A 56,460-nucleotide genomic window follows, 5' to 3' on the forward strand; every position below is an offset into this window, starting at 1 on the left:
TTCCCTCATGAGAGGAAAAGGATTATCCGGTATTAGCATCGGTTTCCCGATGTTATCCCAGTCTTACAGGCAGGTTGCCCACGTGTTACTCACCCGTCCGCCGCTAACCAAGAGGTGCAAGCACCTCAAGATTCGCTCGACTTGCATGTATTAGGCACGCCGCCAGCGTTCGTCCTGAGCCAGGATCAAACTCTCCATGAAAGTTGATATAGCTCATTTGTTACGTTGGCTTCACTTCAATTAAGAAGCAAAAATATTGTTTGTTGACTTTTTTGTTTGTTTAGTTTTCAAAGAACAAATTCACTTTATCGCTCAAAGACGACTTTTTAAATATATCATCTCACTAAAGTAATGTCAATAACTTTTTTATCAAGTTGTTTTTTTACGTTAGCAGCGACGTTTATTACTATACCAACTTTATAATTAAAAGTCAACAAACTTTATTAACTTTTTTATTCTGACGTTATCCTTTTTTTCTCCCCCTTTTATCTCTTCTTATATACCTTAAACAGTCATTTGGTGGAGCCACTCTGCAAAATAGAGTAAACAATATTTTGTAACGTTCCTCCATCGCTCTTTTTACAATATGATCAATTCTTTCATCCTTTAAATCAAATAATATTTCGTCCATTTCTCTTTTAATCAGGTATTCCATTTCTTTCACTTCTTTTTCATTAATTAGAAGTCCTATCATTGAATCACCTCTTTGTTGAAATATCCAGTTATTGTAGTCTTTTCCATTTTAGTGAATTTTATAATATATGTTTAATCATATTATCTAAATTTTGCGCATAGGTTGGAATTAGTAAGGTATTGGACGAGGTGGTATAGTGAATCTCTTTTTAGTGTTAAATGGAAAATCTGTTAAACAAGTTTTGTTAATCCTAATTGCGGCTTTCTTTACAGCCGGCTTTCTCTTTATGGGTAATATTTCCTTAACCCCGGTGTTTTCAACGAAGGATGGATCTAAAGCAGTATATCGTGGGGAAAAGGACCTTGCTCTCACCTTTAATATAGGCTGGGGAGATGAGAAGGCCGAACCAATCCTGGACGTCTTGAAAAAGGAAAATGTGAAATCTGCCACTTTCTTTTTAGCAGCTTCCTGGGCAGAAAGACATCCTGATCTGGTTAGCCGGATTTCGAAGGAAGGATACGAGGTTGGAATCCTTGGTTATGAGTACGTGGACTATACAGAGTTAGACGATGTAAAGATTGGTAAGGACATTTCGAAAGCACAAGAAGCCTTTAGGAAATTAAATATTAAGGAGATTAAGCTCTTGCGGGCTCCAACAGGTCATTTTGATGAACGAACCTTAAAAATTGCAGAACGGTATGGGTATACCGTTGTCCATTGGAGTGTTGACTCTAAGGATTGGACCAACCCCGGAATTGAACAGATTGCAGCAAATGTTAAAAAGGCAGGTAAAGGAGATATCGTCCTTTTACATGCATCTGATGGTGCTAAACAAACGGAAAAAGCTTTACCGCAAATCATTAAGGATATACGTGATAAGGGAATCAAACTGGTATCTGTCTCTGAGATGATTGCCAATGGTGAAGTAAAATCAAAAGAAATAAAGTGAAACTAATAAAAAGCCGTCCACTTAAATGGACGGCTTTTTGGTAAGTTTCGTTTTCTTATTTGAGCTTTTTGCTGATTTATGCGATGCTTCAGCGAGACGTTTTTGCTTTTCTTGCTCTGATTGGGAATTGAGCTTATGAAGGATCAATAATTGGTATGCATTACATGCAAGTAGTGCAATCATCATTAGCAATACCCAGCTTTTCTCGTTAACCCGTAGAACAGGTACCCATTCAATTACCGTAACAACAATCATAAAAAATAGTGCTGGAATAAAAGCATCCCGATTTGTTTGTTTATATTTAAACCAAGCAACAATCAAACTTACTAATAAAAGTGTTACTGCAAGGCCAACATAAGGAAGGATCGTTTCACCTGATTTTGCAAAGTTTTCATAACGTAAATATACTAGGTCAAAAAGGACGAATGCGATGAGCACTATTTGTACTGCATTCCAAAGCTTTACTGATTTAAAAATACCTAACCCGAATCTGTGAACCGTTAGATAAGCAAAAAAGCCCATCTGACTAATTACACTAAAAAGAAAGCCCATTACAATTAACCAAATGGTTGTAGATAATATATCTATGATTCGAAAATCAGTGAAGTAGTGCTGAAATTCGGACCAGCGGACAATAAAACCAAATAATGCTGTTGTAAGGCCACCTACTATTAAAGTGGACATGAACAGTTTTACCCATATACGACTAGTCACTCTTGTATCCCCCACAGTAGAAAAATATCAATACCCTACTGATTGTACCAATCAATATTTAAAAAATCCATATTAAACACTACTCAGACGAATATTCTTAACCTGTTTTCCTCATTCTAACGTTAAGGATTCTTATGTGAAAGGAGCTTTTAGATGAAAGTTAAAAATATCCTGCTCCTCTTACCCCTCATGGTGTTCTTAACTAGCTGCGCTGCCGCCGAAACAGGTAATGGCGGTCAAGCAGATTATGAACAGACAAAAAAAATGGTTGTCGATATTCTCAAAACAGATGAGGGTAAGAAAGCAATTCAAGAAGTTATGTCTGATGATGCAATGAAAGAAAAATTAATTATGGACCAAACAGTGGTTTCAGATACGATTCAACAAACTCTTACCTCTGAAAAAGCAACGGCTTTTTGGAAAAAAACTTTTAGTGATACTAAATTTGCACAAGGCGTAGCTAAAAGCATGAAATCTGAACACGAAGCATTATTAAAGTCTTTAATGAACGACCCAGAGTATAGAGCGATGATGATTGAAGTATTTAAAGAACCAGAAATTCAAAAAGAAATGGCTGATGCACTAAAAAGTAAAGAATACCGCGAGCACCTTCAAACAGTCATTTCTGAAACACTCGATAGTCCATTATTTAGAGCAAAAATGGAAGAACAACTCCTTAAAGCCGCTGAAGAACAAGCAGAAGCGAAAAAGGCTGCAGAAGAAGAAAAGAAAGAGTAATAAATCAGTTAAAAAAGTCAAAACGATAAAAAGCCCCTTCTTCGGAAGAGGCTTTTTATTACTAACTATTTTTTAGTAATTGTGTCATTTTCTCTGCAATTTCCAGATAGATTTTCCCGATCTGATGATCTTCCTGATAGACCGAAGGTGCAAAGTCTTCTTCATTCCAATCAGGCTGGTTTAATGGCAAACGTCCTAAAACTTTAGAATTCAGTTCTTCCGCTAATTTATCTCCGCCGCCTTTTCCAAATACGTATTCCTTCTCGCCGGTTACCTTACTCTCAAAATAGGCCATGTTCTCAATAATACCGAGGATTTCATGGTCGGTCCGAAGTGCCATCGCGCCAGCACGAGCAGCTACAAATGCCGCTGTAGGATGTGGTGTTGTTACAATAATCTCTTTACATGAAGGAAGCATCGTATGAACATCAAGGGCTACATCCCCTGTACCTGGTGGTAAATCTAATAGTAGATAATCAACGTCTCCCCATTCCACTTCATTGAAGAAGCTATTTAGCATCTTTCCTAACATAGGACCTCGCCAAATTATTGGTGAATTATCTTCTACAAAGAAGCCCATTGAAATTACTTTAACCCCAAAGCGCTCGACTGGGATTATTTTTTCTCCGCGGACAACTGGTCTTTTAGTTATGCCCATCATATCAGGCACACTAAATCCATAAATATCAGCATCCACTAGGCCTACTTTTTTACCTAGGCGTGCTAAAGCAACAGCTAGGTTAACAGATACGGTTGATTTCCCTACCCCTCCCTTACCACTGGCAATCGCAATAAAGGTTGTCTTATTTGAGGTCAATAAACTTTTATCTTCTGCTGCACTTTCATTTTGTCGATTGGCCGTTAAAACTTCTTCTGCAAGCTCGCTGAAACGAATACCAACCGTTTGCGCGCCAGCTTCCTTTAACAAATTGACTATTTGTGTCTGAAGCTGTAACTGCTCAGCAGTGCCAGTTCTAGCAATCTGTATTTTAACACTTACATGATTTTTCTCTTCTTTTATTTTTATTTCCTCGATAGCATTTAGTTCTGCTAGGGACTTATGTAAAAATGGTTCTTTGAGATTTCCAAGGACTTCACGTACCTTTAGTTCTGTTAACATGTAACAAACACCTCACCTAATGAATTCGTTTCCACTTTAAAGTATACCATAATCATGCTAAGAAGCAGTTAACTGAATCACACATGGTTTATGAATAAAAATAGAAGGTGTATCCACCTTCTCTAGTCCGATTCTTTTAACTCGTCCTCATTCGTAAAGAATCGGTTAATTCCTTGATATATAGATGCTGCTACCTGTTCCTGGTAAGCTTCCTGCTGCAGCCTTTGCCGCTCAGTTGGATTTGAAAGAAAACCCACCTCGACAAGCACCCCTGGCTTTTTTGCATTTTTTAAGATATAGACATTGTTAATCGGTTTCGCTTTGCGCGTTGTATTGCCTAAATTAACCCTTAGCTCTTCCTGGATAAACTTTGCAGCCTTAGCATTTTCTTTAAAATGGGAGGCATAGAAGGTTTGGGCACCACTCCACTTGGATGATGGAATCGCATTTAAATGAATACTAACAAATAAATCATTATCCTGTTCATTAATCATTTTCAGCCTTTTTTTCAAATCTTCCACTTTTCTCCGGCTGTATCCCCGAGTATCAGGATCTGCTAAGTCTCGATCAGAATCACGTGTCATAATAACAAGTGCTCCTTGTTCCTGCAGATAATCTCTGACTTTTAAAGAAATCTCTAAGGCAATGTCTTTCTCAAGTGCTGGTTCACTTCCTGCCCCGCCATCGGGTCCGCCATGACCAGGGTCAAGCAGAATTATTTTGCCTGCTAAAGGGAGACTCCATGATTTCCAAGTGTCTTCTTTTACAAAGTCATATTGTAAGATTAAGAATAAAATAAGTAATCCTACAGAAAAACCAATTATTTTTATTTTTTCCTTTGACAACCGTATCATTCCTTCCCGCTCGTCCCTGTTCAATTACACTATATGGGACAAGGGGAAGTTTTAGAACTTAGAAAATGTTTGAAGAAAGACACGAACTAGTGAAGGCGCAGCTTGTGACGTCTCTCGCCTTTATTAAAGCCTTCTTTCCACCATATATCAATATATCCTTCGCAAGAATAGTATAGGGATTCACTCATACTTCCCTCTTCTCCATTACCCCAATACAGAAGGAAATTGTATAAGGTGTCAATCAAATGTTTCTCTTCTTTATAACAACGTTTACGGGCATCATCTATATTTTCACCATAATAGCCAAACTTACTGAATTTAGCTCCTAATAAATATGCCTCCAAAGCAACGTCATAACAAGCCTCTTCAATCCCTGAATTCATCACAAAGCTAGAAGCTACCCTTGTTGATCCGAAATATTGTTTGACTCTTTCCTTTAAGGTTTTAAGTGATAGGTCTCTTAATACTGAACGCTCGTACTTTAGCTGTTTATCACGGCGTTTTTCTTTGAAGGTTGTAATAACATTCACTGTTTTTTTCACCTCTTAGGACTATTCTTCAACGCTTGGTGTTAAGAAATACAAGTCCCAAAAGGTTTTCAATTGCCAATTTTTATCCTACTGCCGACAGGCTTTTTTATCGGTTACTCCACACAATAGAAAAAGTACTTCCGCTGCTCGTACTTTCCTTCAAAAAAATATCAGCCCCAAGAACCTTAGCCAGCATTTTACTAAAAGGCAATCCTAGCCCGAGTCCTCTAACTTTAAGCTTCTTCTTTTCCCCCCGGAAAAACCGCTCAAAAACATAATTCTGTTCCTCTTCTGGAATTCCAATACCAGTATCTATAATATCTATAGAATCATCCGAAAGCACGACTTTAATGGAACCTCCGGGTTTTAATGCCTGATAAGCATTGTTTAGCAGGTTAATCATAATTTGCTGTAATCTTAACGGGTCTGTCTCCCTAAATATGATCTTTTCAGGTGTGATAACCCGATAGTCCACAGGCTGCGACTGAGTGATCATCCACTCCCGAACCATCTCCAGAACAAAATCATTCAAATTACATTTTTCTTTCCTAATTGAAAATGCACCGGCAGATAGAGAATTAAAATCTAATAAGTCCGCAATCATCGTTTGCAGTCGATGAACTTCCTTAAGGGTAATATTTAAAAATTCCTGACGTTCCGCACCTTCAACAACTCCGTCCCGGACCGCCTGCACAAGTCCACTAATGGATGTCACTGGAGTCTTCAAATCATGTGTAACCCCTGCAAGCAACTCAGCACGAAGCTTTTCAAGATTACTTAATCGGTTGGTCATTTCCTTAAAACTGCTGACCAATTCATATATTTCCTGTTCATTTGAAGCAGTGTTGAGATTATAATCGTATTTACCTTCCTTAATTTGTGAAGCTGCCATGGCAACGTCTTGGATTGGTTTAAGAATTTTTTTGGATAGAAGATAAATGACAACCCAACCGAGCAGTCCTAGACCTACAAGGAGAATAATCAATAATCGATATTCCTGATTAACATCAGTAAGCTCAGAGGAGCCTTGCACCAAAACAACCCATCCTACCTGTTGCTCATCATTTAAAATGGGGGATTTTATTGTGTATACTTCTTCACCTTCAAACTGCAATTTCTGTACAGTCTCTACACTTTCAAGAATTTCTATCGGTAATGTGACCCCTAAATCGCGGTTTTGATGTCCCCTTCCCCCAGGACCCATACGAGATGAATTAGAAAAAATTGGATTCCCTTCAAGGTTATATCCAGCTCTTTTGCATCCGCTTTTACTTGTGCAGTGTATACCTCTTTAGCAATTTCATTTATTTCTTTTCCTTCTACACTAATTCCAAGGTCTGCAGCCTGTTTCTTAACAGTAGCCGTATAGACTTCCTGAGAGAGTGTTGTTATATCTTTACCGTCTGTAGAAATGCCCAGCTCTTCTGCTTTCTTGTAGACTTGTGCTTGTCTAATTTCTTGCATCAAGGTCCCGGCATCTTTATTTTCAGTTGCAACACCAAGTTCCTTTGCTTTTTCCTGTAATTGAGCTAAGCGAATGTCCTGCATTAAGGTTTGTGCGTCTTTATTTTCTGTGCTGATTCCAAGCCCTTTTGCTTTTTCTTGTAGTTTTGCTAAACTAACCTCTCCTGCTAATATTGTAGTATCTTTACCTGTTGTATCTATCCTATAGATCTTCGCCTCTTGCTGAATAAGGGCTGCTTGTATTTCTACCGTTAATGTTTCTGCGTCCTTATCCGTTGTATCAATCCCAAGCTCTTTCGCTTTTGCTAGGAGTTCCTCTGGTTTCATTCCTTTATGTCCAAATCCAAACCCCTTGAAAAATGATTTAAAACTTTCTACCTTTGCTGTTACATTACTAGTTGTATCTGTTTCATTTGCGAAAGATGTTGTAGCATATCCGCCTAATAATAGAACACCTGTGACTGTTAATCCTAACACTGACTTTTTCATACTATTTTCCTCCTAAGACATCTTATTTTATTAGGCTCGTGTCTTTGCTGAACCTTGTACAATAACTATAACGCCGGTAAATGTCAGCTAAATGTCAAAGGAAACTAATTTTAAATAAGTTAAGCGGTTTTTAATATAAAATTTATCCCAATATGTCAGGATTGTGTTCGAGGCTATTTTTTCCCATCCATATAAACAAAAAAAACAGAGCTCTTGGTTGTAACAAGAGCTCTATCATTTATTCATTATTCATCTATCTCCACGTTGTGGTAGACTTGTTGGACGTCATCTAGGTCTTCTAATGCATCGACCATCTTTTCAAATTTAGCTTGTGCGTCTTCAGGAAGGGTAACGTCGTTTTGCGCTAGCATTGTTAGTTCTGCAACAGTAAAATCTTTAATTCCTGCAGTTTTGAATGCTTCTTGTACAGAATGAAATTGATCAGGCTCTGCATAGACAATGACGGATTCCTCTTCTTCAAGAATATCGCGGAAATCTACATCTGCTTCCATTAATATCTCAAGTACTTCATCAGCTGTTTTTCCCTCTATTCCGATAACAGCAGTAGCATCAAACATATACGCCACAGAACCGCTGACACCCATGTTTCCGCCATTTTTGCCAAATGCCGCACGGACATCGGATGCAGTACGGTTAACATTATTCGTTAAGGCATCAACTATTAGCATCGAACCATTTGGTCCAAAACCTTCATAACGAAGTTCCGAATAGTTTTCCTCAGAGCCGCCTTTTGCTTTCTCAATCGCACGATCAATAATGTGTTTTGGTACATTATAAGTTTTAGCCCGCTCTAACACAAACTTTAGAGCCTGGTTCGATTCTGGATCCGGCTCGCCTTGCTTTGCTGCCACAAAAATTTCGACTCCAAATTTTGCATAGATACGACTTGTATTTGCATCTTTAGAAGCTTTTTTTTCTTTAATATTGTTCCACTTACGACCCATTATGAACACTCTCTTTCTAATTTGAATCTACACTAAGAATATTAATATGAACTTAGCTCTACTTCAACATTTTTTTCAATACTGCTCATTTGCTTCTGAAGATAGAATCAATAATGTCTTTTTTCAGATACTATTATACCTTATTTTCCTAAAAAAAGACCCCCAACCAACTTTGGTTGAGAGTCTTTGATAATTGAAAGATTAACGTTTTGAGAACTGAGGTGCACGACGAGCGCCCTTAAGTCCGTATTTCTTACGTTCTTTCATACGTGGGTCACGAGTTAGCAACCCTGCGCGCTTTAATGTTGGACGGAATTCTGGATCAGCTTGTAGTAATGCGCGAGCAATACCGTGGCGGATTGCGCCAGCTTGACCAGTGTATCCACCACCGCTTACGTTAACAAGAACATCGTAGCTGCCAACAGTTTCAGTAGCTACTAATGGTTGGTTAACAACCATACGTAATGCTTCAAATGGGATATAATCTACGATGTCACGACCGTTAACTACAATCTTACCTGTACCTGGAACTAGACGCACACGTGCGACTGAGCTCTTACGACGACCAGTACCAATATATTGAACTTGTGCCAAGTTAATACCCTCCCTCTAATTAACCGCGAAGTTCGTAAACTTCAGGTTTTTGTGCTTGGTGCGGATGCTCGCTACCAGCATATACGTGTAATTTTTTGAAAATTGCGCGTCCTAGAGAATTCTTTGGAAGCATACCTTTAACAGCAAGCTCAATCATTTTCTCAGCATAGTTCGTGCGCATTTCAAGAGCAGTTCTTTGCTTTAAACCACCTGGGTGATTTGTATGACGGTAGTAGATCTTGTCAGTTAATTTCTTACCAGTTAATTCAACTTTAGAAGCGTTAAGAATGATTACATTATCACCAGTGTCAACATGTGGTGTAAAAGTTGGTTTGTTTTTACCACGTAAGATTGATGCAACTTCAGAAGCAAGACGACCAAGAGTTTTGCCTTCAGCATCAATTACGTACCATTTACGCTCGATATTGTTGGCATTTGCCATAAACGTTGTACGCATGAGTTTCCCTCCTAAATTTCAATCCATAAAAGATTATTTTTCGCACTTTCATTTGCAATCATCGTAAATTCTGTTCCGGGAATTTACCTTCATGCATCTTGCGCGCTCAGTTTTTCAGATCATATATTTCAATCACGATAAGACTTTCCGGGGCTTATTCGTGGGATTAAAATAACACACATATGCTATAATAAGGCTTCTTTCGCATAATGTCAAGAAAATGTTACACCAGGTTAGGTTGTTTTTAGAAAAGCGGAATCCCCTAGGCGCTGTAGCTGGACAATTAGTAAAATACCTTCCAGAGATACAATCCATGGGCAGGCGCTGTTTTTCCGGCAAAGCGCCTGTCTTTTTTCTCTAAGATGGTTTTAATCTCCTCAGGGTTCATGCTTCCGGAACCTACTTCTAGCAGCGTTCCTACTAAAATCCTAACCATATTATAGAGAAATCCATTTCCTACAAACCTTATGCTTAAAGTTTCCTTAGCCTGTGATATGTCTATTGACTCAATCGTCCGAACCTTATCCTCTACCTCTGTCCTTGCTGAGCAGAAGCTAGAGAAATCATGTGTTCCAAGTAAGTATTGACTGGCTATTTTCATTGCCTCATTATCTAAAGGATAAGGATATTGATAAGCAAAATTACGTTTAAAAGGGTCACGCTTATCAGATAAATGAAGAAAATACTGATATTCCTTTCCTCTGGCATCAAACCGGGCATGGAAGCTCTCATGTACCTTCTCGACTGTCAAAATCGCAATCTCATCAGGAAGTAAGGAGTTTAATGCCAATTCCCATTTTTCCACTGGAATTGAGAGTCCAGAATCAAAATGAATGACCTGACCCAAAGCATGCACACCTGCATCTGTTCGGCCAGAAGCAGAAATTTTCACAGGCTCCCCCTTATGCATTTTTGCCAATACCGACTCTATTACACTTTGAACCGTTCGTTTATTTGGCTGTACTTGGTACCCTGAAAAGGGCGAACCATCATAGGAAATGATACATTTATAGCGCTGCATAGTTTAGCTCCATTAAGAACGTAATAGGATTAATAGCACCGTCAAAATGACAAGTAGGACTAGCTGCAGAGAATCGGCTGTTTGCCAGATCAGCTGCCTGTATTTTGTTCTCCCTTCACCACCGCGATAGCCCCTAGCTTCCATCGCAATCGCAAGCTCCTCAGCTCGTTTAAATGAGCTGACAAACAAGGGGATTAGAAGCGGGATAATCGCTTTTATTCGCTCCTTAATTGGACCGCTTGCAAACTCAACACCTCTGGCAATTTGAGCCTTCATTATTTTATCGGTTTCCTGCATAAGTGTAGGAATAAACCGTAAGGAAATTGACATCATAAGCGCCATTTCATGAACAGGAAAGCGAACCTTTTTTAATGGATTCAAAAGCGTTTCTAGCCCATCTGTAATTTCAATTGGTGTTGTTGTCAGTGTTAGCAAAGACGTCATTAAGATCAGAAAGAAGAAACGCATAGAAATGAAGACCCCCTGCCTAAGACCCTCTTCATAAATCTTAATCGGACCCCACTCGTACAATAACTGGCCTTCTTTTGTAAAAAACAATTGAAGAATAAAAGTAAATAACACGATCCATAAAACTGGCTTTAAGCCAGAATATAAGAATCGAAAGGGAATTTTAGATAAACCCAGCATTAAGAAAGTATAAAGTGCAATAAGACCATATGTCATCCAGTTATTAGCGAGAAATATTATACATACGAATAGAAAAATAACCATCAATTTTGATCGTGGATCCAGCCTATGAATCAAGCTGTTAGACGGAACATATCTTCCAATTATCATTTTTTCCATCATTATCCTTCACCCCTGCTAAGTAATTCTGTTACTGCAGCAGATAAATCTTCAATGGATAGATAGATTTTCCCTAGTTTCAATTCTAGTTTTTCCTCTAGTTTGAGCTGGAAACGGACCACTTCTGGAACATCAAGTCCCATTTCAATCAGTTCAAACGAAGAAGAGAATATTTCTTCTGGCGTCCCTTGGTTTACTACTCTTCCTTGCTGCATAATGACAATCTGATCAGCGTACCTTGCTGCATCCTCCATACTATGTGTAACAAGGACCGTTGAAAGGTTTCTCTCATTATGAAGCATATAGAACATATCCATGATTTCTTTACGTCCTCGTGGATCTAATCCAGCTGTAGGCTCGTCTAATACAATGACATCGGGCTCCATTGCCAGGACACCAGCAATTGCCACGCGCCGCATTTGACCTCCGGATAAATCAAACGGCGATTTCCCGAGTACATCTTCCTCTAACCCGACTTGTTTCAAGGCCACACGTGCTCTTTGTTTCGCTTCCTTCTCTGAAACTCCAAAGTTCATTGGTCCAAATATAATATCCTTTTCAACCGTTTCCTCAAACAATTGATGTTCAGGAAATTGAAAGACGATGCCCACTCTTTGACGGATACTTTTTAGATTTTTATTCTTTTGCTTTGCTTTTACTTCATGTTCACCAATAACTACCTTGCCATCAGTCGGCTGAAGAAGGGCATTTAGATGCTGTAGAACCGTTGATTTCCCCGAACCTGTATGGCCAATAACCGCCAAATAGGTACCTGATGGGATATTAATGGATACATCTTGTATAGCCAGTCGTTCAAAGGGACTGTTGGCCTGATATCTATACTCTACATGCTGCAGTGAGATGTCCATAGCTCTTTCACCAACTCTTCTTCCGTTAAATAGTGTTCAGAAATGTCAAACCCTCTTCTTCTAAGGGATTTACTCAGTTTTACAGAGAAAGGGATATCCAGCCCTAAACGGACTAATTCATCGTCCAAGGAGAAAATCTCCTTTGGTGTTCCTTCTCGATAGACAGAACCCTGATTCATCACAATAATCCGGTCAGCCTTTGCAGCTTCTTCTAAGTCGTGAGTAATCGAAATGACGGTTAGTGAATTCTCACTTTTTAAATTGCGAACTGTTTCAAGTACCTCTTCTCTTCCTCTCGGATCGAGCATGGATGTTGCTTCATCTAAAATAATGATGGCAGGTCTTAAAGCTAAGATACCAGCAATTGCTACCCTCTGCTTTTGACCTCCTGAGAGATGGTGAGGCTCTTGATTAAGAAAATGATCCATTTTTACCTTTTTAAGAGAATCCTCTACCCTATGAACCATGTCATCTCTAGGTACCCCATTATTTTCTAAACCAAAAGCCACATCATCCTGTACAGTGGTGCCAACAAACTGATTATCAGGATTCTGAAAAACCATCCCTAATTGTCTTCTGATTTCCCAGATAGAATCGGCATTTAAATTTATCCCACAAACCGTTATTTCACCCATCTGAGGAAATTGCAGCCCATTTAAAAGCTTTGCCATTGTTGATTTTCCAGAACCATTGTGACCGACGATTGCTAGCCATTCACCTTCATATATATCAAAGCTGACATTTTGAAGGGCAAAGCGTTCCTCCGTATCATATTTAAATGAAACATTTTTAAGGGAAACGATTGAATCTTTCAACGGCAACCTTCTCCTCTCGCCTCGACTATTCTCGGACCTTTAAATACAAAAAAAGCCTGCACCTCAACCCTATGCAGAACGAATAAATCTGCCATAAAAAGGGATTCTAATAAATTAGAAATGGGAGGAGGTGCATGAGCTAGACGAGACGTATTTCAATCCACGTAACAATAGTTACGTCATGTTAAAAGGTACAAGAATTCTAATCAGTATAACATGACTATTTGAGATCAAGAATAACCTTTTGGATTATCTCCAATTATTGGAGTTACGCTCATCATAACACTCTTTTTGGCTTGGTGTGTACATTTATTGAATTGTTTACAGAAAAAGGGCAGAGAACAAGTTTGTTTGTAAACTGTCCAGCGCCCTTGTTGTCTGTAAAAAATATTAAACTAACTCGATGATAACCATTGGTGCACCATCGCCGCGGCGTGGTCCAAGTTTCATAATACGAGTATATCCACCTTGACGCTCTGAATAACGAGGAGCGATGTCAGCGAAAAGTTTTTGTAAAGCATCTGTACCTTTTTCAGCATCAGCAACTTCATTACGAACGTAAGAAGCAGCTTGACGGCGAGCATGTAAGTCACCGCGCTTACCTAAAGTAATCATTTTCTCAACAGTTCCACGAAGTTCTTTCGCACGAGTTTCTGTTGTTTCGATGCGCTCATTTATAATTAAATCTGTAGTTAAATCACGTAGCATAGCTTTACGCTGTGCACTTGTGCGTCCTAACTTTCTGTATGCCATGAAGGGTTCCCTCCTTTGTTGAAGTCATTAGCGGATGGGCTTTAGTATAAGTTAACAGTAAGTTAAAAGCTTTAACTAATTAGTCGTCTTTACGTAAGCCTAATCCTAGCTCTTCTAGTTTCGCTTTCACTTCTTCAAGTGATTTACGACCCAAGTTACGTACTTTCATCATATCTTCTTCAGTCTTATTAGCTAATTCCTGAACAGTGTTGATTCCTGCACGCTTTAAGCAGTTATATGAACGAACTGATAAATCTAGTTCTTCGATTGTCATTTCAAGGACTTTTTCTTTTTGATCCTCTTCTTTTTCAATCATGATTTCAGCATTCTGCGCTTCGTCAGTTAGACCAACAAAGATGTTTAAATGCTCAGTTAAAATTTTTGAACCAAGAGCAATAGCTTCTTTTGGTCCAGTGCTCCCATCTGTCCAAACATCAATCGTTAGCTTATCATAGTTTGTCATCTGACCAACACGAGTGTTTTCTATTTGGTACGAAACACGGGAAACTGGTGTAAAAATAGAATCGATTGGTATCACACCAATTGGCTGATCCTCACGCTTATTTTGTTCAGCAGGTGTATATCCACGTCCACGTCTTGCAGTTAAGCGCATGCGAAGATGGCCTGTTGCAGATAGTGTAGCAATATGAAGATCTGGATTTAAGATTTCAACATCACTGTCATGTGTAATATTTGCTGCCTTTACAGGACCTTCACCCTGTAAGTCAATTTCAAGTGTCTTCTCTTCGTCCGAGTAGATTTTTAAAGCTAATTTCTTAATGTTTAAAATGATGGATGTAACATCCTCTACGACGCCTTCAATTGTTGAGAACTCATGAAGTACCCCATCGACCTGAATCGATGTAACAGCGGCACCTGGGAGTGAAGATAATAGGATACGACGTAAGGAGTTACCCAAAGTAGTACCATATCCACGCTCAAGTGGTTCTACGACGAACTTTCCGTACTTGGCATCATCGTTGATCTCAACCGTTTCGATTTTTGGTTTTTCTATTTCGATCATCAAATAACCCTCCTTCAAAACGTCGAAACCTCGATTAGAACTCTAATCGAAATTCCCCCATGTATACGTTCCCGTTTTGTGCACAACAACTGGAATTGATCTTCTGTATGAACGGAAAAATTAGTATCATATCCCATTATAGACGCAGGATACAAATCCTATACAGAAAAATTAAACACGACGGCGTTTTGGTGGGCGGCAACCGTTATGAGGAACAGGTGTAACGTCTTTAATAGCTGTTACTTCAAGTCCTGCAGCCTGAAGAGCACGAATAGCAGCTTCACGTCCTGCACCAGGGCCTTTAACTGTAACTTCTAAAGTTTTCATACCGTGTTCGATGGAAGTTTTAGCTGCAGTTTCAGCTGCCATTTGAGCTGCGAATGGAGTAGATTTACGAGATCCTCTAAATCCTAGCGCACCTGCACTTGACCATGAAATCGCATTACCATGAACATCAGTGATAGTTACGATCGTATTATTGAATGTTGAACGGATATGAGCGATCCCTGCTTCAATATTCTTTTTAACACGACGTTTACGTGTATTAGTTTTACGAGCCATTTAAATAACCTCCTTTGCCGATTACTTCTTCTTGTTCGCAACAGTCTTACGTGGACCTTTGCGAGTACGAGCGTTGTTTTTCGTATTTTGTCCACGAACCGGTAAACCACGACGATGACGCAATCCGCGGTAGCAACCAATCTCCATTAAACGCTTAATGTTAAGAGAAATTTCACGGCGAAGGTCACCTTCAACTTTTAACTTGTCGATGATATCACGGATTTTGTTTAATTCGTCTTCTGTTAGATCACGCACACGAGTATCTTCAGAAACACCAGCCTCAGCTAGTACTTTTTGTGCAGTATTTTTTCCAATACCATAAATGTAAGTTAGAGAGATAACTACACGTTTTTCACGCGGAATATCTACACCAGCAATACGTGCCATAATGAGCGCACCTCCTTCAGATTAACCTTGTTTTTGTTTATGTTTAGGGTTTTCACAGATAACCATAACTTTTCCGCGTCTACGGATAACTTTGCACTTTTCGCAGATCGGTTTGACAGATGGTCTTACTTTCATTATCCTAACCTCCTTAGTAGTACGGAGTGCAAGCAGATTATTTAAAGCGGTAGGTAATTCTTCCGCGTGTTAAGTCATATGGAGAAAGCTCTACAGTAACTTTGTCACCCGGAAGGATTCGAATGAAGTGCATACGAATTTTACCAGACACATGAGCTAGCACAGTATGACCATTTTCTAATTCTACCTTAAACATCGCATTCGGCAAAGTTTCTATTACTTTACCTTCAATTTCAATTACATCGTCTTTGGCCATCAGTCTCGTCTCCCTTCTCAATTCAAATATCGTATTTGAAAATGTTTAAACTAATCTTCTCATTCGTACAACAATAGCAACCTTATAATATTAACATAAAGTTTGTATTCTGTCCGCAAGTAAATACTACAAGAAGAAGATCAATTCTTCATGTAAGTCTTGCCCAACTCTCAGTCCTACATACTCAGTACGTTAGAAAAGCCATTTTCATACACATACTATATTTCTTTTAAAGAGAGGTTCGAGAGTCGCTATCACGGTTTTACCAATGACCATTAATGTAAGTCCTTAAGCAGCATCTCAATATCAGCGAATACTTTTTTAATATCCTGCTGACCATCAATCGTGCGTAAATAACCTTTTGTTTCGAAGAAAGTAAGTAATGGTTGTTGTTGTTGGATATTAACGTCTAAACGGTTTTGTACTGTTTCAGCATTGTCATCCGCTCTCTGATAGAGTTCTCCGCCACATTTGTCGCAAACGCCCTCTTTAGCTGGAGGATTAAATACTAAATGATACGTAGATCCGCAATCTTTACAGATACGACGACCAGTCAAACGTTCCATTAAAATACTTTTATCGACACTTATATTAATTACATAGTCAATTCTTTTATCTAGTTGAGAAAGTAGATTTTCTAATGCGTCTGCTTGCGGTACCGTTCTAGGAAAGCCATCAAGTAAAAAGCCTTTTTGACAATCTTCTTTACTTAAACGTTCACGGACAATACCAATTGTTACTTCATCAGGAACAAGTTCGCCTTTATCCATGAAAGATTTAGCCTGCAATCCTAGTTCCGTTCCTTCTTTCATCGCTGCACGGAACATATCTCCAGTAGAGATATGAGGGATGCCGTATTGTTCGACGATTTGTTCAGCCTGAGTACCTTTACCTGCACCCGGAAGCCCCATTAATACTAAATTCACACGTGTTCCCCCCTCGTGCTATAAATTGGTTTTAGGGAACATTTGTCCCCAAAACCTTTTATTTAATAAACCCTTTATAGTGACGCTTAACAAGTTGAGCTTCAAGCTGTTTCATTGTGTCTAGTGCAACACCGACTACAATTAATAAACTTGTTCCTCCGATTTGAGCTGATTGCGGTAGATTCGCTATTTCAATAAAGAAGATAGGGAGTACGGCAATAAGCGCTAGGAAAAGAGCTCCAACAAAAGTTAAACGATATAATACGCGTGTTAAGTATTCCTGTGTGCTTTTTCCTGGTCTAATACCTGGAATATAGCCGCTTTGCTTTTGCAAATTTTCAGCTGCTTGTTCAGGATTAACTTGAATGAAAGCATAGAAATACGTAAAAGCAATAATTAACGCTGCATATAATAGCATCCCAATTGGTGCTGAGTAATCCAAATTCTTGGTAATCCATAGAGTAACATCATTTGTTGGAAAGAATGATGCAATTGTTCTTGGAGTCACAATAAAGGACACAGCAAAAATGACAGGGATAACACCCGCAGCATTTACTTTCAATGGCATGTGAGTGGACTGCTGTGCACCCGCGTTTCGGCCCTGTACAGAACGTTGTTTTGCATATTGAATCGGAATTTTACGAATAGCTTGTTGAATAAAAATAACACCAACTACAATTGCGACAGCCGCAAGTGCGATTAAAGCTACCGTTACAATACGTAAGAATAATTGATCACCAGCATTTTCAAACTGTTGTACATAAATCTGATTAATGGTACTTGGAATACTAGAAACAATACCAGCAAAGATAATAATGGAAATACCATTACCAATTCCTTTTTCAGTAATTTGTTCCCCCAGCCACATCAAGAATGCAGTACCAGCTGTTAAAACCACAGCGATTAATAAATACGTACCAATTCCAGGATTTACAATTAATTGTCCGCTCGCCATGCTGTTAAATCCATAAGACATTCCTAGAGCTTGGATAAAACCAAGCACAATCGTGAAGTATCGTGTGAATTGAGCCAGTTTACGGCGTCCGGCATCACCCTGTTTAGACCATTCCGTAAATTTCGGAACAACATCCATTTGCAATAACTGAATGATAATCGATGCTGTGATGTAAGGCATAATCCCCATGGCTAAGATAGAGAAGTTTTGTAACGCTCCACCACCAAAGGTATTTAATATACCAAACACACTAAGTTTATCTTGTGCAGCAAGTATCTCAGCATTTACATTAGGAACAGGAATAAAGGTACCTAAACGAAATACAATTAACATTAAAAGGGTGAAAATGATTTTACTTCGAATCTCACCCACGCGCATAAAATTGGAGATTGTCCGGAACATTAGATCACCTCAGTAGTTCCACCTACAGCTTCAATAGCTTCTTTGGCAGTAGAGGAGAATTTGTGAGCTTTTACTGTAAGTTTTTTCTCTACGTTCCCTTTAGCAAGAATTTTAATTCCTGCTCTTTCGTTCTTAACAACACCAGTTTCGATTAGAAGTTCTGGAGTAACTTCTGTACCCTCTTCAAACTGGTTAAGAACATCTAAGTTAACAATCGCGTATTCTTTACGATTGATATTAGTAAAACCACGTTTTGGTAAACGACGGAATAATGGTGTTTGACCACCCTCAAATCCTAGACGTACACCACCGCCGGAACGAGCATTTTGACCTTTATGACCTTTACCAGCAGTTTTACCTTGGCCGGAACCGATACCACGGCCTAGACGTTTGCGTTCTTTTCGAGAACCTTCAGCAGGCTTTAATTCATGAAGTTTCATATTGGCACCTCCTTATGAAAGAAAACAATCTATTATTGTTCTTTAACTGTTACAAGGTGAGCAACTTTGGTGATCATACCGCGGATAGCAGCGTTATCTTGATGCTCAACTGTTTGATTCATTTTACGTAATCCTAACGCTTTAACTGTAGCGCGTTGATCTTCAGGGCGACCAATAACGCTGCGGCTGAGGGTAACTAATAGTTTGTTTGCCATTTGATTTCCCTCCTTATCCTAACAGTTCTTCTACTGATTTTCCACGTAATTTAGCTACGTCTTCAGCACGTTTTAGTTGTTTTAGTCCATCAATTGTAGCACGAACCATGTTAATCGGAGTGTTAGTTCCTAAAGATTTAGATAGGATATCTTGTACCCCAGCTAATTCAAGAACCGCACGTACCGGACCACCAGCGATAACTCCTGTACCTTCAGAAGCAGGCTTTAGAAGAATTTCACCAGCACCGAAACGTCCAATTACTTGGTGAGGAACAGTTGTTCCAACCATTGGTACTTCGACTAAGTTCTTCTTTGCGTCCTCAATTGCTTTACGAATAGCATCAGGTACTTCTTGAGCTTTACCAGTACCGAAACCAACATGACCGTTTTTATCACCAACTACTACTAGAGCAGAGAAGCGAAAACGACGACCACCTTTAACAACTTTCGCTACACGGTTAACCGTTACTACACGTTCTTCTAGTTCAAGTTTGTTTGGATCAATACGACGTATCATTTATGTGTCCCTCCTTTGTCAATTAGAATTGTAGGCCGTTTTCGCGGGCTGCATCAGCCAACGCTTGAATACGTCCATGATAGAGGTATCCTCCACGGTCAAAAACAACAGAAGAGATACCTTTTTCTACCGCACGCTTAGCGACTAATTCTCCGACCTTCTTAGCAGCTTCAACATTGTTTGAAGATTCAAGGCTGAGTTCTTTATCTAAAGTAGAAGCACTTGCTAAAGTAACTCCATTCAAATCATCGATAACCTGCGCATAAATATGTTGGTTTGAACGGAACACATTTAGACGAGGACGAGCTGAAGTACCGCTAAGTTTCGCACGAACACGAGCATGTCTCTTCTTGCGAGTTGCGTTTTTATCAAGCTTCGTAATCATTTACGTCACTCCTTTCGTTTACCTATGCGGCATTACTTACCAGTTTTACCTTCTTTACGACGAACAAATTCGCCTTCGTAACGAATCCCTTTGCCTTTATATGGCTCAGGTGGACGTACTTTACGGATATTGGCAGCTAATTCGCCAAYACGTTCTTTGTCAGTACCTTTAATTGTAATCTTTGTATTTGCAGGTACTTCGATTTCTAGACCAGTTTCAGCTTCAATTTCAACTGGGTGTGAGTAACCTACGTTTAGAACAAGCTTGTTACCTTGCTTTTGAGCACGGTAACCAACCCCGATTAATTCTAATTTTCTTTCGAAGCCTTTAGAAACACCTTCAACCATATTCGCAATAACAGCGCGTGTTGTACCATGTAGAGCACGGTGTTCTTTCGCATCAGATGGACGAACGATTGTAACTAGGTTCTCTTCGATGTTAATAGTGATATCCGGATTAAAAGAGCGAGAAAGTTCGCCTTTAGGTCCTTTAACAGTAACAGTACCATTGTTTAATGTAACTGTTACTCCTGCTGGGATTTCAATAGGTTTTTTTCCTACGCGAGACATTAAGTGCACCTCCATTCATTCCAAAACTATATTACCAAACGTAAGCTAATACTTCTCCGCCTACTTGCTTTGCACGAGCTTCTTTATCTGTTACAACACCAGTTGATGTTGAAACAAGTGCGATACCAAGACCGTTTAGTACACGAGGTACCTCAGTAGATTTAGCATAAACTCGAAGTCCAGGTTTGCTTATGCGCTTAAGACCAGTTATAACACGTTCGTTATTTGCACCGTATTTTAAGAAGATACGGATGATACCTTGTTTGTTGTCCTCAATAAACTCGACATCACGAACGAAACCTTCGCGCTTTAAGATTTCAGCAATTTCTTTTTTGATATTAGAAGCAGGCACTTCTAACTTTTCGTGACGCACCATATTCGCATTACGAATGCGAGTAAGCATATCAGCAATTGGATCTGTCATGACCATTATTTTTACCTCCTTCCACAACTTCTAGTTTTACCAGCTAGCTTTTTTAACACCAGGAATTTGTCCTTTGTATGCTAATTCACGGAAACAAATACGGCAAAGCTTAAATTTACGGTATACAGAGTGTGGACGGCCGCAGCGTTCGCAGCGTGTGTACTCTTGTACTGCATATTTAGGCGTTCGCTTTTGTTTCGCAATCATTGACTTTTTAGCCACATTTTCGCCTCCCTTATTTAGCGATTACTTTTGGAATGGCATTCCAAATTGAGTTAACAGTTCACGTGCTTCTTCATCTGTGTTAGCAGTCGTTACGATAACGATGTCCATACCACGGACTTTGGTTACCTTATCGTAATCAATCTCAGGGAAGATTAATTGTTCTTTTACACCTAGAGTGTAGTTACCGCGACCATCGAATGCTTTTTTAGATATTCCACGGAAGTCACGTACACGAGGTAATGAAACGGATACTAATTTATCCAAGAATTCGTACATACGCTCACCGCGGAGTGTAACTTTTGCACCGATTGGCATACCTTCACGAAGACGGAAGCCAGCGATTGATTTTTTAGCTCGTGTAACAACAGGCTTTTGACCTGTGATTGTTGCAAGCTCTTCAACTGCATTGTCTAATGATTTAGCGTTTGCTACTGCATCACCAACACCCATGTTAATCACGATTTTATCTAATTTTGGTACTTGCATTACTGATTTATAGTTGAACTTGCTCATTAGAGCAGGTGTAACTTCTTTAACAAACTTTTCTTTTAGGCGGCTCACTTATTGTACCTCCCTTCTAAATTTTAAACTATTTATCTAAAACTTCACCGGATTTTGCTACGCGTACTTTCTTGCCATCAACCGTTGTGTAACCTACACGAGTCGGGTTACCAGTCTTCGGGTCGATAGGCAAAACGTTTGATACATGAATTGGAGCCTCAAAGCTTAAAATTCCGCCTTGTGGATTCACTTGAGAAGGTTTAGCGTGTTTTTTCACAACATTAACACCTTCTACTAGTACACGGCTTTCTTTAGGATAGGCTGCTAGGATTACGCCTGTTTTGCCCTTATCCTTACCGGAGATGACTCTTACTTTGTCACCTTTTTTTACATGCATTCGTAAGCACCTCCTTAAAGGCAATTGAATTTGAAATTATAGTACTTCTGGAGCCAAAGATACGATTTTCATAAAGTTGTTTTCGCGAAGTTCACGAGCAACTGGTCCGAAAATACGAGTTCCACGTGGGCTCTTATCATCCTTAATAATTACACATGCGTTTTCATCAAAACGAATGTATGATCCATCAGGGCGACGAGCACCGCTCTTAGTGCGTACGATAACAGCTTTAACAACGTCACCTTTTTTAACAACGCCACCAGGTGTTGCTTGTTTTACTGTACATACGATAACATCACCGATACCAGCGGTTTTGCGTCCTGAACCACCAAGAACTTTAATAGTAAGTACCTCACGTGCACCAGAGTTATCAGCAACTTTTAAACGTGATTCTTGTTGAATCATGTGTGTAACCTCCCTTCGGAATGATGCTTAATCCGAACAATTAAATAATAACGGCTTTTTCTGTAATTTCAACTAAACGGAAGCGTTTTGTAGCTGAAAGTGGGCGAGTTTCCATAATACGAACGATGTCGCCTGCTTTTGCTTCGTTTTGCTCATCATGAGCTTTGAACTTTTTAGAGTACTTAACGCGTTTACCGTAAAGAGGATGCTTTTTGTAAGTTTCGACTAAAACAGTTATAGTTTTATCCATTTTGTCAGAAACAACGCGTCCAGTGTAAACTTTGCGTTGATTGCGTTCACTCATTGTGTGAACCTCCTCTCAATTATCACTTGTTAACGCTGATTTCTCTTTCACGAATCACAGTTTTCATGCGAGCAATCGCTTTGCGTACTTCACGAATGCGAGCTGTATTTTCAAGTTGACCAGTCGCTAGTTGGAAGCGAAGGTTGAAAAGCTCTTCTTTTAATGATTTAACTTTTTGTTCAATTTCGGCAGTGGTTAAGTCTTTAATTTCATTAGCTCTCATTTGATTCACCACCAATTTCTTCACGTTTTACAAACTTACATTTTACCGGAAGTTTGTGTGATGCAAGACGTAGTGCTTCGCGTGCGATTTCTTCTGAAACGCCAGCAATTTCGAACATGATCTTGCCAGGTTTAACAACCGCTACCCATCCTTCAGGAGCACCTTTACCAGAACCCATTCGGACTTCTAGGGGCTTAGCAGTATATGGCTTGTGAGGGAAAATTTTAATCCAAACTTTACCGCCACGTTTCATGTAACGTGTCATTGCAATACGAGCAGACTCAATTTGTCTGTTAGTAATCCATGATGCTTCCATTGATTGTAAGCCGAATTCACCGAAAGTTACTTCAGTACCGCCTTTTGCGTTACCACGCATTTTTCCACGGTGTTGACGGCGATATTTTACGCGCTTTGGCAATAACATTTTATTTGCCTCCTTCCGCAGGTTTCTTCTTAGTAGGAAGGACTTCTCCCTTATAGATCCATACTTTTACGCCAAGCTTACCATAAGTAGTATCAGCTTCAGCATGAGCATAGTCGATATCAGCACGAAGAGTGTGTAGTGGAACAGTTCCTTCGCTATAGTGTTCAGAACGAGCAATATCCGCTCCGCCTAAACGACCTGATACCATTGTTTTAATCCCTTTCGCACCCGAACGCATAGCACGTTGAATTGCTTGCTTTTGAGCACGACGGAAAGATACACGATTTTCTAATTGACGAGCGATATTTTCAGCAGCAAGTTTCGCATCAAGATCTGCTCTCTTGATTTCAAGGATATTGATGTGAACACGCTTGCCAGTTAATTGATTTAAAGCTTTACGAAGTGCTTCAACTTCAGTACCGCCCTTACCGATAACCATACCTGGCTTAGCAGTATGAACTGTAACATTCACACGATTAGCAGCACGTTCGATTTCAACTTTAGATACAGAAGCATCCTTCAAACGCTTCGCGATGTATTCGCGAATTTTAAGGTCTTCGTGTAAAAGATCAGCGAAGTCTTTACCTGCGTACCACTTAGATTCCCAATCTTTGATGATACCGATACGCAAACCGACTGGATTTACTTTTTGACCCACAGATTATCCCTCCTTCTTTTCTGATAGAACGATTGTAATGTGGCTAGTGCGCTTGTTAATTGCACTTGCACGACCCATTGCACGAGGACGGAAACGTTTTAAGGTAGGTCCTTCGTCAACAAAAGCTTGATTAACAACCAAGCTATTAATGTCCATTTCATAGTTATGCTCGGCATTTGCCATAGCAGATTTTAAAACTTTCTCTACGACTGGAGAAGCAGCCTTAGGAGTGAGATTTAAAATCGCCACTGCTTCACCAACTTGCTTACCTCGGATTAAATCTACGACTAAACGAGCTTTACGAGGAGCAATACGAACTGTTCTAGCAACAGCTTTAGCTTGCATTTGGATGCCCTCCTCTCTTAACGTCTTGTTTTCTTATCATCATTGCCATGGCCTTTGTAAGCACGTGTTGGAGCGAATTCTCCAAGCTTGTGTCCTACCATGTCTTCAGTAACATATACAGGCACGTGTTTGCGACCATCATAAACAGCAATAGTATGGCCAATAAATTGTGGGAAGATCGTTGAACGACGTGACCAAGTTTTTACAACTTGCTTACCTTCAGTTTCATTTAACTTTTCGATCTTAACCATTAAATGATCATCAACAAATGGTCCTTTTTTTAAGCTGCGACCCATGGATGAACCTCCCTTCGTGATTGGTCTACGGTCCGTTCTTTGAACCGTAGTTCAACCCCGTTATTTTTTACGACGACGTACGATAAACTTATCTGATTTGTTCTTCTTTTTACGAGTCTTGAATCCAAGAGTTGGTTTACCCCAAGGAGACATTGGTGATTTACGTCCGATTGGTGAACGTCCTTCACCACCACCATGTGGGTGATCGTTAGGGTTCATTACTGATCCACGAACTGTTGGGCGCTTGCCTAACCAGCGTGAACGACCAGCTTTACCAATTTTGATTAGTTCGTGCTGCTCGTTACCTACTTGACCTACAGTCGCGCGGCATTCAGCAAGAATCATACGAACTTCTCCAGAGTTCAAACGTACAAGTACGTATTTGCCCTCTTTACCTAATACCTGTGCAGATGTTCCTGCAGAACGGACTAATTGTCCACCTTTGCCAGGTTTTAATTCGATGTTGTGTACAACAGTACCAACAGGAATGTTTACTAGTGGAAGTGTGTTACCTACTTTAATATCTGCCTCAGGGCCAGACATAACCTCCATACCTACTACTAGGTTTTTAGGAGCTAGGATGTAACGCTTTTCTCCATCTACATAATTGACTAATGCAATATTTGCAGAACGGTTTGGATCATACTCAATGGTGGCAACGCGTCCTGGAATGCCATCTTTGTTACGTTTAAAGTCAATAATACGATATTGACGCTTATGGCCGCCACCTTGATGACGAACAGTTAACTTACCTTGGTTATTACGGCCGCCTTTTCTCGTTAGCGGAGCTAAAAGAGATTTTTCTGGTGTACTAGTTGTGATTTCTGCGAAGTCAGAACTAGTCATCCCGCGACGACCATTAGAGGTAGGTTTGTACTTTTTAATCGCCATTTTGTTTCCCTCCTCTTCGTGTTAAGTTTTTATGCTTCAAAGAATTCGATTTCTTTGCTATCAGCAGTTAATTTTACAATTGCTTTACGACGTTTGTTAGTGTAACCACCGAATTTACCCATACGCTTGAACTTACCTTTGTAGTTCATGATATTTACTTTATCAACATCAACGCCAAAGATTTCTACTACAGCATCTTTAACTTGAGTTTTGTTAGCTCTAACATCAACTTCAAATGTATATTTCTTTTCAGCCATTAGGTCAGTAGAACGTTCAGTGATAACGGGGCGCTTAATGATATCGCGTGCATCCATTATGCAAGCACCTCCTCTACTTTTTCAACTGCAGCTTTCGTCATGATCAATTTGTCATGATTTACAACGTCTAGTACGTTGATTCCGTCAGCAGTAACAACTGTTATACCAGGAATGTTACGAGCAGATAATGCTACGTTTTCTTCAAGGTCAGCAGTAACGATTAATGCTTTCTTCTCAACTGAAAGACCACCAAGTATATTTTTGAAGTCCTTTGTCTTTGGAGCTTCTAAAATAAGGCTTTCTAGCACCAAAATGTTTTCTTCTAGAACCTTTGAAGAAAGAGCCGATTTAATTGCTAAACGACGAACCTTCTTAGGTAACTTATAGCTATAGCTACGTGGCGTTGGACCGAATACAGTACCACCTCCGCGCCATTGTGGAGAACGGATAGACCCTTGACGAGCACGACCAGTTCCTTTTTGACGCCATGGCTTACGTCCACCACCGCGTACTTCAGAACGAACTTTTACTTTATGAGTACCTTGACGTAATGAAGCTCTTTGCATAACAATCGCTTCAAATAACACGTTTTGGTTAGGTTCGATACCGAATACTGATTCATTAAGTTCGATTTCACCAACCTGTGAGCCGTTTTGGTTAAATAATGAAACTTTAGGCATTCCTATGTTCCTCCTTTCTTTTGAAGATATTACGCTTTAACCGCACCTTGAATTTTCAGTAATGCTTTCTTAGGTCCAGGAACGTTACCTTTAATCAATAATAAGTTGCGCTCTGCATCAACTTTTACGATTTCAAGATTTTGAACAGTAACTTGTTCTCCACCCATACGTCCTGGTAATAATTTACCTTTGAATACACGGTTTGGAGCAACAGGTCCCATTGAACCAGGGCGACGATGATAACGAGAACCGTGAGCCATTGGCCCGCGTGATTGTCCGTGGCGCTTAATTACACCTTGGAAACCTTTACCCTTTGAGATTCCTGTAACATCTACAATATCGCCTGCAGCGAAAATATCAACTTTGACTTCTTGACCAACTTCATATCCTGTTACGTCTGCTCTGCGAATTTCGCGAACGAAGCGCTTAGGAGTAGTATTTGCTTTAGCAACATGTCCTTTTTCTGGCTTGTTAGTTAACTTTTCACGTTTGTCTTCAAAACCAATTTGGATCGCCTCGTAGCCATCATTTTCAATTGATTTCTTTTGAAGAACAACGTTTGAAGCTGCCTCAACAACAGTAACTGGAATTAAGTTGCCGTTTTCAGCGAATACTTGAGTCATACCAATCTTTCTTCCTAAGATTCCTTTGGTCATTTAAGTCACACCTCCTAGTTATTTAAATATATATTTTGATTAAAGTTTAATTTCGATATCAACACCAGATGGTAAATCTAAACGCATCAACGCATCAACTGTTTGTGGAGTTGGGTTAACGATGTCGATTAGACGCTTATGAGTCCGTTGTTCAAACTGCTCACGTGAGTCCTTATACTTATGAACCGCACGTAGAATCGTGTAAACTGTCTTTTCAGTTGGTAACGGGATCGGACCAGATACAGATGCACCAGAACGTTTTGCTGTTTCAACAATTTTTTCTGCTGACTGATCAAGAATTCTGTGATCATAAGCTTTAAGACGGATACGAATCTTTTGTTTTGCCATTATTTTCCCTCCTTTATTCGCCCATTTTAAAAATAGACATTCTCAGTGAAAATTTCCCACACACTCGCCATGGCAAAGCGGCCGGGTGTGTCAGCAACCTTTCACATCATCGCAGTCAAAGACCAACATTGTCTATTATACATAAAAGTTTAGGCTAACGCAACACTTATTACGATTTTCTTTTCTTTTATGTTTTGAACACTTTTATTATTATAATAGGCATTCCGAGCAATATCAATAGTAAAAGTAATTCTCCAGAATTAACCTAATTATACGTGTAGATGTTAGAATTTTTAAACATGTCATATAACATATACAATAGAAGAAACACATCTTTACATAAAAAAACAAGCGGATCGTCACCCGCCTGTTTTTTATTTAAACTATAGACTATTCCATGATTCTAGCTACTGAACCAGCGCCTACTGTACGGCCACCTTCACGGATTGAGAATTTAGTACCTTCTTCAACCGCGATTGGAGCAATAAGTTCAACAGTCATTTCGATGTTGTCGCCAGGCATAACCATTTCAACGCCTTCTGGAAGGTTACAGATACCTGTAATATCAGAAGTACGGAAATAGAATTGTGGACGGTAGTTTGTGAAGAATGGAGTATGACGTCCACCTTCTTCTTTAGATAAAACGTAAACCTGTGCAGTAAACTTTGTGTGTGGGTTGATTGTTTTAGGCTTAGCTAAAACCTGTCCACGCTCGATATCTTCACGTGCTACACCACGAAGAAGGGCACCTATGTTGTCACCAGCTTCAGCATAATCAAGAAGCTTACGGAACATTTCTACACCTGTTACAGTAGTAGATTTTGGCTCTTCAGTGAAACCTACGATTTCAACTATGTCACCAACTTTAACTACACCACGCTCAACACGTCCTGTAGCAACAGTACCACGTCCAGTGATTGAGAATACATCCTCAACTGGCATCATGAATGGCTTTTCAGTGTCACGTTGTGGAGTTGGAATATACTCATCAACAGCAGTCATAAGTTCGTAGATCTTTTCTTCCCAAGCAGCATCGCCTTCTAATGCCTTAAGAGCAGAACCTTTGATAACTGGAGTGTCATCGCCAGGGAAATCATATTCAGAAAGAAGGTCACGAATTTCCATTTCTACTAACTCAAGAAGTTCTTCGTCATCTACCATGTCACACTTGTTCATGAATACAACAAGGTGAGGTACACCTACTTGACGAGATAAAAGGATGTGCTCACGTGTTTGTGGCATTGGGCCATCAGTTGCAGAAACAACTAGGATACCGCCGTCCATTTGCGCAGCACCAGTGATCATGTTTTTAACATAGTCAGCGTGTCCTGGGCAGTCAACGTGTGCGTAGTGACGAGCATCAGTTTCATACTCTACGTGTGCAGTTGAGATTGTGATTCCACGCTCTCTTTCTTCTGGAGCACCGTCAATTTGATCATATGCACGAGCTTCTGCTTTACCTGTTTTAGCAAGAACAGAAGTGATTGCAGCTGTTAAAGTTGTTTTACCGTGGTCAACGTGACCAATTGTACCAATGTTAACGTGTGGCTTAGAACGGTCGAATTTAGCTTTACCCATTAGGAAATCCTCCTTTGATTATAAAAAAATTAAGTATATTTCATGGAAACTGTTTAGGATTCTTCCCGTACACAGTTTCCATTATTACATAAGTAGTTATACTTTAAATAAAGGTGAAAATCAATTATTCACCTTTATTTTTTTTGATAATTTCTTCAGAAACTGATTTTGGAACTTCTTCGTAGTGATCAAAGTGCATAGAGAATACTCCACGTCCTTGAGTACTAGAACGAAGGGACGTTGCATAACCAAACATTTCTGAAAGTGGTACCATTGCACGAACTACTTGTGCATTACCGCGTGCTTCCATACCTTCAACACGGCCGCGACGAGCAGTGATTTGTCCCATGATATCCCCTAAATATTCTTCAGGGATCACAACTTCAACCCTCATCATAGGTTCAAGGATTACAGGCTTACACTTAGTCGCTGCATTTTTAAGCGCCATTGAAGCCGCAATCTTAAACGCCATTTCAGATGAATCGACATCATGATAAGAACCATCGAACAATCTAGCTTTAATATCTACTAATGGATATCCAGCAAGTACTCCACGATTAAGGGAATCTTCAAGACCAGCTTGAACCGCAGGGATGTATTCACGAGGAACAACACCACCAACAATTCCGTTAACGAATTCGAATCCTTTACCTTCTTCATTAGGTCCAAACTCAATCCAAACGTGTCCAAATTGTCCACGACCACCAGATTGACGAGCAAACTTTCCTTCAACCTGTGCAGATTCACGGAAAGTTTCACGGTAGGCAACCTGAGGTGCACCTACGTTTGCTTCTACCTTGAATTCACGACGCATACGGTCTACTAGGATATCAAGATGAAGCTCTCCCATACCTGCGATAATAACTTGTCCAGTTTCCTGGTCAGTATGCGCACGGAAGGTTGGATCTTCTTCTTGAAGTTTTTGTAGTGCAGTAGTCATTTTATCTTGGTCTGCTTTTGATTTTGGTTCAACAGAAAGTTGAATTACTGGTTCAGGGAAATTCATAGACTCAAGAATAACTAGATTCTTGTCATCACAAAGTGTGTCACCAGTGGTTGTATCTTTCAACCCTACAGCAGCTGCAATGTCGCCAGCAAAAACCTTAGAGATTTCTTGGCGGCTGTTTGCATGCATTTGCAGGATACGTCCAACACGTTCACGTTTTCCTTTAGTTGAGTTCTGGACATATGATCCAGATTCTAAAGTACCAGAGTAAACACGGAAGAACGTTAATTTACCTACATAAGGGTCTGTCATAACTTTAAATGCAAGAGCAGAAAACGGCTCTTCGTCACTAGAGTGACGTTCAACAAGATCTTCTTCATCATCAGGAGCGTGTCCCTTAATTGCAGGTACATCTAATGGTGATGGAAGGTAATCGATAACTGCATCTAGCATTAATTGAACACCTTTGTTTTTGAAAGCAGATCCACAAATAACAGGATAGAATTCTACATTAACAGTACCTTTACGAATAGCCGCTTTTAGCTCTTCTTTAGTGATTTCTTCACCACCAAGGTATTTTTCCATTAATTCTTCATCTAGTTCAGCTACTGCTTCAACAAGCTTTTCACGATATTCTTCAGCCTGAGCTATGAATTCTTCAGGAATTTCACGAACTTGGATATCTGTTCCAAGGTCATTTCCGTAGAATACTGCATTCATTTCTACAAGGTCAATGATTGCTTCAAACTGATCTTCAGCGCCGATCGGCAATTGAATTGGATGCGCATTCGCTTGCAGACGGTCATGGATTGTTCCTACAGAATATAGGAAATCAGCACCAATTTTGTCCATTTTATTTACAAACACTACACGTGGTACACCGTAAGTTGTTGCTTGACGCCAAACTGTTTCAGTTTGTGGTTCAACACCTGACTGTGCATCTAGAACAGCTACCGCGCCATCAAGTACACGCAATGAACGTTCAACTTCTACTGTGAAGTCTACGTGTCCAGGAGTATCAATGATGTTAACACGGTGGCCTTTCCATTGTGCCGTTGTTGCAGCGGAAGTAATGGTAATTCCGCGCTCTTGTTCTTGCTCCATCCAGTCCATCTGAGACGCACCTTCATGTGTTTCACCGATCTTATGAATACGACCAGTGTAATAAAGGACACGCTCAGTAGTAGTGGTTTTACCAGCATCGATGTGAGCCATGATACCGATATTGCGAGTATTCGCTAAGGAGAACTCTCTTGCCATTGGGTCTTTCTCCTTCCTAGTATGAAAGTTTTTATATTGAAGGTTAAATTACCAACGATAGTGAGCAAACGCTTTGTTTGCTTCTGCCATTTTGTGTGTATCTTCACGTTTTTTCACTGATGCACCAGTGTTGTTAGCTGCATCCATGATTTCGTTAGCTAAACGCTCTTCCATCGTTTTTTCACCGCGATTACGTGAATAGTTCACCAACCAGCGAAGACCAAGAGTTGTACGGCGATCAGGACGCACCTCAACTGGTACTTGGTAGTTAGCACCACCTACACGACGTGCTCTTACTTCAAGCACAGGCATGATGTTTTTCATAGCTGCTTCAAAAACTTCCATTGGCTCTTTGCCAGCACGCTCGCGAATAGTTTCAAACGCAGAGTATAGAATTTCTTGAGATTTACCTCTTTTACCGTCAACCATCATTTTGTTGATTAAACGAGTAACTAATTTAGAATTGTAAAGTGGATCTGGTAACACGTCTCTTTTTGCTACAGGACCTTTACGTGGCATATTATTTCCTCCTTTCAACGAAGCTTCTATTTTATTTTTCGATTATTTCTTAGCTGCTTTTGGTCTCTTAGTACCATATTTAGAACGACCTTGCATACGGTTGTTTACACCCGCAGTATCAAGCGCTCCACGTACGATATGATAACGTACACCCGGTAAGTCCTTTACACGTCCTCCACGGATAAGAACAACACTGTGCTCTTGAAGATTGTGACCAATACCAGGAATATATGCTGTCACCTCGATACCATTTGTCAAACGTACACGAGCATATTTACGTAACGCTGAGTTTGGTTTCTTTGGAGTCATTGTACCAACACGAGTACATACTCCGCGTTTTTGTGGTGAAGATACATTTGTTTGTGACTTTTTGAAGCTGTTGTAACCTTTATTAAGCGCAGGTGATTTTGACTTTTCCTCTTTAGATTGACGAGGCTTGCGCACTAATTGATTAATAGTTGGCATGTTACTTTTCCTCCCTTCATTTTTTGTAAGCCCACACATCCAGGTGGTTCATTTTGATGCAAAAACAAAGTTTTTGCAGACTCTCTATCTACAAAAACAGTTTTTAAAAAATAATAGCAACAGATGAAGCACCAACTTCTATACCACATGCTCTCCCAAGTTTTTTCATTGAGTCCACATATATAATAGGTACGCTAGATTCAAGAGCTTGCTTCACTACAACGGCTGTAATTTTTGGTTCAGCATCACTAGCGACAACTAACTCTTTCACTATTCCGTCTTTAAGCACTTTTACTGTTTGTTTCGTTCCTATAACAATCTTACTAGCCTGTAATACTTTTTCATAAGACACAGATCATATCCTCCAAAGTATCAAGTGAATAGGAGCACCTTTAGTATAATAACATCCTCGATTAAAGATGTCAACAAAACTTTGATTTTTAAATCAAAGTACCTCGACTATGTTTTTCCATAGAATGCGGCACTTGCCTGTAAGCAAGTACCGCTTGGCATAAACATTTAGTCAATTGCCATTGTTTCTTCAGAAGTTGTATCTCTTAAAACAGGCTCCGCTTTACGGTATCGTTGCATTCCTGTTCCAGCCGGTACAAGTTTACCGATGATAACATTCTCTTTCAAGCCGAGTAATTCGTCGCGCTTGCCTTTGATTGCCGCATCTGTAAGAACTCTTGTTGTTTCCTGGAAGGATGCCGCAGATAAGAACGAATCAGTTTCAAGTGAAGCTTTGGTAATACCAAGTAGAACTGGACGCCCTGTAGCTGGTAATTTCCCGCTTAAAAGTGCTTTCTCGTTTGCATCAGTAAACTGATGGATATCTAGTAATGTACCAGGGAGAACGTTTGTTTCACCTGCATCTATTACGCGAACCTTACGCAGCATTTGTCGTACCATTACCTCAACGTGCTTATCACCGATTTCAACCCCTTGCATACGGTAAACCTTTTGAACCTCACGAAGCAAGTATTCTTGAACAGCGTTCACATCTTTTACTTTAATTAACTCTTTAGGGTCAATTGAACCTTCAGTAAGTTCTTGACCAACTGCTATCGTTTGATTTATTGCTACTTTTACTCGAGCAGTATACGGAGCATTGTAGGTACGTGATTCAACCTCACCTTGAACAACAATTTCATGCTGTCGGTCTCGGCCTTCATTAATGCCCACAACAATACCATCTATTTCAGAAATTACCGCTTGACCCTTAGGGTTACGTGCTTCAAAAATTTCTTGGATACGCGGTAGACCTTGGGTAATATCGTCTCCTGCAACCCCACCTGTATGGAATGTACGCATCGTTAACTGTGTACCTGGCTCACCGATAGATTGTGCAGCAATAATACCAACTGCTTCACCAACTTCTACCTCTTGACCGGTAGCTAAGTTACGGCCGTAACATTTCTTACAAACACCATGTCGTGTGTTACAGGTAAATGCTGAACGGATTTTAACCTCTTCGACACCTGCTCCAACGATTGTTTCGGCAAGATTCTCTGTAATTAAGCCATTTACAGGTACAAGAACTTCACCAGTTTCTGGATGTTTAATTGCATTACGCGCATAGCGTCCAATTAAACGTTCCTCTAAAGACTCAATAACTTCTGTACCATCTTTCAGCGCCCCGATAAGTAAACCGCGGTCAGTTCCACAATCATCATCACGGACAATAACATCCTGAGCAACGTCAACTAAACGTCGAGTTAAGTAACCTGAGTCTGCCGTCTTCAATGCTGTATCCGCAAGACCTTTACGCGCACCGTGAGTAGAAATAAAGTACTCTAATACGGTTAGACCTTCACGGAAACTTGATTTGATTGGTAACTCAATGATACGACCTGCTGGGTTGGCCATTAAACCACGCATACCAGCTAGCTGCGTAAAGTTTGAGGCGTTACCACGGGCACCGGAGTCACTCATCATGAAGATCGGGTTTGTTTTATCTAAGGATTTCATCAATTTTCCTTGAATTACATCCTTAGCCTGGCTCCAAATCGCAATAACACGGTCATAGCGTTCGTCTTCGGTGATTAAACCACGACGGAACTGCTTAAGCACGTTATCAACTTTACTTTGAGCTTCTTTAAGGATTTCCTGCTTTTCACCTAATACTACGATATCGGATACACCGACCGTAATACCAGCTTTAGTAGAAAATTTAAATCCTAAGTCTTTCATACGGTCTAGCATTTTAGACGTTTCAGTAATCTTAAATCGCTTAAATACTTCAGCAATGATGTTTCCTAGGATTTTCTTCTTAAATGGATCGATTATCGGCATCTCTTTAATTCTAGCTACAACATCCTCGCCTTTTTCTACGAAGTACTTGCTAGGAGTTTCTACTTCTAGATTGTGTCTTGTAGGCTCATTGATGTATGGGAAAGACTTCGGAAGAATTTCGTTAAAAATAAGTTTACCAACTGTTGTCATTAGCAACATATTGTTTTGTTCTTCCGTTAATGTTTCATTTCCTAATGAACCTGCATGTACAGCAACTCGAGTGTGCAGATGAGCATAGCCGTTTTGGTAAGCAATTAATGCCTCATTTGTATCTTTAAAAATCATTCCCTCACCGACAGAGCCTTCTCTTTCAAGCGTTAAGTAATAGTTACCAAGTACCATATCCTGTGATGGTGTAACTACTGGCTTTCCGTCTTTAGGGTTCAAAATGTTTTGAGCTGCAAGCATTAATAGTCTTGCTTCTGCTTGCGCTTCTGATGATAGTGGTACGTGAACAGCCATTTGGTCTCCATCAAAGTCAGCGTTGTATGCAGTACATACAAGTGGATGCAGATGGATTGCTCTGCCCTCTACAAGAGTTGGCTCAAATGCCTGGATACCTAGTCTATGAAGTGTTGGTGCACGGTTTAATAGAACCGGATGCTCACGAATAACATCTTCAAGTACATCCCAAACTTCTGGCGATACTCTTTCGATCTTGCGTTTAGCAGATTTAATATTATGTGCTAATCCTTTTTCTACCAATTCCTTCATAACAAACGGTTTGAAAAGCTCTAGAGCCATTTCTTTCGGAAGACCACATTGGTACATTTTCAGGTTTGGTCCAACAACGATTACAGAACGGCCTGAATAGTCAACACGTTTGCCAAGTAAGTTTTGACGGAAACGTCCTTGCTTTCCTTTTAACATATGAGAAAGTGACTTTAATGGACGATTACCCGGCCCTGTTACCGGACGGCCGCGTCTGCCATTATCAATCAATGCATCAACAGCCTCTTGCAACATACGTTTTTCGTTCTGAACGATAATGCTCGGAGCACCTAGATCTAATAAACGTTTCAAACGATTATTACGGTTGATCACTCGGCGATATAAATCGTTCAAGTCAGAAGTAGCAAATCTTCCTCCATCTAATTGAACCATTGGACGAAGTTCAGGCGGGATGACAGGAAGAACATCAAGAATCATCCAAGAAGGCTCATTTCCGGAACCCCTGAAGGCTTCTAAAACTTCAAGGCGCTTAATTGCACGTGTACGTCTTTGACCTTGTGCAGTTTTTAATTCTTCCTTTAAGCCTTCAACCTCTTTGTTTAAGTCGATATCAGAAAGAAGCTTTTTGATAGCTTCTGCACCCATGCCAGCTTGGAATTTGTTTCCGTACTTTTCACGATAGGCACGATATTCTTTTTCAGATAGAAGTTGTTTTCTATCTAAAGCTGTATCACCAGACTCTGTCACTACATATGACGCAAAATAGATAATTTCTTCTAATGCCCGAGGAGACATGTCCAAAACTAAGCCCATTCTGCTTGGAATCCCTTTAAAAAACCAAATATGTGAGACAGGAGCAGCAAGCTCAATATGTCCCATACGTTCACGACGAACCTTTGCACGGGTTACTTCAACACCACAACGGTCACAAACAACCCCTTTATAACGGACACGTTTGTACTTTCCGCAATGACACTCCCAATCCTTTGTAGGACCAAAAATTCTTTCACAGAATAAACCGTCTTTTTCAGGCTTCAATGTTCGATAGTTAATGGTTTCTGGTTTCTTTACTTCTCCGAAAGACCAAGAACGAATCTTATCCGGTGAAGCAAGACCAATTTTCATATACTCAAAATTATTAACATCCAGCAAGGGGCCTACCTCCCTTTTTTGCTATGAAAAGAGCGGAACAAGCCATGCTTGTTCCTGACTCTTTTTCCTATTTGTTTTACTCTTTTGAACCGACTTTTTCAGATTCAAAATTTTGCTCCGGAACAATGTTTAAGGTGTCGACCTGCTGCAGGTCTTCATCATCTTCCGTATCACGCATTTCTATTTCTTTTTCATCGCCAGAGAGGATTTTCACATCCATACCTAGACTTTGAAGCTCTTTTATTAGAACTTTAAATGATTCAGGAACGCCTGGTTCCGGAACATTTTCACCTTTTACAATCGCTTCATATGTCTTCACACGACCAACAACGTCGTCGGACTTAACTGTCAGGATTTCTTGAAGTGTATATGCTGCACCGTATGCTTCAAGAGCCCAAACTTCCATCTCACCAAAACGCTGTCCGCCAAATTGAGCTTTACCTCCAAGCGGCTGCTGGGTTACGAGTGAGTATGGACCAGTAGAACGAGCATGGAGTTTATCATCAACCATGTGTGCCAATTTAATCATATACATGACACCAACAGATACACGGTTATCAAATGCTTCACCGGAACGGCCATCATAAAGAACAGTTTTAGCATCGCGTGCCATTCCAGCTTCTTCAATCGTACCCCAAACATCTTCTTCTCGTGCACCATCAAATACTGGTGAAGCAACATGGATACCCAGTGCTCTAGCAGCCATTCCAAGATGCAATTCCAGCACCTGTCCGATGTTCATACGAGAAGGAACCCCTAATGGGTTTAACATGATATCGACTGGCGTACCATCTGGTAAATATGGCATGTCTTCCTCCGGTAAAATACGAGAAATAACACCCTTGTTACCGTGACGGCCTGCCATCTTATCGCCCTCATGAATCTTACGTTTCTGAACAATATAAACGCGCACTAGTTGATTAACACCTGGTGGCAGTTCATCTCCATCTTCACGGTTAAAGACTTTGACATCGAGAACAATACCGCCGCCGCCATGTGGAACTCTTAGTGATGTATCCCGTACTTCCCTAGCTTTTTCACCGAAGATTGCATGTAGTAACCTTTCTTCAGCTGTTAGTTCCGTTACCCCCTTAGGTGTTACTTTACCAACTAGCAAGTCACCATCTTTCACTTCAGCGCCAGTGCGGATAATACCACGTTCATCCAAATTACGAAGCGCATCTTCTCCAACGTTTGGAATATCACGTGTAATTTCTTCTGGTCCAAGCTTTGTATCACGAGATTCTGACTCATATTCTTCGATATGAATAGAGGTATAAACATCATCTTTAACAAGACGCTCGCTCATAATAATCGCATCTTCATAGTTGTAACCATCCCAGTTAATGAAAGCAACTAATACGTTACGACCTAGAGCTAATTCACCTAATTCCATAGAAGGACCATCGGCAAGAATTTCACCAGTTGTTACATGGTCACCAACAGCAACGATTGGCCGCTGGTTATAACATGTACCTTGGTTAGAACGAACAAATTTTAACATTCTATATTTATCAAGATCACCTTTAACTACTTGGCCATCGACATCTTTAAGTCGTCGTACCCAAACCTCACGTGCTTCAACATGTTCAACAATACCATCGTGCTTACAGATTACTGCAGCACCAGAGTCTTTGCCGGATACATATTCCATACCCGTCCCAACCCTTGGAGCTTCCGGTTGTAATAGAGGTACTGCTTGACGCTGCATGTTCGCACCCATTAAGGCACGGTTAGAGTCATCATTCTCTAGGAACGGAATACATGCTGTCGCAGCTGATACAACCTGTTTTGGTGATACGTCCATGTAGTCTATGCGGTCGCGATTAACCACCGTGTTTTCACCACGGAAACGAGCAACTACGTCATCATCCAAGAAAGAACCGTCATCGCCAAGGCGGGAGTTCGCCTGTGCCACTACGTAGTTATCTTCTTCATCTGCTGTTAAGTAATCGATTCGGCTTGTGACTTTCCCAGTTTCAGGGTCAACCCGACGGTATGGTGTCTCAATAAAACCAAAACGGTTCACCTTAGCAAACGATGATAATGAGTTGATTAGACCAATATTCGGACCTTCAGGAGTTTCAATCGGACACATACGTCCGTAATGGGAATAGTGAACGTCACGCACTTCGAAACCAGCACGTTCCCGAGTTAAACCACCAGGTCCTAATGCTGATAGACGGCGCTTGTGAGTTAATTCAGCAAGCGGGTTGGTTTGATCCATAAACTGTGATAACTGCGAGCTTCCAAAGAACTCTTTAATTGAGGCTATAACAGGACGAATATTAATTAATTGCTGTGGTGTTATCGTTGCTGTATCTTGAATGGACATTCTTTCACGTACAACACGTTCCATTCTTGATAAACCAATACGGAATTGATTTTGCAGCAATTCACCTACAGAACGCAGACGTCTATTACCTAAATGATCGATATCATCTGTATCACCAACACCATGCAATAGGTTGAAGAAATAGCTGATAGATGAAATAATATCCGCTGGAGTAATATTCTTAATAGGTTCAGCCACATATGCATTCCCAAGTACATTAATTACTTTTTCCCCATCATCATTTGGAGCATAAATTTTGATTCCTTGAAGAGTAATCTCATCCTCTACTACTCCGCCAGAAGGGTTAAAGCCCTTAAAGTTAATATCCTTTTCCAATGCCGGTATGATGCGGTCAAGGTTTCTGCGATCAAGGAGCAATCCCTTTTCTGCAATAATTTCACCTGTTTCCGGATCTACAAGTGATTCAGCTAAACGCTGATTAAATAAACGATTTTTAATGTGAAGCTTTTTATTAATTTTGTATCGGCCTACGTTAGCTAAATCATAACGTTTAGGGTCGAAAAATCTTGATACCAACAAACTTTTCGCGTTATCTACTGTAGGCGGCTCACCTGGACGAAGACGTTCATAAATCTCTAGAAGCGCCTTTTCGACTCCTTCAGTGTTGTCCTTCTCCAGCGTATTGCGAATATACTCATTATCTCCAATCAATTCAATGATTTCTTGATCAGAGCCGAAGCCAAGTGCACGCAAAAGAACCGTAACGGGCAGTTTCCGAGTACGATCTATTCTCACATATACGACATCCTTGGCGTCTGTTTCATACTCCAGCCAAGCGCCGCGGTTCGGAATAACAGTCGCAGAAAATCCTCTTTTTCCGTTTTTATCAAGTTTTCCACTATAATATACGCTCGGAGAACGTACCAATTGGGAAACGATAACACGTTCTGCCCCGTTAATGACAAACGTACCTGTTTCCGTCATTAGAGGGAAGTCACCCATAAAAACATCTTGGTCTTTTACTTCGCCTGTTTCTTTGTTTACAAGACGCACTTTAACACGCAAAGGCGCAGAATATGTAACGTCCCGCTCTTTCGATTCTTCTACAGAATACTTTGGATCGCCAAGGCTGTAATCAATAAAATCTAGTGATAGGTTACCAGTAAAGTCTTCAATTGGTGAAATATCATGGAACATTTCACGCAAACCCTCATCAAGAAACCATTGATATGAAGAGGTTTGGATTTCAATTAGATTTGGTAATTCTAAAACTTCACTGATTCGCGCGTAACTTCTACGTTGGCGGTGTCGTCCATACTGAACTAGTTGACCTGTCAACTGATTCACCCCTCAAATCAAGCGTTATATTAAAAATGTATTAACGTCTTCAGTAAGGAAAATAGATCCTTCCATCAGACAAAAAGAAAAAGGGTTTTTTAACTCAAAACCACATTTTCACATTTTAACTATTATTTTGTCATCATTTCCGTCTCAGTCCTATTTTATACCAGAAATAAAAGTATTTTTAGGAATAATTCGGTAAATATTATGATGGCATTTTATAATGCTACCATAGTGACATTTACGAGTCAACTATTATGGCTAGGAAGAATAAATAAACTATACAAGTTTATTTCTCTTCTACGCATAAGGGCAACTACTCCTCAGTCTTCGCCTAACGGCTCGCCAATCGGAGAGTTTACTTTATAGCTTTTATAACAAAATACCCTTTTGACTTATCAATAGTTTCTACTGTGGTAAATAAATCTTTTAGTTTTTCAATTGCAGACGGTGCACCTTGTTTCTTTTGTATTACTACCCACATTTCTCCTTTAGGAACTAAATGTTCAAAACCTTGTTCAAGGATATCATGTACGATCTGTTTTCCTGCTCTGATTGGAGGATTTGTTAAAATAGCTGCAAACCCATGTTCCGATACATTTAACAGCCGGTCACTCTCATAAATCATCACGTTTGTAACCTGGTTTTTTTCAGCATTTTCTTTCGCTAGTTCAATTGCCCGGTTATTAATATCAACCATATGAACTGTACAATTAGGATACCCTTTTGCAACCGAAAGTCCGATTGGCCCATACCCACAGCCTACATCCAGTACATTACCCTCTACCTCCGGCAAATTAAAAGCTTCTATTAATAATCTAGAGCCGAAATCTACTTCTTTCTTTGAAAACACACCATTATCTGTTTTAAAGCGGAAGAGATTATTTCTTAGGGTAAATTCCCAGTACTTAGGGTCACTTTCTACCTTTTGGGTACGTGAATAATAGTGTTCAGACATTAGACTCACCTCCAATAGAAAAGTGTTAGGGGTTTACTGCACGCATTAAACCTTAAAATAAATAAAGTAAAAAACGAAATCCACATTTTATAGAAGATAAACGGGGAAAGAATAATGATTTAAGCCAAAAAAAGCTCGCTTATATAGCGAGCTTTTTTATTTGTCCAGCTTCAGCGCCTAAGGGCTTCCGCTTTTCATGGTTATTACTTAACTTCAACGTTTGCTCCAACTTCAGCAAGCTTAGCTTTAACTTCTTCAGCTTCTTCTTTAGAAACGCCTTCTTTAACAGCTTTTGGTGTGTTGTCAACAAGGTCTTTTGCTTCTTTAAGACCTAAACCAGTGATTTCACGTACTGCTTTGATAACTTTAATCTTTTGATCGCCAGCGCTAGCTAGGATTACATCAAATTCAGTTTGTTCTTCAACAGCTGCAACAGCTGCTCCGCCCATTGCTACTGGAGCAGCAGCAGTTACGCCAAACTCTTCTTCAATTGCTTTTACTAGATCGTTTAATTCTAAAACAGTCATAGATTTAACTGCTTCAATGATTTGTTCTTTAGTCATTTTAATTTTCCTCCTTAGTTTTCATTCCATTATATTTTGTTTACAAGTACGATTGTCTAGCTGCAGCGCCTAGGAGCTCGGGTCATAAGCCAATCCAATAAGAAGGCTAAAAGACAGCCTCTAGCCGGCTCGTCTTATGCCGGTCGCCCCTGGGCAAGGCGCTTCCGCTTTTCTATGCGCCTTGTTCTTCTTTTTGTTCTGCAACAGCTTTTGTAACAAGAGCAAGATTGCGGATTGGAGCTTGTAGTACGCTGAGTAGCATAGACAGCAAGCCTTCGCGTGAAGGTAGTTCAGCAAGCGCTTTAACCTCTTCAACTGTTGCAACATTGCCTTCGATCACACCAGCTTTAATTTCTAGTGCATCATGCTTTTTCGCAAAGTCGTTAAGAATTTTTGCAGGTGCTACTACATCTTCGTTACTGAACGCGATTGCGTTCGGACCAGTTAATGCAACATTTAATGCTGAAAGCTCAGCTGCATCAGCCGCACGACGAGTCATAGAGTTTTTGTAAACCTTAAATTCGATACCAGCTTCACGAAGTTGCTTACGAAGTTCAGTTAATTCTGCAACAGTTAGCCCACGGTAGTCAACTACGATTGTTGAAACACTAGCTTTTAATTTAGCCGTGATTTCATCAACGATTTGAACTTTTTGTTCGATTACACTGCTCATCTTTACACCTCCTGTAGATTTTCTACATTTATACCAGGTTAGGTTAGGCAAATAAAAGCCTCCATATCGAGCTAGACATGGAGGCTGAATATAACAACTGAATGGTTCAGCTATTTTTATCGCATTACCTCGGCAGGGAATTAAGCATATACGCACCTGCTGTCTTAAGTACAAATGTTTATTAAATTAAACAACAAAATACATTATATTAGATGTATTTTGGAATGTCAATTGGTAAAAATTACTTTGCTGAAACAGATGAAGCATCAACCTTCACACCAGGACCCATTGTTGAAGCAACAGTTACGTTCTTCATGTAGGTTCCTTTTGCAGCAGCAGGTTTCGCTTTTAACATTGTTTCAAAAACAGTGTTGAAGTTTTCAACAAGCTTTTGGTTTTCGAAAGATGATTTACCGATTGGCACATGGATGTTTCCAGCTTTATCAACACGGTATTCAACTTTACCAGCTTTGATTTCGTTTATCGCACGAGTCACATCAAAAGTTACTGTACCTGTTTTAGGGTTTGGCATTAAACCTTTAGGCCCCAATGTACGACCAAGTTTACCAACTTCACCCATCATGTCAGGAGTCGCTACGATTACATCAAAGTCAAACCAACCTTGTTGGATTTTGTTGATGTATTCTGCATCGCCAACAAAATCTGCACCAGCAGCTTCTGCTTCTTTCACTTTTTCACCCTTAGCGAATACTAATACGCGTTGAGTCTTACCAGTTCCATTAGGAAGTACTACTGCACCACGAATTTGTTGGTCAGCTTTCTTAGGATCCACTCCTAAACGGAATGCAACTTCTAGTGTCGCGTCAAATTTAGCATAGTTTGTTTGCTTTGCAAGTTCGATTGCTTCAGCAACTGGATAAGCTTTTGTGTTATCAACAAGCTTAGCAGCTTCTAAATACTTCTTACCTTTTTTAGCCATTTTTATTTCCTCCTAGATTGTGGTTTTAACGGAATAACCTCCCACGAATAAAGGTTGCGCTAGTAACGCAACCCCCTTCATTACAAGAAAACAGTTCACACGGATTAGTCTTCGATAACGATACCCATGCTGCGTGCAGTACCTTCAACCATGCGCATTGCTGCTTCAACGCTTGCTGCGTTTAGGTCAGGCATTTTCTGTTCCGCAATCTCGCGTACTGTATTACGCTTAACTGTTGCTACCTTATTACGGTTTGGTTCACCAGAACCAGATTGGATTCCAGCTGCTACTTTCAAAAGAACGGCAGCAGGAGGAGTTTTCGTAATAAATGTAAATGAACGGTCTTCAAAAACCGTGATTTCAACAGGAATGATTAATCCAGCTTGATCTGCTGTACGAGCGTTAAATTCTTTACAGAATCCCATGATATTAACACCGGCTTGACCTAGTGCAGGTCCAACTGGTGGTGCAGGATTCGCTTTCCCAGCAGGGATTTGTAATTTAACAACTTTAATTACTTTTTTAGCCACGAGACACACCTCCTTAAAGTCCGTGATGTGGTAATAGGGTCTTTGCCCTCCCACTCAGGTATCTGTCTTTATATAAAGATAAAGATCTTATCAAAAGTCTAGTCTCACAAGAGACATACTGACCTATGAAATATTACCACTATTTAAAGTGGATTTCAAGTTTTTTTACAATATCAGTTTATTTTTCTTTAAACTTCAATACTATCTTGTACTTTTCGCGAGGATTAAAGTTTTTCGATTTGTGTGAAATCTAGCTCAACTGGGGTGTCTCGACCAAACATGTTTACAAGGACCTTAAGCTTAGCTTTATCTTTATCCATTTCTTCGACTGTTCCAGTGAAGTTTGTAAATGGACCTTCATTCACTCGTACTGTTTCACCGATTTCATAGTTAACATCAATTCTCTTTTCTTCAACACCCATTCGTTTCAGAAGACCTACTACTTCTTCTGGAAGCAACGGTGTAGGCTTAGAGCCTGATCCTGCCGAACCGACAAAACCTGTTACACCTGGTGTATTTCGAACCACATACCAAGAATCATCGGTCATGACAATTTCAACCAATACATACCCTGGGAATACTTTACGTTTAACTACCTTCTTTTTGCCATTTTTAATTTCGGTTTCTTCTTCTTCCGGAACAACGACACGGAAAATCTTATCTGACATCCCCATCGATTCAACACGCTTTTCTAAATTGGCTTTTACCTTATTCTCATAGCCAGAATAAGTATGCACAACATACCAGTTTTTTTCCATTCAAGAGGACTAATGTCCGTCCCTCCCCATATATTATAATAAGTATCGATAAAATTAATATCCAGCTCCACGTATTTGGGCACTGAGCCAGTTTACTTTTTGACAAATTAAAAAACCCGTTAAACGGGCTTTACATAAAATTTCCTGTATTATTTACCATTATACCATGAATCAACGATCATTATTCAAGAATCAGACGAATCAAAGTGGAAATTCCTAAATCAATAACAGCAAAAAACGCTGTGAAGAAGACAACTGTTGATAAAACAATCGCTGTATAACGAGTTAGCTCTTTACGCTTTGGCCAGCTAACCTTTCTCATCTCACGAAAAACATCACTGAAGAATTTCTTTAAGCGTTGCATTTTAAGTAACCTCCAACTAATCGGTTTAACATTGCCATACCTTGAAACTACTTGGTTTCACGGTGGATTGTATGTGAAGCGCATGTTTTGCAGAATTTCTTTATTTCTAACCGTTCTATGTTCTTTTGACTTTGTTCAGTTGAATAATTTCTAGAACCACATTCGGAACATGCCAGGATTGTCTTTTTTGTCATCATTCGACACCATCCGTCTATTATATCCTTAAAAATGTAACATGACCATATAATTATGTCAACTGTTCCTGAGAGCGGATTCAAACAAAAGATATAAATGAAACCTTCTAACAGTGGGGTACTTCCTCCCCCACTGATGGTTAGTTGAATTTATCGGGCTTTTACGGGCAGTTTATCCCACACTTATTCTTCTCCGATTCCTCTAAGTCTTGAAATGGGGTTATTACTCCCAAGTAATGCGGGATAATTATGAATTATAGACTAAATTCCCGGATTTCTAAATATCGTTCCAACTTCCTTTTGACACGCTGCAAGGCATTATCAATGGATTTAACATGTCGGTTCAACTCTTCAGATATTTCCTGATATGATTGACCATCTAAATATAACGCTAATACTTTTCGCTCTAGATCACTTAAAAGTTCGGTCATCTTTACTTCAATATGATCAAACTCTTCCTGGTTAATGAATAATTCCTCTGGATCTAATACCTTTGCACCAGAAATCACATCCATTAACGTCCGATCCGATTCTTCATCATAGATGGGCTTGTCCAATGAAACATAGGAATTTAAAGGAATATGTTTTTGCCTTGTTGCTGTTTTTATTGCTGTAATAATCTGACGGGTAATACAAAGTTCCGCAAATGCCTTAAATGATGTCAACTTGTCCTCACGAAAATCACGAATGGCTTTATATAGGCCAATCATGCCTTCTTGGACAATATCTTCCTTATCCGCACCAATTAAGAAATACGATCTTGCTTTTGCACGAACAAAATTTCGATATTTGTGGATTAAATAGTCCAACGCTTCACTATTACCTTGATGTACCAAATCAACAATTTCCTCGTCTTCCATCGTGAAAAATTGGTCGTTGATTTTTGTCCCATAGTCCGTACTCACGTAGATCCCCTCCACCGAACAAGCATAGATAATACTAGTATACAGTAAAAAAATTTCCAGCGTCAACGCTTACTTCTGTCCTCTGCGCCACTTTTCGAAAATTTCTGCAATTTCTGCACTAATCGGGATTTTAGTAACGGGTTTTTTCTCTTGTATTTGCTTGACGTTCTTTTCAATCCCTTTTTGGGCCTGCTCTACTTCAACTAGAAGTTCTCTAGCTGAAATTCTTAATGCCCCTTGTCCAAAAATTGCCCATTGTTCTGTGAAATCAGAGGTTGCTACATGAATTTGGGTCCTACGATTATTCAAGCTAATCGCTAATTTTTCAATCCGCTCATCCGCTGTTTCATTTTCCTTTGTAAAAATCACATCAACCTGGTGATTTTTATACTTTTTTTCCGTCCCTTGAACATAATGAGCATCGAAAACTACAATAACACGATAACCCGAATAGGCTTGATATTCAGCCATTCTTTCCACCAGTCGGTCACGAGCGGCAGGTAAATCACTGTCCTTTAAAGCCCTTAACTCTTGCCAAGCTCCAATAATGTTGTATCCATCGACAAGCAGTATATCCATTTTTATCCCTCTAGAGGATGCCTTTTACGGTACACCTCATACATTAACAATGCTGCCGCTACAGATGCATTTAATGATGTAACATGACCAGCCATTGGCAGGTTTATTAAAAAATCACATTTATCTCTTACTAGCCGGCCCATACCCTTTCCTTCACTGCCGATGACAAGCCCAAGCGGCAAGGTACCCTCTATTTGACGAAAATCTTGTTTCCCTTTTGCATCCGTACCAACAATCCAAATACCACGCTCTTTTAATTCATCAATGGTTCGAGCCATATTTGTGACGCGGACAACTGGTATGTATTCGATTGCACCTGTAGAAGCTTTTGCTACTGTAGCCGTTAAGCCTACTGCTCGCCTTTTTGGAATAATAATCCCGTGAGCCCCTACAGCATCTGCTGTTCTCATAATCGACCCAAGATTATGTGGGTCTTCAATCTCATCTAATAGCAAAAAGAAAGGAGGTTCATTCTTTTTCTCAGCTGCCGCGAACAAATCATCCATTTCAGCGTATTGGTAGGCAGCAACATAAGCAAGGACTCCTTGGTGATTTTCATCCGATATTTGATCAATCTTTTTCTTTGGAACAAATTGAACAAGTACATTCGCTTCCTTCGCTAAATGGATGATTTGCTGCATTTGCCCCCGCTGCGATGATTCTGCAATGAGAATCTTATTTATGTCACGTTCAGATTTTAGTGCTTCCATAACTGGGTTTTTTCCAACGATGTATTCTGGGTTCATGCTTCTGTTCCTCCTTTCTTTTCTTCAACAAATGAAAATGACTTTAGAATCAGCTCTTCTAATCGTTCCTCTTTGTCTGTTAAATGCAAGTATCCCATTAGCGCCTCAAATGCAGTACTGTACCGATAGGTTTGGACATCTGTATTTTTAGGCACTGTCCCTGATTTGGCATTCCGCCCTCGCATGACAACAGCAAGCTCCTCTCCTGTCAGCAGCTGTTCGTCCATCATCTTAAAGAGAACCTGACATTGTGCCTTTGCTGAAACATATCTTGTTCCTTCACGATGCAGGTGATTTGGCTTTACCCTTCCACTTTGGAGAAGGTGCCGCCGTACATAGGTTTCATATACGGCGTCCCCCATATATGCAAGCGCAAGACTATTCAGTTGTTTAGCATCAATATTTTCTTGATAATCAAGCATGAATTAGCCTCTTTTCCATCTTGTTCCTTGTGGAGTGTCTTCTAAAATGATATTCATTTCCTTTAATTGATCTCTAATTTGGTCAGAAAGCTGAAAGTTCCGATCTTTCCTAGCTTGATTTCGCTTTTCAATTAATGCATCGATTTCCTCATCCAGCATTTCCTCAGTTTCAAGCTTTAAGCCTAACACCTGATAAAACTGTTCGAATTGGCTGGTAAACGTATTAATAACTTCTACAGATGTGTTTTTTTCTAGCAGATAATAATTTGCAAGTTTTGAAAGGTCGAATATAACTGAAATGGCTTTTGCCGTATTAAAATCATCATCCATGGCTTTAACAAACTCATCTTCTAAAGCAGCTATTTTCTCGAGCCACTCCTGATTATTATTGGTCAAATTTGAACTCGCTTCTCTGCGGTGCTTTAAATTTTGATAAGAGGTTGTTATTCTATCAAAAGCTGCCCTTGTGCTATCCAGCAGTTCTTCACTGTAGTTAATAGGGTTCCGATAATGAACCGACAACATGAAGAATCTTAACACCTGTGGGTTATGCTGCTTGATAATATCATGTACTAGAACAAAGTTACCCAGGGATTTTGACATCTTTTCATTATCAATATTAATGTAGCCATTGTGCATCCAGTAGTTTGCAAAAGGCTTTCCTGTTAAAGCTTCTGACTGAGCAATTTCATTTTCATGATGCGGGAAAGTTAAATCCTGTCCACCGGCATGAATATCAATCGTTTCACCTAGATATTTCTTTGCCATTGCCGAGCATTCAATATGCCAGCCCGGACGGCCAATTCCCCATGGACTATCCCAATAGATTTCCCCATCCTTAGCCGCTTTCCACAGTGCAAAATCAAGGTCATCCTGTTTCTTTTCTCCAACTTCTATTCTTGCTCCTACTCGCAATTCATCAATTGACTGATGAGAAAGCTTGCCGTATTCATTAAAGTGTCTAGTACGGAAGTACACATCTCCTTCTGATTCATAAGCATAGCCTTTCTCAATTAACTGGCTGATGAACTCAATAATAATATCCATGTTTTCCATAACTCGCGGGTGAACATCCGCCTTCTGGCATCCTAATGCAGATACATCCTCAAAGTAAGCATTAATAAAACGTTCTGCGATTGTCGGGACATCCTCACCGAGCTGATTGGCAGCCCGAATTAATTTATCATCTACATCTGTAAAGTTTGACACATATTGGACATCATAGCCGCGGTATTCTAAATATCGATGTACTGTATCAAATACAATGGCAGGACGCGCATTTCCTATATGAATATAATTATAAACAGTTGGACCGCAAACATACATTTTTACCTTACCTTCTTCTAACGGGACAAATTCTTCTTTCTTACGTGTTAGTGTATTATAAAGTTTAATTGCCATTTTTCACTGTGCTCCTTTCTTGCTTCAAGTCATGCAGCTCTTGCTTTAAAAGCGATAATTCATTTTGCATTTCTAAAATACGGTCAGCAACCGGATCTGGAAGATTGCAATGATCTAAATTGCGATTAATTTTCTGTCCATCTTGAATCACAACTCTCCCTGGAACGCCCACTACCGTTGAGTTAGCTGGAACTTCCTTCAAAACAACTGACCCAGCGCCAATTTTTGAATTCTCTCCAATGGTAATAGAACCTAGAACCTTGGCACCTGTGGCAATTAAGGCATTATCCTTAATAGTAGGATGCCGTTTTCCTTTTTCTTTTCCAGTTCCACCTAGTGTTACACCTTGAAACACCGTTACATTATCTCCTATTTCACAGGTTTCCCCTATGACGACTCCCATACCATGGTCTATAAAGAGCCTTCTGCCTATTTTTGCTCCAGGATGAATTTCGATTCCTGTGAAAAAACGGCTAATTTGAGATATGACCCTAGCAATGAAATAAAATTTTCGTTTAAAAAATGCATGGGCCAGGCGGTGAGACCAAATCGCATGTAAACCTGAGTAAGTGAGGATCACTTCAAGGTTGCTCCTAGCCGCAGGATCCTGCTCAAAAACAACCTCAATATCCTCTTTCATTCTTTTGAACATTCCATTTCCCCCTTAATAAATAACCCTAATATTATTTACATACAATAAAAAACGCCTCTGTCATAAAGACAGAGACGCTTGGGCGTGGTTCCACTCTGATTAGACCATTATCTTTCTTCTTGGCCTCACTCTAACCTGTTAACGGAAGGTTCCGCCCATATCTACTAAGAGCATTCTTTTCGAAATGGGGCTCTGAGGTGCATTTTCAAATAAGAGAGGCTTAAACCACTTTCAGCCGGTGATGGTTTTCTCTTTGAAGCTTCCTATTCTACTTTTCCTCTTCAACACTTTGCTTTTATAAAATTAGTACTTTTTCTTGTTTCTTTTACTATATTATATTTTTGCTTCAATGTTAACCAATAATTTTATTAATTCTCATTTGTACCTTAGACTTCCCTAAAAGCTCAATGGCCTGTGGAAGATCTGGGCCATGAGTTTGACCTGATACAGCTGCACGGATGGGCATAAAGAGATTTTTTCCTTTTTGTCCCGTTGACTTTTGAACAGCCTTCATTGCTGCTTTAATATCCTCCGCTTTAAAGCTTGGCATTTGATTAAGCTGGTCTAGGAAAGCCTTTAATACTTCAGGAACTTGTTCACCTGATAGTACTTCGTTTGCGTCCACTTCATATTCTGCTTCTTCTTTGAAGAACATATCAGAAAGCTCTACAATTTCAGCTCCGAAGCTCATTTTTTCTTGCAAAAGTGATACTAGACCTCGAGTCCAATGATGTTCTTCGTCAGTCATGTTTTCCGTTAGGCGGCCAGCTTTAATCAGATGCGGTAAGGAAAGCTCTAGGAGACGGTCAACATCAATTTTTTTCATATATTGATTGTTCATCCAAGTAAGCTTTTGTTTATCGAACAGGGCTGGAGATTTCGACAGGCGATTTGCATCAAAAATTTCGATAAATTCCTCTTTAGAGTAAATCTCTTCTTCCCCTGTTGGAGACCATCCCAATAAAGTGATAAAATTAAATAACGCTTCAGGTAGGTAACCTAATTCTTCGTACTGTTCAATAAACTGAATAATTGATTCATCACGTTTGCTTAACTTCTTTCTGCTTTCGTTCACGATTAATGTCATATGTCCGAAAATCGGCGGCGCCCAGTCTAGTGCTTCATACACCATCAATTGCTTAGGAGTATTAGAAATATGGTCATCACCACGAAGAACATGAGTAATTTTCATTAGATAATCATCCACTGTAACAGCAAAGTTATAAGTAGGTGTCCCATCCTTCTTAATGATGACCCAGTCACCCATTCCCTCGGATTCAAATGAAACCTCGCCTTTTACCATATCATTAAACGTGTAGGTTTTCCCTTCTGGCACAAGAATTCGAATACTAGGCTCACGGCCTTCACTCTCCAACTTAGCACGTTCTTCTGGGGTTAAATGACGGCACTTCCCTGAATAATGAGGAGTATCCCCTAGTTCAGATTGTGCTTCACGCTCTGCTTCAAGTTCCGCTTCTGTGCAATAACATTTATAAGCATGGCCATTTTCTAGTAATTGATTGTAGTAGGTTTGATACATATCATTTCTTTCTGATTGCCGATATGGACCATATTCACCGCCTACATCCACACTTTCATCCCAGTCAATTCCAAGCCATTTTAAATATTTTAACTGACTCTCTTCTCCGCCTGCAATATTTCGTTTTTTATCAGTATCCTCAATGCGGATAATAAATTTCCCACCCTTATTGCGGGCAAACAAATAATTAAATAACGCAGTACGGGCATTTCCAATATGTAAATGTCCTGTTGGACTTGGAGCATACCTTACACGAACTTCATTTGACATATAAATAACTGCCTCCAGTAAAAAAAACATGATTTATTTTATTCTGATTTATTCTATCACTGTGTTTTCCTGCTTAAAAGATTAAATGTTAACCTTTTTTAACAAAACAACAACTTGAGCGGCTATCCCTTCTCCGCGTCCAGTGAATCCGAGTCTTTCAGTTGTCGTTGCTTTAACGTTAATCTGTTCTGAAGATGCTTCTAGCAATCCTGCAATCCGCTCTCTCATTTGACCAATATAAGGAAGCATTTTTGGTTTTTGGGCAATGATTGTACAATCCGCATTAACAAGCTCAAACCCTTTTTCTTTCACAAGACCCCAAACATGCTCCATAAGCCTTGCCGAATCTGCATCTTTAAAATTGGGATCTGTATCTGGAAAATGCTTGCCGATGTCACCTTCACCAATAGCACCAAGACAAGCATCAGAAATCGTATGTAATAAAACGTCAGCATCAGAATGACCTAACAGACCTTTTTCATATGGGATTTTAATGCCTCCGATAATTAGAGGGCGTCCTTCTGTTAACTGATGTACATCAAAACCCTGTCCAATTCGAAACATATATATATACTCCTTTTAATAAATTCTTTTCTTTAGAATTGCTTCAGCAAAGAACACATCCTCGGGTGTAGTCAATTTTATATTATCGTAATCCCCTTCAACGATTGTAACAGGATAAGCTAATCTTTCTACTAGGCTTGAATCATCTGTACCAATATATTGATCTCTTTCCGCCTGAATATAGGCCTCTAACAGAATTGAAATACGAAAAGCCTGCGGGGTTTGAACAGCCCACAAGCTCGATCGCTCAACAGTGTCAACGACCACATTGTTTCGCACCATCTTCACCGTATCCTTTGTAGGAACACCTATAATCGCCGCACCCGTTTCTTTTGCCGTTCTTACTAAGCGATGAATATGGGACTTTAGGATAAACGGACGGGCCGCATCGTGGACGAGAACAATCCCTTCCGTTTTTACTGTTTTTAATGCCTGGTAGATGCTATCCTGGCGTTCCTTGCCTCCAGGAACTAGCCTTAACACCTTTTGCACCTGATATTGAACTAGTAATGCTTTACATTCTATTTCGTCATGAGGATTAATCGCTAGCACGATTCCTTCACATAACTCATCTTCTTCAAAAACTTTTAACGTATGAATTAATACAGGTATTCCATCGAGCTCTAACAAGAGCTTATTCTTACCTGCTCCCATTCTCTTCCCTTGGCCAGCAGCCGGGATAATGACCTGATAAGTCATAGTAAAACCCCATTCTTATCTATCTAGCGAAAGCGCCTTTGGTAAAAGGCGCTTTTTACTATTATTATAATGCTTTTTCCAATAATTTCGGTTTAGCAAAGATCATTCTGCCAGCAGATGTCTGCAGGACACTTGTGACTAGAACTTCTATTCTTTTACCAATATACTCTCTGCCTTCTTCAACTACAATCATCGTTCCATCATCAAGATATGCTACACCTTGGTGATATTCTTTACCATCTTTAATAACTTGTACCGTTAATTCTTCACCTGGTAAGACCACTGGTTTAACTGCATTGGCTAAATCATTAATATTTAACACAGAAACATTCTGGAGCTCACATACTTTATTTAGATTAAAGTCATTTGTAACTAGCATACCATTTGTCAGTTTCGCTAATTTCACCAGTTTACTGTCAACTTCCTGAATTTCTTCAAAGTCACCTTCATAAATTTCAACCTTCATCGCTAATTCCTTTTGAATTCGATTTAAAATATCCAAGCCCCGTCTTCCACGATTACGTTTAAGGACATCTGAGGAATCAGCAATATGCTGTAATTCTTCAAGGACAAAATGCGGAATGACAATTGTCCCCTCCAAAAAACCTGTTTGGCAGATATCCGCTACACGACCATCGATGATGACGCTTGTATCTAAAATCTTTAAGGACTGGCCGCTGGGATTGTCACTTTCATCTTCACCTGTTTTTTTCTTCCCTCGGCTGCCAAAGAGATTCAAAAGTTCATCACGCTTTTTAAAACCAACCTTAAAACCAAGATAACCAAACAATAATGTCAGCAAAATAGGAGCGACTGCATTTAGAATAGGAACTTGAACGGCATTGAGGGCAAACCCAATTAAGAAAGCAACCAATAATCCAAATATTAATCCAAAACTTCCAAAAATAACATCGGTTACAGGTATTGTCATTAATGAATCTTCGGCCCATCCAATAAAATCAAGTACGTAATCTACAGCCCAAAAAGTTATAAGATAAAAGATAATTGCACCTAATATAGCCGTTACATATGAGTTGCTGATTATCGGAATGTCGTCAAACTTAATTAATGTTAATAATTGCGGAATCAATAGTATTCCCAGCGTGCCTCCGGTAATAAGAAAACAGGCTTGCACAATTCGTTTTAACATTCCATCACCTCCTCTATTCATTATAAACATATTATCAGAAATGAAACCTTGATTATTGATTATTTTTCCAATTTTTTAGACCTTTTGCTAGACTAAAAACCTTTAGTATTTCTCCTCATAGGGTAGCACTGGAAAATTTTCGTGTCAAATGGACAGAAGTCCTAAAAAAACAACTTAAAGCTGTCGTTCGGTGTAAAGCCGTTCTTTGACTAGTTTAAAGCCCTCTTTAATTTTCTTAGCTCGGACCTCACCAATTCCTTCCACATCATCCAGCTCATCAACAGTAGCAGATGCTATTTTGGAAAGCTCTCCGAAAGCTGAGATTAAGTTTTCGATAATTACACCTGGTAGCCGTGGTATTTTATTTAGGATTCGGTAACCCCTAGGAGGTTTAGATTCATCTAGATGAACATATCCATGATAACCCATCATTTTTAGCAAAACACCATCTTCAATGGTGCCATTAATAGACAAAGTTTGCATTCGGTGTAAGACATCCCAGGCTTTAAGATCCCTCGCGAAAGCATAATCCTTGATAATAAGGACCGTCTCTTCTTCCAAATCCGTCAGAATTTCATTCATTTGTAAACGAATCAATCTCCCTTCTGTACCAAGCTCATTCAAATAAGCTAAAAGCTCATTCTTAATTTTTAAAACCATTTCAAACCGGTGAAGAATAAGGAGAAAATCACTATAGGTAACAGACTCCTCAAGCTCTAGAATACTTAAATTAGAGATTCTCTGCTCCAATACTGACTTATATTTTTCAAGCATTTGAATGGCTTGATTTGCTTTTGTTAAAATAACCGCAATATCTTTTAGGGCGTAACGGAAATTACCCTGATACAAAGTAATAACGTTCCTTCTCTGGGATATGGCAATCACAAGAGCCTTCGTTTGTTTTGCCACTCTTTCAGCGGTTCGATGGCGCATGCCTGTTTCTGACGCTGGTATATCAGAATGAGGAGCAAGCTGGGCATTCGCGATTAGAATTTTATTACCTGTGTCATTAAGGATAATGGCACCATCCATTTTGGCCAACTCATAGAGAAAGCTAGGTGAGAATGAACAGTTAATTTGAAATCCGCCATCTACTACAGCTTTCACCTTTTCATTATATCCAACTACAATGAGGCCGCCTGTATTCGCCCTTAAAACATTGTCTATGCCTTCGCGAATCGGTGTTCCAGGGGCAAGGAACTGCAATACATCACTAACATTCTGTTCCCCAAGCTTCTTATTCTCCATCCTGTTAACCTCCCAACGCTGCCTTCAGTGCTTCACTTACAGAAGAAACGCCAATCAGTTCAATTCCTTTTGGTCCCTTCCAGCCGCTTAAATTATTCGCAGGTAGGATAACCCTCTCAAAACCTAGCTTGGCGGCTTCTTGGACGCGTTGTTCTATTCTTGATACCCTTCTTACCTCACCGGTTAAACCCACTTCGCCAATAATACAATCAGTTGCCCTCGTTGGCTTATCTCGAAAACTCGAAGCAATACTCACAGCGATTGCTAAATCGATGGCTGGTTCGTCTAGTTTTACCCCACCAGCGACTTTTAAGTAAGCGTCTTGATTTTGAAGCAACATTCCTACTCGTTTCTCCAAGACGGCCATTAACAAAGGCACACGATTATGATCGATTCCTGTCGCCATTCTTCTCGGATTACCGAAACTTGTCGGTGAAATTAGTGCTTGTATTTCAACCAGGACAGGGCGTGTTCCTTCCATTGAAGCAACAACCGTCGAACCTGCTGCCCCTTGCGATCTTTCTTCTAGAAAAATTTCTGAAGGATTGGCCACCTCTTCAAGTCCAAATTCCTTCATCTCAAAAATACCCATCTCATTTGTAGACCCAAAGCGATTCTTTACTGCGCGTAATATTCGATAAGTATGATGTCGTTCACCTTCAAAGTATAAAACCGTGTCCACCATATGTTCAAGCAGCCTAGGGCCTGCAATAGACCCCTCTTTTGTAACGTGGCCTACGATAAAGATGGCAATTCCTTTCGTTTTTCCAATCCGCATTAATTCAGCAGTACATTCACGTACTTGAGAAACACTGCCAGGTGCTGACGTTATATCCGGATGGAAAACTGTTTGAATAGAGTCGATTATCACAAAGCTTGGATTACTGTTTTCAATCGTTTTGTTGATTTCTTCTAGATTAGTCTCGGCATAGACAAGGAGATTTTCGGAGGAGATTCCTAATCTTTCAGCACGAAGCTTTGTTTGTCTTAAACTCTCTTCACCAGAAATATACAGAACCTGATTTCCTTTGTTAGCTAGCTGTGATGAAACCTGCAGCAGGAGAGTGGATTTCCCAATGCCCGGATCTCCTCCAATCAATACTAATGAACCCTTGACAACCCCTCCGCCTAGTACACGGTTTAGCTCATTTAGTTTTGTAAGTATTCTTGGTTCACTCATCATTTCAATCGCTGTAATAGG

The 56,460-nt window shown here is 39.8% G+C and carries 72 protein-coding genes, 1 rRNA gene and 2 other annotated features (1 of these 75 only partly in view); of the genes, 2 read left to right on the forward strand and 71 right to left on the reverse strand.

The window, feature by feature from the left end; genetic code table 11:
• Positions 1 to 201 (reverse strand): 16S ribosomal RNA (locus BTR25_RS20515); the annotation flags it as partial.
• A gap of 262 nt (positions 202 to 463) precedes the next feature.
• Entirely contained in the window at positions 464 to 694 is a 231-nt protein-coding gene (locus BTR25_RS20520) for a hypothetical protein (RefSeq protein WP_075689898.1), read from the reverse strand.
• Between the two features lie 136 nt (positions 695 to 830).
• Between BTR25_RS20520 and pdaB the strand changes: the two genes are divergently transcribed.
• Entirely contained in the window at positions 831 to 1,583 is a 753-nt protein-coding gene (pdaB, locus tag BTR25_RS20525) for a polysaccharide deacetylase family sporulation protein PdaB (RefSeq protein WP_075689899.1), read from the forward strand.
• A 21-nt stretch (positions 1,584 to 1,604) separates the two neighbouring features.
• Here the strand turns inward: pdaB and BTR25_RS20530 are convergent, their stop codons facing one another.
• On the reverse strand, positions 1,605 to 2,297 hold the full coding sequence (locus BTR25_RS20530) for a KinB-signaling pathway activation protein (RefSeq protein WP_075689900.1): 693 nt from the start codon (positions 2,295 to 2,297) through the stop codon (positions 1,605 to 1,607).
• Positions 2,298 to 2,450: 153 nt separating this feature from the next.
• Here BTR25_RS20530 and gerD point away from each other — a divergent pair, with 153 nt between their 5' ends.
• Positions 2,451 to 3,035 carry a spore germination lipoprotein GerD gene (gerD, locus tag BTR25_RS20535; protein WP_075689901.1) on the forward strand — a complete coding sequence of 195 codons (585 nt, stop codon included), beginning with the start codon at positions 2,451 to 2,453 and terminating at the stop codon, positions 3,033 to 3,035.
• Positions 3,036 to 3,096: 61 nt separating this feature from the next.
• Here the strand turns inward: gerD and BTR25_RS20540 are convergent, their stop codons facing one another.
• The 68 genes from BTR25_RS20540 to radA form a co-directional block, all read right to left on the reverse strand.
• Entirely contained in the window at positions 3,097 to 4,155 is a 1,059-nt protein-coding gene (locus tag BTR25_RS20540) for an Mrp/NBP35 family ATP-binding protein (RefSeq protein WP_075689902.1), read from the reverse strand.
• A 122-nt stretch (positions 4,156 to 4,277) separates the two neighbouring features.
• Positions 4,278 to 5,000, reverse strand: coding sequence for an N-acetylmuramoyl-L-alanine amidase CwlD (gene cwlD / locus BTR25_RS20545; RefSeq protein WP_303046857.1), 723 nt, complete (start codon positions 4,998 to 5,000; stop codon positions 4,278 to 4,280).
• A 95-nt stretch (positions 5,001 to 5,095) separates the two neighbouring features.
• Positions 5,096 to 5,539, reverse strand: coding sequence for a YbaK family protein (locus BTR25_RS20550; protein WP_075689904.1), 444 nt, complete (start codon positions 5,537 to 5,539; stop codon positions 5,096 to 5,098).
• Positions 5,540 to 5,645: 106 nt separating this feature from the next.
• Positions 5,646 to 6,572, reverse strand: coding sequence for a sensor histidine kinase (locus tag BTR25_RS20555; protein WP_254842761.1), 927 nt, complete (start codon positions 6,570 to 6,572; stop codon positions 5,646 to 5,648).
• A 131-nt stretch (positions 6,573 to 6,703) separates the two neighbouring features.
• A complete protein-coding gene (locus tag BTR25_RS20560; protein WP_075689906.1) occupies positions 6,704 to 7,492 on the reverse strand; it encodes a hypothetical protein in 789 nt (262 codons plus the stop codon).
• 245 nt (positions 7,493 to 7,737) lie between these two features.
• On the reverse strand, positions 7,738 to 8,457 hold the full coding sequence (locus tag BTR25_RS20565; protein ID WP_075689907.1) for a YebC/PmpR family DNA-binding transcriptional regulator: 720 nt from the start codon (positions 8,455 to 8,457) through the stop codon (positions 7,738 to 7,740).
• 201 nt (positions 8,458 to 8,658) lie between these two features.
• Entirely contained in the window at positions 8,659 to 9,051 is a 393-nt protein-coding gene (gene rpsI, locus BTR25_RS20570) for a 30S ribosomal protein S9 (RefSeq protein ID WP_075689908.1), read from the reverse strand.
• 19 nt (positions 9,052 to 9,070) lie between these two features.
• Entirely contained in the window at positions 9,071 to 9,508 is a 438-nt protein-coding gene (gene rplM, locus BTR25_RS20575; protein ID WP_075689909.1) for a 50S ribosomal protein L13, read from the reverse strand.
• Between the two features lie 283 nt (positions 9,509 to 9,791).
• Positions 9,792 to 10,529, reverse strand: coding sequence for a tRNA pseudouridine(38-40) synthase TruA (gene truA / locus BTR25_RS20580; protein ID WP_075689910.1), 738 nt, complete (start codon positions 10,527 to 10,529; stop codon positions 9,792 to 9,794).
• Positions 10,530 to 10,541: 12 nt separating this feature from the next.
• On the reverse strand, positions 10,542 to 11,339 hold the full coding sequence (locus tag BTR25_RS20585) for an energy-coupling factor transporter transmembrane component T family protein (RefSeq protein ID WP_075689911.1): 798 nt from the start codon (positions 11,337 to 11,339) through the stop codon (positions 10,542 to 10,544).
• Positions 11,339 to 12,205, reverse strand: a complete 867-nt coding sequence (locus BTR25_RS20590; protein WP_075689912.1) for an energy-coupling factor ABC transporter ATP-binding protein — start codon at positions 12,203 to 12,205, stop codon at positions 11,339 to 11,341. The genes BTR25_RS20585 and BTR25_RS20590 overlap by 1 nt, the downstream gene beginning before the upstream one ends.
• Entirely contained in the window at positions 12,181 to 13,020 is an 840-nt protein-coding gene (locus tag BTR25_RS20595) for an energy-coupling factor ABC transporter ATP-binding protein (RefSeq protein WP_075689913.1), read from the reverse strand. Before BTR25_RS20595 ends, BTR25_RS20590 begins: the two co-directional genes overlap by 25 nt.
• Before the next feature lie 390 nt (positions 13,021 to 13,410).
• Positions 13,411 to 13,773, reverse strand: coding sequence for a 50S ribosomal protein L17 (gene rplQ / locus BTR25_RS20600; protein ID WP_075689914.1), 363 nt, complete (start codon positions 13,771 to 13,773; stop codon positions 13,411 to 13,413).
• A gap of 79 nt (positions 13,774 to 13,852) precedes the next feature.
• Positions 13,853 to 14,797, reverse strand: coding sequence for a DNA-directed RNA polymerase subunit alpha (locus tag BTR25_RS20605; protein WP_075689915.1), 945 nt, complete (start codon positions 14,795 to 14,797; stop codon positions 13,853 to 13,855).
• 171 nt (positions 14,798 to 14,968) lie between these two features.
• The gene (gene rpsK / locus BTR25_RS20610) at positions 14,969 to 15,358 is read right to left on the reverse strand and encodes a 30S ribosomal protein S11 (protein WP_075689916.1); all 390 of its coding nucleotides are present in this window, start codon (positions 15,356 to 15,358) and stop codon (positions 14,969 to 14,971) included.
• A 21-nt stretch (positions 15,359 to 15,379) separates the two neighbouring features.
• On the reverse strand, positions 15,380 to 15,745 hold the full coding sequence (gene rpsM / locus BTR25_RS20615) for a 30S ribosomal protein S13 (RefSeq protein WP_026565543.1): 366 nt from the start codon (positions 15,743 to 15,745) through the stop codon (positions 15,380 to 15,382).
• 21 nt (positions 15,746 to 15,766) lie between these two features.
• The gene (gene rpmJ / locus BTR25_RS20620) at positions 15,767 to 15,880 is read right to left on the reverse strand and encodes a 50S ribosomal protein L36 (RefSeq protein ID WP_000868344.1); all 114 of its coding nucleotides are present in this window, start codon (positions 15,878 to 15,880) and stop codon (positions 15,767 to 15,769) included.
• 37 nt (positions 15,881 to 15,917) lie between these two features.
• Positions 15,918 to 16,136 (reverse strand): translation initiation factor IF-1, encoded by a 219-nt coding sequence (gene infA / locus BTR25_RS20625; RefSeq protein WP_007085268.1) that lies wholly within the window; start codon positions 16,134 to 16,136, stop codon positions 15,918 to 15,920.
• A 275-nt stretch (positions 16,137 to 16,411) separates the two neighbouring features.
• On the reverse strand, positions 16,412 to 17,062 hold the full coding sequence (locus tag BTR25_RS20630; RefSeq protein ID WP_075689917.1) for an adenylate kinase: 651 nt from the start codon (positions 17,060 to 17,062) through the stop codon (positions 16,412 to 16,414).
• A 58-nt stretch (positions 17,063 to 17,120) separates the two neighbouring features.
• A complete protein-coding gene (gene secY / locus BTR25_RS20635; protein WP_075689918.1) occupies positions 17,121 to 18,419 on the reverse strand; it encodes a preprotein translocase subunit SecY in 1,299 nt (432 codons plus the stop codon).
• Positions 18,419 to 18,859: a 50S ribosomal protein L15 gene (rplO, locus tag BTR25_RS20640; protein ID WP_075689919.1), complete on the reverse strand. Its 441-nt coding sequence runs from the start codon at positions 18,857 to 18,859 to the stop codon at positions 18,419 to 18,421. The genes secY and rplO overlap by 1 nt, the downstream gene beginning before the upstream one ends.
• Positions 18,860 to 18,891: 32 nt before the next feature.
• Positions 18,892 to 19,074, reverse strand: a complete 183-nt coding sequence (gene rpmD / locus BTR25_RS20645; protein WP_075689920.1) for a 50S ribosomal protein L30 — start codon at positions 19,072 to 19,074, stop codon at positions 18,892 to 18,894.
• Between the two features lie 13 nt (positions 19,075 to 19,087).
• On the reverse strand, positions 19,088 to 19,588 hold the full coding sequence (gene rpsE / locus BTR25_RS20650) for a 30S ribosomal protein S5 (RefSeq protein ID WP_075689964.1): 501 nt from the start codon (positions 19,586 to 19,588) through the stop codon (positions 19,088 to 19,090).
• Positions 19,589 to 19,613: 25 nt separating this feature from the next.
• A complete protein-coding gene (gene rplR / locus BTR25_RS20655) occupies positions 19,614 to 19,976 on the reverse strand; it encodes a 50S ribosomal protein L18 (protein WP_075689921.1) in 363 nt (120 codons plus the stop codon).
• Positions 19,977 to 20,008: 32 nt separating this feature from the next.
• A complete protein-coding gene (gene rplF, locus BTR25_RS20660; protein WP_075689922.1) occupies positions 20,009 to 20,545 on the reverse strand; it encodes a 50S ribosomal protein L6 in 537 nt (178 codons plus the stop codon).
• A gap of 31 nt (positions 20,546 to 20,576) precedes the next feature.
• Positions 20,577 to 20,975 carry a 30S ribosomal protein S8 gene (gene rpsH, locus BTR25_RS20665; protein ID WP_075689923.1) on the reverse strand — a complete coding sequence of 133 codons (399 nt, stop codon included), beginning with the start codon at positions 20,973 to 20,975 and terminating at the stop codon, positions 20,577 to 20,579.
• A 30-nt stretch (positions 20,976 to 21,005) separates the two neighbouring features.
• Complete coding sequence (locus BTR25_RS20670; RefSeq protein WP_034676107.1) at positions 21,006 to 21,191, reverse strand: type Z 30S ribosomal protein S14; 186 nt, start codon at positions 21,189 to 21,191, stop codon at positions 21,006 to 21,008.
• A 24-nt stretch (positions 21,192 to 21,215) separates the two neighbouring features.
• A complete protein-coding gene (rplE, locus tag BTR25_RS20675; RefSeq protein ID WP_075689924.1) occupies positions 21,216 to 21,755 on the reverse strand; it encodes a 50S ribosomal protein L5 in 540 nt (179 codons plus the stop codon).
• Between the two features lie 28 nt (positions 21,756 to 21,783).
• Complete coding sequence (gene rplX / locus BTR25_RS20680) at positions 21,784 to 22,092, reverse strand: 50S ribosomal protein L24 (protein WP_075689925.1); 309 nt, start codon at positions 22,090 to 22,092, stop codon at positions 21,784 to 21,786.
• Between the two features lie 36 nt (positions 22,093 to 22,128).
• Positions 22,129 to 22,497, reverse strand: a complete 369-nt coding sequence (rplN, locus tag BTR25_RS20685; protein WP_075689926.1) for a 50S ribosomal protein L14 — start codon at positions 22,495 to 22,497, stop codon at positions 22,129 to 22,131.
• Between the two features lie 40 nt (positions 22,498 to 22,537).
• Positions 22,538 to 22,801: a 30S ribosomal protein S17 gene (rpsQ, locus tag BTR25_RS20690; protein ID WP_075689927.1), complete on the reverse strand. Its 264-nt coding sequence runs from the start codon at positions 22,799 to 22,801 to the stop codon at positions 22,538 to 22,540.
• Between the two features lie 22 nt (positions 22,802 to 22,823).
• Positions 22,824 to 23,024, reverse strand: coding sequence for a 50S ribosomal protein L29 (gene rpmC, locus BTR25_RS20695; protein WP_034676094.1), 201 nt, complete (start codon positions 23,022 to 23,024; stop codon positions 22,824 to 22,826).
• Positions 23,014 to 23,448, reverse strand: a complete 435-nt coding sequence (rplP, locus tag BTR25_RS20700) for a 50S ribosomal protein L16 (RefSeq protein WP_075689928.1) — start codon at positions 23,446 to 23,448, stop codon at positions 23,014 to 23,016. The genes rpmC and rplP overlap by 11 nt, the downstream gene beginning before the upstream one ends.
• 1 nt (position 23,449) lies before the next feature.
• Positions 23,450 to 24,106, reverse strand: coding sequence for a 30S ribosomal protein S3 (gene rpsC / locus BTR25_RS20705; RefSeq protein WP_075689929.1), 657 nt, complete (start codon positions 24,104 to 24,106; stop codon positions 23,450 to 23,452).
• Between the two features lie 3 nt (positions 24,107 to 24,109).
• Positions 24,110 to 24,451, reverse strand: a complete 342-nt coding sequence (gene rplV / locus BTR25_RS20710) for a 50S ribosomal protein L22 (RefSeq protein WP_075689930.1) — start codon at positions 24,449 to 24,451, stop codon at positions 24,110 to 24,112.
• 17 nt (positions 24,452 to 24,468) lie between these two features.
• The gene (rpsS, locus tag BTR25_RS20715; protein WP_026574091.1) at positions 24,469 to 24,747 is read right to left on the reverse strand and encodes a 30S ribosomal protein S19; all 279 of its coding nucleotides are present in this window, start codon (positions 24,745 to 24,747) and stop codon (positions 24,469 to 24,471) included.
• 60 nt (positions 24,748 to 24,807) lie between these two features.
• The gene (gene rplB, locus BTR25_RS20720; RefSeq protein ID WP_075689931.1) at positions 24,808 to 25,638 is read right to left on the reverse strand and encodes a 50S ribosomal protein L2; all 831 of its coding nucleotides are present in this window, start codon (positions 25,636 to 25,638) and stop codon (positions 24,808 to 24,810) included.
• Between the two features lie 29 nt (positions 25,639 to 25,667).
• A complete protein-coding gene (gene rplW, locus BTR25_RS20725; RefSeq protein WP_175596841.1) occupies positions 25,668 to 25,955 on the reverse strand; it encodes a 50S ribosomal protein L23 in 288 nt (95 codons plus the stop codon).
• A complete protein-coding gene (gene rplD, locus BTR25_RS20730; RefSeq protein WP_075689933.1) occupies positions 25,952 to 26,575 on the reverse strand; it encodes a 50S ribosomal protein L4 in 624 nt (207 codons plus the stop codon). Before rplD ends, rplW begins: the two co-directional genes overlap by 4 nt.
• A 29-nt stretch (positions 26,576 to 26,604) precedes the next feature.
• Positions 26,605 to 27,231, reverse strand: a complete 627-nt coding sequence (rplC, locus tag BTR25_RS20735; RefSeq protein ID WP_075689934.1) for a 50S ribosomal protein L3 — start codon at positions 27,229 to 27,231, stop codon at positions 26,605 to 26,607.
• 39 nt (positions 27,232 to 27,270) lie between these two features.
• Complete coding sequence (rpsJ, locus tag BTR25_RS20740; RefSeq protein ID WP_075689935.1) at positions 27,271 to 27,579, reverse strand: 30S ribosomal protein S10; 309 nt, start codon at positions 27,577 to 27,579, stop codon at positions 27,271 to 27,273.
• Positions 27,580 to 27,969: 390 nt separating this feature from the next.
• Entirely contained in the window at positions 27,970 to 29,157 is a 1,188-nt protein-coding gene (gene tuf, locus BTR25_RS20745; RefSeq protein WP_075689936.1) for an elongation factor Tu, read from the reverse strand.
• A gap of 124 nt (positions 29,158 to 29,281) precedes the next feature.
• The gene (gene fusA / locus BTR25_RS20750; protein WP_075689937.1) at positions 29,282 to 31,363 is read right to left on the reverse strand and encodes an elongation factor G; all 2,082 of its coding nucleotides are present in this window, start codon (positions 31,361 to 31,363) and stop codon (positions 29,282 to 29,284) included.
• A 48-nt stretch (positions 31,364 to 31,411) separates the two neighbouring features.
• A complete protein-coding gene (gene rpsG / locus BTR25_RS20755) occupies positions 31,412 to 31,882 on the reverse strand; it encodes a 30S ribosomal protein S7 (RefSeq protein ID WP_075689938.1) in 471 nt (156 codons plus the stop codon).
• A 42-nt stretch (positions 31,883 to 31,924) separates the two neighbouring features.
• Positions 31,925 to 32,347, reverse strand: coding sequence for a 30S ribosomal protein S12 (gene rpsL, locus BTR25_RS20760; RefSeq protein WP_026565517.1), 423 nt, complete (start codon positions 32,345 to 32,347; stop codon positions 31,925 to 31,927).
• 103 nt (positions 32,348 to 32,450) lie between these two features.
• Positions 32,451 to 32,699, reverse strand: a complete 249-nt coding sequence (locus BTR25_RS20765; RefSeq protein WP_075689939.1) for a 50S ribosomal protein L7ae-like protein — start codon at positions 32,697 to 32,699, stop codon at positions 32,451 to 32,453.
• Positions 32,700 to 32,866: 167 nt separating this feature from the next.
• Positions 32,867 to 36,466 (reverse strand): DNA-directed RNA polymerase subunit beta', encoded by a 3,600-nt coding sequence (gene rpoC / locus BTR25_RS20770; RefSeq protein ID WP_075689940.1) that lies wholly within the window; start codon positions 36,464 to 36,466, stop codon positions 32,867 to 32,869.
• Positions 36,467 to 36,542: 76 nt separating this feature from the next.
• Positions 36,543 to 40,100 (reverse strand): DNA-directed RNA polymerase subunit beta, encoded by a 3,558-nt coding sequence (gene rpoB, locus BTR25_RS20775; RefSeq protein WP_075689941.1) that lies wholly within the window; start codon positions 40,098 to 40,100, stop codon positions 36,543 to 36,545.
• Positions 40,101 to 40,461: 361 nt separating this feature from the next.
• The gene (locus BTR25_RS20780; protein ID WP_075689942.1) at positions 40,462 to 41,061 is read right to left on the reverse strand and encodes a class I SAM-dependent methyltransferase; all 600 of its coding nucleotides are present in this window, start codon (positions 41,059 to 41,061) and stop codon (positions 40,462 to 40,464) included.
• A gap of 203 nt (positions 41,062 to 41,264) precedes the next feature.
• A complete protein-coding gene (gene rplL, locus BTR25_RS20785) occupies positions 41,265 to 41,624 on the reverse strand; it encodes a 50S ribosomal protein L7/L12 (RefSeq protein ID WP_075689943.1) in 360 nt (119 codons plus the stop codon).
• Between the two features lie 172 nt (positions 41,625 to 41,796).
• Complete coding sequence (gene rplJ / locus BTR25_RS20790; RefSeq protein WP_075689944.1) at positions 41,797 to 42,297, reverse strand: 50S ribosomal protein L10; 501 nt, start codon at positions 42,295 to 42,297, stop codon at positions 41,797 to 41,799.
• 43 nt (positions 42,298 to 42,340) lie between these two features.
• Positions 42,341 to 42,484: a sequence feature (ribosomal protein L10 leader region), on the reverse strand.
• Between the two features lie 54 nt (positions 42,485 to 42,538).
• The gene (rplA, locus tag BTR25_RS20795; protein ID WP_075689945.1) at positions 42,539 to 43,237 is read right to left on the reverse strand and encodes a 50S ribosomal protein L1; all 699 of its coding nucleotides are present in this window, start codon (positions 43,235 to 43,237) and stop codon (positions 42,539 to 42,541) included.
• Positions 43,238 to 43,341: 104 nt separating this feature from the next.
• A complete protein-coding gene (rplK, locus tag BTR25_RS20800; protein WP_026565509.1) occupies positions 43,342 to 43,767 on the reverse strand; it encodes a 50S ribosomal protein L11 in 426 nt (141 codons plus the stop codon).
• 224 nt (positions 43,768 to 43,991) lie between these two features.
• A complete protein-coding gene (gene nusG, locus BTR25_RS20805) occupies positions 43,992 to 44,525 on the reverse strand; it encodes a transcription termination/antitermination protein NusG (protein ID WP_075689946.1) in 534 nt (177 codons plus the stop codon).
• A gap of 181 nt (positions 44,526 to 44,706) precedes the next feature.
• Positions 44,707 to 44,889 (reverse strand): preprotein translocase subunit SecE, encoded by a 183-nt coding sequence (gene secE, locus BTR25_RS20810; protein WP_075689947.1) that lies wholly within the window; start codon positions 44,887 to 44,889, stop codon positions 44,707 to 44,709.
• A gap of 47 nt (positions 44,890 to 44,936) precedes the next feature.
• Positions 44,937 to 45,083 (reverse strand): 50S ribosomal protein L33, encoded by a 147-nt coding sequence (rpmG, locus tag BTR25_RS20815; RefSeq protein WP_075689966.1) that lies wholly within the window; start codon positions 45,081 to 45,083, stop codon positions 44,937 to 44,939.
• 254 nt (positions 45,084 to 45,337) lie between these two features.
• A complete protein-coding gene (gene sigH / locus BTR25_RS20820; protein ID WP_483295276.1) occupies positions 45,338 to 45,994 on the reverse strand; it encodes an RNA polymerase sporulation sigma factor SigH in 657 nt (218 codons plus the stop codon).
• 63 nt (positions 45,995 to 46,057) lie between these two features.
• The gene (locus BTR25_RS20825) at positions 46,058 to 46,567 is read right to left on the reverse strand and encodes an NYN domain-containing protein (RefSeq protein ID WP_075689949.1); all 510 of its coding nucleotides are present in this window, start codon (positions 46,565 to 46,567) and stop codon (positions 46,058 to 46,060) included.
• Between the two features lie 2 nt (positions 46,568 to 46,569).
• Positions 46,570 to 47,313 carry a 23S rRNA (guanosine(2251)-2'-O)-methyltransferase RlmB gene (gene rlmB, locus BTR25_RS20830; protein WP_075689950.1) on the reverse strand — a complete coding sequence of 248 codons (744 nt, stop codon included), beginning with the start codon at positions 47,311 to 47,313 and terminating at the stop codon, positions 46,570 to 46,572.
• Positions 47,310 to 47,735, reverse strand: a complete 426-nt coding sequence (locus BTR25_RS20835) for a Mini-ribonuclease 3 (protein ID WP_075689951.1) — start codon at positions 47,733 to 47,735, stop codon at positions 47,310 to 47,312. The genes rlmB and BTR25_RS20835 overlap by 4 nt, the downstream gene beginning before the upstream one ends.
• 3 nt (positions 47,736 to 47,738) lie before the next feature.
• Positions 47,739 to 49,136, reverse strand: coding sequence for a cysteine--tRNA ligase (gene cysS / locus BTR25_RS20840; RefSeq protein ID WP_075689952.1), 1,398 nt, complete (start codon positions 49,134 to 49,136; stop codon positions 47,739 to 47,741).
• Positions 49,126 to 49,788 carry a serine O-acetyltransferase gene (cysE, locus tag BTR25_RS20845; RefSeq protein WP_075689953.1) on the reverse strand — a complete coding sequence of 221 codons (663 nt, stop codon included), beginning with the start codon at positions 49,786 to 49,788 and terminating at the stop codon, positions 49,126 to 49,128. Before cysE ends, cysS begins: the two co-directional genes overlap by 11 nt.
• Positions 49,789 to 49,855: 67 nt before the next feature.
• Positions 49,856 to 50,082, reverse strand: a binding site (T-box leader).
• Positions 50,083 to 50,140: 58 nt separating this feature from the next.
• On the reverse strand, positions 50,141 to 51,598 hold the full coding sequence (gene gltX / locus BTR25_RS20850) for a glutamate--tRNA ligase (protein ID WP_075689954.1): 1,458 nt from the start codon (positions 51,596 to 51,598) through the stop codon (positions 50,141 to 50,143).
• Positions 51,599 to 51,679: 81 nt separating this feature from the next.
• Positions 51,680 to 52,162: a 2-C-methyl-D-erythritol 2,4-cyclodiphosphate synthase gene (gene ispF / locus BTR25_RS20855; protein ID WP_075689955.1), complete on the reverse strand. Its 483-nt coding sequence runs from the start codon at positions 52,160 to 52,162 to the stop codon at positions 51,680 to 51,682.
• Between the two features lie 15 nt (positions 52,163 to 52,177).
• Entirely contained in the window at positions 52,178 to 52,861 is a 684-nt protein-coding gene (ispD, locus tag BTR25_RS20860; RefSeq protein WP_075689956.1) for a 2-C-methyl-D-erythritol 4-phosphate cytidylyltransferase, read from the reverse strand.
• A 64-nt stretch (positions 52,862 to 52,925) separates the two neighbouring features.
• Entirely contained in the window at positions 52,926 to 54,011 is a 1,086-nt protein-coding gene (locus BTR25_RS20865) for a PIN/TRAM domain-containing protein (protein ID WP_075689957.1), read from the reverse strand.
• Positions 54,012 to 54,185: 174 nt separating this feature from the next.
• Complete coding sequence (disA, locus tag BTR25_RS20870; protein ID WP_075689958.1) at positions 54,186 to 55,259, reverse strand: DNA integrity scanning diadenylate cyclase DisA; 1,074 nt, start codon at positions 55,257 to 55,259, stop codon at positions 54,186 to 54,188.
• A 4-nt stretch (positions 55,260 to 55,263) separates the two neighbouring features.
• A protein-coding gene (radA, locus tag BTR25_RS20875; protein WP_075689959.1) for a DNA repair protein RadA crosses the window boundary here: on the reverse strand, positions 55,264 to 56,460 show its 3' portion. It continues 183 nt past the right edge of the window; 1,197 of the gene's 1,380 nt are visible here — the last part of the coding sequence; its start codon lies beyond the right edge, outside the window — the gene reads right to left on this strand; the stop codon is at positions 55,264 to 55,266.

The sequence above is a fragment of the Bacillus sp. MRMR6 genome (assembly GCF_001940785.1).
GTDB lineage: Bacteria > Bacillota > Bacilli > Bacillales > Cytobacillaceae > Neobacillus.

Coding starts and splice junctions, on each gene's coding strand:
- BTR25_RS20520 (WP_075689898.1), bottom strand. CDS start 694: ATGATAGGACTTCTAATTAATGAAAAAGAAGTGAAAGAAATGGAATAC.
- gerD (WP_075689901.1), top strand. CDS start 2,451: ATGAAAGTTAAAAATATCCTGCTCCTCTTACCCCTCATGGTGTTCTTA.
- BTR25_RS20540 (WP_075689902.1), bottom strand. CDS start 4,155: ATGTTAACAGAACTAAAGGTACGTGAAGTCCTTGGAAATCTCAAAGAA.
- BTR25_RS20560 (WP_075689906.1), bottom strand. CDS start 7,492: ATGAAAAAGTCAGTGTTAGGATTAACAGTCACAGGTGTTCTATTATTA.
- BTR25_RS20565 (WP_075689907.1), bottom strand. CDS start 8,457: ATGGGTCGTAAGTGGAACAATATTAAAGAAAAAAAAGCTTCTAAAGAT.
- rplM (WP_075689909.1), bottom strand. CDS start 9,508: ATGCGTACAACGTTTATGGCAAATGCCAACAATATCGAGCGTAAATGG.
- truA (WP_075689910.1), bottom strand. CDS start 10,529: ATGCAGCGCTATAAATGTATCATTTCCTATGATGGTTCGCCCTTTTCA.
- BTR25_RS20585 (WP_075689911.1), bottom strand. CDS start 11,339: ATGATGGAAAAAATGATAATTGGAAGATATGTTCCGTCTAACAGCTTG.
- BTR25_RS20590 (WP_075689912.1), bottom strand. CDS start 12,205: ATGGACATCTCACTGCAGCATGTAGAGTATAGATATCAGGCCAACAGT.
- rplQ (WP_075689914.1), bottom strand. CDS start 13,773: ATGGCATACAGAAAGTTAGGACGCACAAGTGCACAGCGTAAAGCTATG.
- BTR25_RS20605 (WP_075689915.1), bottom strand. CDS start 14,797: ATGATCGAAATAGAAAAACCAAAAATCGAAACGGTTGAGATCAACGAT.
- rpsK (WP_075689916.1), bottom strand. CDS start 15,358: ATGGCTCGTAAAACTAATACACGTAAACGTCGTGTTAAAAAGAATATT.
- rpsM (WP_026565543.1), bottom strand. CDS start 15,745: ATGGCACGTATTGCTGGTGTAGATATTCCGCGTGAAAAACGTGTAGTT.
- rpmJ (WP_000868344.1), bottom strand. CDS start 15,880: ATGAAAGTAAGACCATCTGTCAAACCGATCTGCGAAAAGTGCAAAGTT.
- infA (WP_007085268.1), bottom strand. CDS start 16,136: ATGGCCAAAGACGATGTAATTGAAATTGAAGGTAAAGTAATAGAAACT.
- secY (WP_075689918.1), bottom strand. CDS start 18,419: ATGTTCCGGACAATCTCCAATTTTATGCGCGTGGGTGAGATTCGAAGT.
- rplO (WP_075689919.1), bottom strand. CDS start 18,859: ATGAAACTTCATGAATTAAAGCCTGCTGAAGGTTCTCGAAAAGAACGC.
- rpmD (WP_075689920.1), bottom strand. CDS start 19,074: ATGGCAAACAAACTATTAGTTACCCTCAGCCGCAGCGTTATTGGTCGC.
- rplR (WP_075689921.1), bottom strand. CDS start 19,976: ATGATTACGAAGCTTGATAAAAACGCAACTCGCAAGAAGAGACATGCT.
- rpsH (WP_075689923.1), bottom strand. CDS start 20,975: ATGGTCATGACAGATCCAATTGCTGATATGCTTACTCGCATTCGTAAT.
- rplX (WP_075689925.1), bottom strand. CDS start 22,092: ATGCATGTAAAAAAAGGTGACAAAGTAAGAGTCATCTCCGGTAAGGAT.
- rplN (WP_075689926.1), bottom strand. CDS start 22,497: ATGATTCAACAAGAATCACGTTTAAAAGTTGCTGATAACTCTGGTGCA.
- rpsQ (WP_075689927.1), bottom strand. CDS start 22,801: ATGAGTGAACGCAATCAACGCAAAGTTTACACTGGACGCGTTGTTTCT.
- rpmC (WP_034676094.1), bottom strand. CDS start 23,024: ATGAGAGCTAATGAAATTAAAGACTTAACCACTGCCGAAATTGAACAA.
- rplP (WP_075689928.1), bottom strand. CDS start 23,448: ATGTTATTGCCAAAGCGCGTAAAATATCGCCGTCAACACCGTGGAAAA.
- rplV (WP_075689930.1), bottom strand. CDS start 24,451: ATGCAAGCTAAAGCTGTTGCTAGAACAGTTCGTATTGCTCCTCGTAAA.
- rpsS (WP_026574091.1), bottom strand. CDS start 24,747: ATGGGTCGCAGCTTAAAAAAAGGACCATTTGTTGATGATCATTTAATG.
- rplB (WP_075689931.1), bottom strand. CDS start 25,638: ATGGCGATTAAAAAGTACAAACCTACCTCTAATGGTCGTCGCGGGATG.
- rplD (WP_075689933.1), bottom strand. CDS start 26,575: ATGCCTAAAGTTTCATTATTTAACCAAAACGGCTCACAGGTTGGTGAA.
- rplC (WP_075689934.1), bottom strand. CDS start 27,231: ATGACCAAAGGAATCTTAGGAAGAAAGATTGGTATGACTCAAGTATTC.
- rpsJ (WP_075689935.1), bottom strand. CDS start 27,579: ATGGCAAAACAAAAGATTCGTATCCGTCTTAAAGCTTATGATCACAGA.
- tuf (WP_075689936.1), bottom strand. CDS start 29,157: ATGGGTAAAGCTAAATTCGACCGTTCTAAGCCACACGTTAACATTGGT.
- fusA (WP_075689937.1), bottom strand. CDS start 31,363: ATGGCAAGAGAGTTCTCCTTAGCGAATACTCGCAATATCGGTATCATG.
- rpsG (WP_075689938.1), bottom strand. CDS start 31,882: ATGCCACGTAAAGGTCCTGTAGCAAAAAGAGACGTGTTACCAGATCCA.
- rpsL (WP_026565517.1), bottom strand. CDS start 32,347: ATGCCAACTATTAATCAATTAGTGCGCAAGCCTCGTCAATCTAAAGAG.
- BTR25_RS20780 (WP_075689942.1), bottom strand. CDS start 41,061: ATGTCTGAACACTATTATTCACGTACCCAAAAGGTAGAAAGTGACCCT.
- rplL (WP_075689943.1), bottom strand. CDS start 41,624: ATGACTAAAGAACAAATCATTGAAGCAGTTAAATCTATGACTGTTTTA.
- rplJ (WP_075689944.1), bottom strand. CDS start 42,297: ATGAGCAGTGTAATCGAACAAAAAGTTCAAATCGTTGATGAAATCACG.
- rplA (WP_075689945.1), bottom strand. CDS start 43,237: ATGGCTAAAAAAGGTAAGAAGTATTTAGAAGCTGCTAAGCTTGTTGAT.
- nusG (WP_075689946.1), bottom strand. CDS start 44,525: ATGGAAAAAAACTGGTATGTTGTGCATACTTATTCTGGCTATGAGAAT.
- secE (WP_075689947.1), bottom strand. CDS start 44,889: ATGCAACGCTTAAAGAAATTCTTCAGTGATGTTTTTCGTGAGATGAGA.
- rpmG (WP_075689966.1), bottom strand. CDS start 45,083: ATGACAAAAAAGACAATCCTGGCATGTTCCGAATGTGGTTCTAGAAAT.
- BTR25_RS20825 (WP_075689949.1), bottom strand. CDS start 46,567: ATGGATATACTGCTTGTCGATGGATACAACATTATTGGAGCTTGGCAA.
- rlmB (WP_075689950.1), bottom strand. CDS start 47,313: ATGAACCCAGAATACATCGTTGGAAAAAACCCAGTTATGGAAGCACTA.
- BTR25_RS20835 (WP_075689951.1), bottom strand. CDS start 47,735: ATGCTTGATTATCAAGAAAATATTGATGCTAAACAACTGAATAGTCTT.
- cysS (WP_075689952.1), bottom strand. CDS start 49,136: ATGGCAATTAAACTTTATAATACACTAACACGTAAGAAAGAAGAATTT.
- cysE (WP_075689953.1), bottom strand. CDS start 49,788: ATGTTCAAAAGAATGAAAGAGGATATTGAGGTTGTTTTTGAGCAGGAT.
- gltX (WP_075689954.1), bottom strand. CDS start 51,598: ATGTCAAATGAAGTTCGTGTAAGGTATGCTCCAAGTCCAACAGGACAT.
- ispF (WP_075689955.1), bottom strand. CDS start 52,162: ATGTTTCGAATTGGACAGGGTTTTGATGTACATCAGTTAACAGAAGGA.
- ispD (WP_075689956.1), bottom strand. CDS start 52,861: ATGACTTATCAGGTCATTATCCCGGCTGCTGGCCAAGGGAAGAGAATG.
- BTR25_RS20865 (WP_075689957.1), bottom strand. CDS start 54,011: ATGTTAAAACGAATTGTGCAAGCCTGTTTTCTTATTACCGGAGGCACG.
- disA (WP_075689958.1), bottom strand. CDS start 55,259: ATGGAGAATAAGAAGCTTGGGGAACAGAATGTTAGTGATGTATTGCAG.